General features: G+C 62.7%; 54 protein-coding genes and 4 tRNA genes (1 of these 58 cut by a window edge). 28 read left to right on the forward strand and 30 right to left on the reverse strand.

Annotated features, from left to right (window positions below):
* The 5 genes from dnaA (at position 1) to gyrB (ending at position 7,372) form a co-directional block, all read left to right on the forward strand.
* Complete coding sequence (dnaA, locus tag ACLI1P_RS00005; RefSeq protein ID WP_296133881.1) at positions 1-1,647, forward strand: chromosomal replication initiator protein DnaA; 1,647 nt, start codon at positions 1-3, stop codon at positions 1,645-1,647.
* A 597-nt stretch (positions 1,648-2,244) separates the two neighbouring features.
* On the forward strand, positions 2,245-3,426 hold the full coding sequence (dnaN, locus tag ACLI1P_RS00010; protein ID WP_296133883.1) for a DNA polymerase III subunit beta: 1,182 nt from the start codon (positions 2,245-2,247) through the stop codon (positions 3,424-3,426).
* 6 nt (positions 3,427-3,432) lie between these two features.
* Positions 3,433-4,617, forward strand: a complete 1,185-nt coding sequence (recF, locus tag ACLI1P_RS00015; RefSeq protein ID WP_296133886.1) for a DNA replication/repair protein RecF — start codon at positions 3,433-3,435, stop codon at positions 4,615-4,617.
* Positions 4,610-5,152, forward strand: coding sequence for a DciA family protein (locus tag ACLI1P_RS00020; RefSeq protein ID WP_296133889.1), 543 nt, complete (start codon positions 4,610-4,612; stop codon positions 5,150-5,152). The genes recF and ACLI1P_RS00020 overlap by 8 nt, the downstream gene beginning before the upstream one ends.
* Positions 5,153-5,320: 168 nt before the next feature.
* The gene (gene gyrB, locus ACLI1P_RS00025) at positions 5,321-7,372 is read left to right on the forward strand and encodes a DNA topoisomerase (ATP-hydrolyzing) subunit B (protein WP_296133890.1); all 2,052 of its coding nucleotides are present in this window, start codon (positions 5,321-5,323) and stop codon (positions 7,370-7,372) included.
* A 76-nt stretch (positions 7,373-7,448) separates the two neighbouring features.
* Here gyrB and ACLI1P_RS00030 read toward each other — a convergent pair whose 3' ends face one another.
* The 4 genes from ACLI1P_RS00030 to ACLI1P_RS00045 all read right to left on the reverse strand — a co-directional run bounded on the left by ACLI1P_RS00030 (position 7,449) and on the right by ACLI1P_RS00045 (position 8,952).
* Positions 7,449-7,895, reverse strand: a complete 447-nt coding sequence (locus ACLI1P_RS00030) for a DUF6918 family protein (protein WP_296133892.1) — start codon at positions 7,893-7,895, stop codon at positions 7,449-7,451.
* Between the two features lie 44 nt (positions 7,896-7,939).
* Positions 7,940-8,398: a hypothetical protein gene (locus ACLI1P_RS00035; RefSeq protein ID WP_306507469.1), complete on the reverse strand. Its 459-nt coding sequence runs from the start codon at positions 8,396-8,398 to the stop codon at positions 7,940-7,942.
* Between the two features lie 71 nt (positions 8,399-8,469).
* Positions 8,470-8,730, reverse strand: coding sequence for a cell filamentation protein Fic (locus tag ACLI1P_RS00040; RefSeq protein WP_296133895.1), 261 nt, complete (start codon positions 8,728-8,730; stop codon positions 8,470-8,472).
* Positions 8,731-8,733: 3 nt separating this feature from the next.
* Positions 8,734-8,952, reverse strand: coding sequence for a CopG family transcriptional regulator (locus ACLI1P_RS00045; RefSeq protein ID WP_296133898.1), 219 nt, complete (start codon positions 8,950-8,952; stop codon positions 8,734-8,736).
* Between the two features lie 102 nt (positions 8,953-9,054).
* On the opposite strand from ACLI1P_RS00045, the gene gyrA reads away from it, so the two are divergent.
* The 4 genes from gyrA (at position 9,055) to ACLI1P_RS00065 (ending at position 12,238) form a co-directional block, all read left to right on the forward strand.
* On the forward strand, positions 9,055-11,652 hold the full coding sequence (gene gyrA, locus ACLI1P_RS00050; RefSeq protein ID WP_411709095.1) for a DNA gyrase subunit A: 2,598 nt from the start codon (positions 9,055-9,057) through the stop codon (positions 11,650-11,652).
* Positions 11,653-11,655: 3 nt separating this feature from the next.
* Positions 11,656-12,000, forward strand: a complete 345-nt coding sequence (locus tag ACLI1P_RS00055) for a DUF3566 domain-containing protein (RefSeq protein ID WP_296133902.1) — start codon at positions 11,656-11,658, stop codon at positions 11,998-12,000.
* A gap of 79 nt (positions 12,001-12,079) precedes the next feature.
* Positions 12,080-12,156 (forward strand) — tRNA-Ile (locus tag ACLI1P_RS00060).
* A 9-nt stretch (positions 12,157-12,165) separates the two neighbouring features.
* A tRNA-Ala gene (locus ACLI1P_RS00065) sits at positions 12,166-12,238 on the forward strand.
* Between the two features lie 183 nt (positions 12,239-12,421).
* Here ACLI1P_RS00065 and ACLI1P_RS00070 read toward each other — a convergent pair.
* Positions 12,422-13,318, reverse strand: coding sequence for a polysaccharide deacetylase family protein (locus tag ACLI1P_RS00070; protein WP_411709096.1), 897 nt, complete (start codon positions 13,316-13,318; stop codon positions 12,422-12,424).
* A 170-nt stretch (positions 13,319-13,488) separates the two neighbouring features.
* Between ACLI1P_RS00070 and ACLI1P_RS00075 the strand changes: the two genes are divergently transcribed.
* Both ACLI1P_RS00075 and ACLI1P_RS00080 read left to right on the forward strand, forming a co-directional pair.
* Positions 13,489-13,561: transfer RNA gene (locus tag ACLI1P_RS00075), tRNA-Ala, on the forward strand.
* A gap of 541 nt (positions 13,562-14,102) precedes the next feature.
* Positions 14,103-14,735, forward strand: coding sequence for a hypothetical protein (locus tag ACLI1P_RS00080; RefSeq protein WP_306507466.1), 633 nt, complete (start codon positions 14,103-14,105; stop codon positions 14,733-14,735).
* A gap of 40 nt (positions 14,736-14,775) precedes the next feature.
* On the opposite strand, the gene ACLI1P_RS00085 is transcribed toward ACLI1P_RS00080, so the two are convergent.
* The 3 genes from ACLI1P_RS00085 to ACLI1P_RS00095 all read right to left on the reverse strand — a co-directional run bounded on the left by ACLI1P_RS00085 (position 14,776) and on the right by ACLI1P_RS00095 (position 16,707).
* Positions 14,776-15,261 (reverse strand): GNAT family N-acetyltransferase, encoded by a 486-nt coding sequence (locus ACLI1P_RS00085; protein WP_306507465.1) that lies wholly within the window; start codon positions 15,259-15,261, stop codon positions 14,776-14,778.
* 68 nt (positions 15,262-15,329) lie between these two features.
* Complete coding sequence (locus tag ACLI1P_RS00090) at positions 15,330-15,533, reverse strand: hypothetical protein (RefSeq protein ID WP_296134854.1); 204 nt, start codon at positions 15,531-15,533, stop codon at positions 15,330-15,332.
* Between the two features lie 256 nt (positions 15,534-15,789).
* Entirely contained in the window at positions 15,790-16,707 is a 918-nt protein-coding gene (locus tag ACLI1P_RS00095; protein ID WP_411709097.1) for a hypothetical protein, read from the reverse strand.
* 311 nt (positions 16,708-17,018) lie between these two features.
* Between ACLI1P_RS00095 and ACLI1P_RS00100 the strand changes: the two genes are divergently transcribed.
* On the forward strand, positions 17,019-17,942 hold the full coding sequence (locus ACLI1P_RS00100) for a methylenetetrahydrofolate reductase (protein WP_411709098.1): 924 nt from the start codon (positions 17,019-17,021) through the stop codon (positions 17,940-17,942).
* Positions 17,939-20,203, forward strand: a complete 2,265-nt coding sequence (gene metE, locus ACLI1P_RS00105; protein ID WP_411709099.1) for a 5-methyltetrahydropteroyltriglutamate--homocysteine S-methyltransferase — start codon at positions 17,939-17,941, stop codon at positions 20,201-20,203. The genes ACLI1P_RS00100 and metE overlap by 4 nt, the downstream gene beginning before the upstream one ends.
* 76 nt (positions 20,204-20,279) lie before the next feature.
* On the opposite strand, the gene ACLI1P_RS00110 is transcribed toward metE, so the two are convergent.
* Entirely contained in the window at positions 20,280-20,924 is a 645-nt protein-coding gene (locus ACLI1P_RS00110; protein WP_408929839.1) for an HAD family hydrolase, read from the reverse strand.
* Positions 20,925-20,993: 69 nt separating this feature from the next.
* Here ACLI1P_RS00110 and ACLI1P_RS00115 point away from each other — a divergent pair, with 69 nt between their 5' ends.
* Positions 20,994-21,524 carry a peptidylprolyl isomerase gene (locus tag ACLI1P_RS00115; protein ID WP_296134302.1) on the forward strand — a complete coding sequence of 177 codons (531 nt, stop codon included), beginning with the start codon at positions 20,994-20,996 and terminating at the stop codon, positions 21,522-21,524.
* A 74-nt stretch (positions 21,525-21,598) separates the two neighbouring features.
* Complete coding sequence (locus tag ACLI1P_RS00120) at positions 21,599-22,243, forward strand: rhomboid family intramembrane serine protease (RefSeq protein ID WP_411709100.1); 645 nt, start codon at positions 21,599-21,601, stop codon at positions 22,241-22,243.
* Positions 22,244-22,643: 400 nt separating this feature from the next.
* Here the strand turns inward: ACLI1P_RS00120 and ACLI1P_RS00125 are convergent, their stop codons facing one another.
* The 11 genes from ACLI1P_RS00125 to ACLI1P_RS00175 all read right to left on the reverse strand — a co-directional run bounded on the left by ACLI1P_RS00125 (position 22,644) and on the right by ACLI1P_RS00175 (position 34,119).
* Positions 22,644-23,297 (reverse strand): response regulator, encoded by a 654-nt coding sequence (locus ACLI1P_RS00125; protein ID WP_408929841.1) that lies wholly within the window; start codon positions 23,295-23,297, stop codon positions 22,644-22,646.
* Between the two features lie 36 nt (positions 23,298-23,333).
* The gene (locus ACLI1P_RS00130) at positions 23,334-23,558 is read right to left on the reverse strand and encodes a hypothetical protein (RefSeq protein ID WP_296134297.1); all 225 of its coding nucleotides are present in this window, start codon (positions 23,556-23,558) and stop codon (positions 23,334-23,336) included.
* A gap of 44 nt (positions 23,559-23,602) precedes the next feature.
* Complete coding sequence (locus ACLI1P_RS00135) at positions 23,603-24,682, reverse strand: sensor histidine kinase (protein ID WP_296134296.1); 1,080 nt, start codon at positions 24,680-24,682, stop codon at positions 23,603-23,605.
* Between the two features lie 34 nt (positions 24,683-24,716).
* A complete protein-coding gene (gene crgA, locus ACLI1P_RS00140; RefSeq protein WP_296134293.1) occupies positions 24,717-24,989 on the reverse strand; it encodes a cell division protein CrgA in 273 nt (90 codons plus the stop codon).
* Between the two features lie 113 nt (positions 24,990-25,102).
* On the reverse strand, positions 25,103-27,049 hold the full coding sequence (gene pknB / locus ACLI1P_RS00145; RefSeq protein WP_411709101.1) for a Stk1 family PASTA domain-containing Ser/Thr kinase: 1,947 nt from the start codon (positions 27,047-27,049) through the stop codon (positions 25,103-25,105).
* Between the two features lie 5 nt (positions 27,050-27,054).
* Positions 27,055-28,587 (reverse strand): protein kinase domain-containing protein, encoded by a 1,533-nt coding sequence (locus tag ACLI1P_RS00150; protein ID WP_411709102.1) that lies wholly within the window; start codon positions 28,585-28,587, stop codon positions 27,055-27,057.
* On the reverse strand, positions 28,587-30,017 hold the full coding sequence (locus ACLI1P_RS00155; RefSeq protein ID WP_411709103.1) for a penicillin-binding transpeptidase domain-containing protein: 1,431 nt from the start codon (positions 30,015-30,017) through the stop codon (positions 28,587-28,589). Before ACLI1P_RS00155 ends, ACLI1P_RS00150 begins: the two co-directional genes overlap by 1 nt.
* Positions 30,014-31,366 (reverse strand): FtsW/RodA/SpoVE family cell cycle protein, encoded by a 1,353-nt coding sequence (locus ACLI1P_RS00160; protein ID WP_411709104.1) that lies wholly within the window; start codon positions 31,364-31,366, stop codon positions 30,014-30,016. Before ACLI1P_RS00160 ends, ACLI1P_RS00155 begins: the two co-directional genes overlap by 4 nt.
* Positions 31,367-32,809: a PP2C family protein-serine/threonine phosphatase gene (locus ACLI1P_RS00165; RefSeq protein WP_411709105.1), complete on the reverse strand. Its 1,443-nt coding sequence runs from the start codon at positions 32,807-32,809 to the stop codon at positions 31,367-31,369. It abuts the gene before it with no gap.
* Complete coding sequence (locus tag ACLI1P_RS00170; RefSeq protein WP_408929847.1) at positions 32,806-33,258, reverse strand: FHA domain-containing protein; 453 nt, start codon at positions 33,256-33,258, stop codon at positions 32,806-32,808. Before ACLI1P_RS00170 ends, ACLI1P_RS00165 begins: the two co-directional genes overlap by 4 nt.
* A gap of 30 nt (positions 33,259-33,288) precedes the next feature.
* A complete protein-coding gene (locus ACLI1P_RS00175; RefSeq protein ID WP_411709106.1) occupies positions 33,289-34,119 on the reverse strand; it encodes a DUF3662 and FHA domain-containing protein in 831 nt (276 codons plus the stop codon).
* 227 nt (positions 34,120-34,346) lie between these two features.
* On the opposite strand from ACLI1P_RS00175, the gene ACLI1P_RS00180 reads away from it, so the two are divergent.
* Positions 34,347-34,431: transfer RNA gene (locus tag ACLI1P_RS00180), tRNA-Leu, on the forward strand.
* Positions 34,432-34,772: 341 nt separating this feature from the next.
* Complete coding sequence (locus ACLI1P_RS00185; RefSeq protein ID WP_408929761.1) at positions 34,773-36,230, forward strand: integrase core domain-containing protein; 1,458 nt, start codon at positions 34,773-34,775, stop codon at positions 36,228-36,230.
* An 829-nt stretch (positions 36,231-37,059) separates the two neighbouring features.
* On the opposite strand, the gene ACLI1P_RS00190 is transcribed toward ACLI1P_RS00185, so the two are convergent.
* The 3 genes from ACLI1P_RS00190 to ACLI1P_RS00200 form a co-directional block, all read right to left on the reverse strand.
* Positions 37,060-37,665 carry a class I SAM-dependent methyltransferase gene (locus ACLI1P_RS00190; RefSeq protein WP_411709107.1) on the reverse strand — a complete coding sequence of 202 codons (606 nt, stop codon included), beginning with the start codon at positions 37,663-37,665 and terminating at the stop codon, positions 37,060-37,062.
* Between the two features lie 186 nt (positions 37,666-37,851).
* Positions 37,852-40,092, reverse strand: a complete 2,241-nt coding sequence (locus ACLI1P_RS00195) for a copper-translocating P-type ATPase (protein WP_411709108.1) — start codon at positions 40,090-40,092, stop codon at positions 37,852-37,854.
* A gap of 51 nt (positions 40,093-40,143) precedes the next feature.
* The gene (locus ACLI1P_RS00200; protein WP_408929852.1) at positions 40,144-40,470 is read right to left on the reverse strand and encodes a heavy-metal-associated domain-containing protein; all 327 of its coding nucleotides are present in this window, start codon (positions 40,468-40,470) and stop codon (positions 40,144-40,146) included.
* Between the two features lie 193 nt (positions 40,471-40,663).
* Between ACLI1P_RS00200 and ACLI1P_RS00205 the strand changes: the two genes are divergently transcribed.
* Positions 40,664-42,145: a multicopper oxidase domain-containing protein gene (locus ACLI1P_RS00205; RefSeq protein WP_411709109.1), complete on the forward strand. Its 1,482-nt coding sequence runs from the start codon at positions 40,664-40,666 to the stop codon at positions 42,143-42,145.
* Between the two features lie 428 nt (positions 42,146-42,573).
* On the opposite strand, the gene ACLI1P_RS00210 is transcribed toward ACLI1P_RS00205, so the two are convergent.
* Positions 42,574-43,236, reverse strand: coding sequence for a response regulator (locus tag ACLI1P_RS00210; protein WP_306508197.1), 663 nt, complete (start codon positions 43,234-43,236; stop codon positions 42,574-42,576).
* Positions 43,229-44,416 (reverse strand): sensor histidine kinase, encoded by a 1,188-nt coding sequence (locus ACLI1P_RS00215; protein ID WP_411709110.1) that lies wholly within the window; start codon positions 44,414-44,416, stop codon positions 43,229-43,231. The genes ACLI1P_RS00210 and ACLI1P_RS00215 overlap by 8 nt, the downstream gene beginning before the upstream one ends.
* Positions 44,417-44,589: 173 nt before the next feature.
* On the opposite strand from ACLI1P_RS00215, the gene ACLI1P_RS00220 reads away from it, so the two are divergent.
* On the forward strand, positions 44,590-45,435 hold the full coding sequence (locus ACLI1P_RS00220; RefSeq protein WP_411709111.1) for a type II CAAX prenyl endopeptidase Rce1 family protein: 846 nt from the start codon (positions 44,590-44,592) through the stop codon (positions 45,433-45,435).
* A 277-nt stretch (positions 45,436-45,712) separates the two neighbouring features.
* Here ACLI1P_RS00220 and ACLI1P_RS00225 read toward each other — a convergent pair whose 3' ends face one another.
* Positions 45,713-46,243, reverse strand: a complete 531-nt coding sequence (locus ACLI1P_RS00225) for a membrane lipoprotein lipid attachment site-containing protein (RefSeq protein ID WP_306508200.1) — start codon at positions 46,241-46,243, stop codon at positions 45,713-45,715.
* A gap of 104 nt (positions 46,244-46,347) precedes the next feature.
* Between ACLI1P_RS00225 and ACLI1P_RS00230 the strand changes: the two genes are divergently transcribed.
* Positions 46,348-47,175: an esterase/lipase family protein gene (locus ACLI1P_RS00230; protein WP_296134483.1), complete on the forward strand. Its 828-nt coding sequence runs from the start codon at positions 46,348-46,350 to the stop codon at positions 47,173-47,175.
* A complete protein-coding gene (locus tag ACLI1P_RS00235; RefSeq protein ID WP_296134484.1) occupies positions 47,175-47,411 on the forward strand; it encodes a CHY zinc finger protein in 237 nt (78 codons plus the stop codon). Before ACLI1P_RS00230 ends, ACLI1P_RS00235 begins: the two co-directional genes overlap by 1 nt.
* A 150-nt stretch (positions 47,412-47,561) precedes the next feature.
* On the opposite strand, the gene ACLI1P_RS00240 is transcribed toward ACLI1P_RS00235, so the two are convergent.
* Positions 47,562-48,770 (reverse strand): MFS transporter, encoded by a 1,209-nt coding sequence (locus tag ACLI1P_RS00240; RefSeq protein WP_296134485.1) that lies wholly within the window; start codon positions 48,768-48,770, stop codon positions 47,562-47,564.
* Between the two features lie 69 nt (positions 48,771-48,839).
* On the opposite strand from ACLI1P_RS00240, the gene ACLI1P_RS00245 reads away from it, so the two are divergent.
* Together ACLI1P_RS00245 and ACLI1P_RS00250 are read left to right on the forward strand one after the other, a co-directional pair.
* On the forward strand, positions 48,840-49,487 hold the full coding sequence (locus tag ACLI1P_RS00245) for a TetR/AcrR family transcriptional regulator (RefSeq protein WP_296134486.1): 648 nt from the start codon (positions 48,840-48,842) through the stop codon (positions 49,485-49,487).
* 54 nt (positions 49,488-49,541) lie between these two features.
* Positions 49,542-49,856 carry a CHY zinc finger protein gene (locus ACLI1P_RS00250; protein ID WP_411709112.1) on the forward strand — a complete coding sequence of 105 codons (315 nt, stop codon included), beginning with the start codon at positions 49,542-49,544 and terminating at the stop codon, positions 49,854-49,856.
* Positions 49,857-49,873: 17 nt separating this feature from the next.
* Here the strand turns inward: ACLI1P_RS00250 and ACLI1P_RS00255 are convergent, their stop codons facing one another.
* A complete protein-coding gene (locus ACLI1P_RS00255) occupies positions 49,874-50,410 on the reverse strand; it encodes a hypothetical protein (protein ID WP_411709113.1) in 537 nt (178 codons plus the stop codon).
* A 44-nt stretch (positions 50,411-50,454) separates the two neighbouring features.
* Positions 50,455-51,762, reverse strand: coding sequence for a M20/M25/M40 family metallo-hydrolase (locus ACLI1P_RS00260; RefSeq protein WP_306508207.1), 1,308 nt, complete (start codon positions 51,760-51,762; stop codon positions 50,455-50,457).
* 78 nt (positions 51,763-51,840) lie between these two features.
* On the opposite strand from ACLI1P_RS00260, the gene bioB reads away from it, so the two are divergent.
* From bioB to ACLI1P_RS00275, 3 genes are read left to right on the forward strand one after another with little or no spacing between them, the layout of a single operon-like run.
* Positions 51,841-52,821, forward strand: coding sequence for a biotin synthase BioB (bioB, locus tag ACLI1P_RS00265; RefSeq protein ID WP_144790713.1), 981 nt, complete (start codon positions 51,841-51,843; stop codon positions 52,819-52,821).
* Positions 52,821-53,087, forward strand: coding sequence for a hypothetical protein (locus tag ACLI1P_RS00270; protein ID WP_411709114.1), 267 nt, complete (start codon positions 52,821-52,823; stop codon positions 53,085-53,087). Before bioB ends, ACLI1P_RS00270 begins: the two co-directional genes overlap by 1 nt.
* A gap of 15 nt (positions 53,088-53,102) precedes the next feature.
* A complete protein-coding gene (locus tag ACLI1P_RS00275) occupies positions 53,103-54,020 on the forward strand; it encodes a Sir2 family NAD-dependent protein deacetylase (RefSeq protein ID WP_411709115.1) in 918 nt (305 codons plus the stop codon).
* Here the strand turns inward: ACLI1P_RS00275 and ACLI1P_RS00280 are convergent.
* On the reverse strand, positions 54,009-54,779 hold the full coding sequence (locus ACLI1P_RS00280; RefSeq protein WP_411709116.1) for an esterase/lipase family protein: 771 nt from the start codon (positions 54,777-54,779) through the stop codon (positions 54,009-54,011). The genes ACLI1P_RS00275 and ACLI1P_RS00280 overlap by 12 nt on opposite strands.
* Before the next feature lie 81 nt (positions 54,780-54,860).
* On the opposite strand from ACLI1P_RS00280, the gene ACLI1P_RS00285 reads away from it, so the two are divergent.
* Entirely contained in the window at positions 54,861-55,286 is a 426-nt protein-coding gene (locus tag ACLI1P_RS00285; RefSeq protein ID WP_306508212.1) for a MarR family winged helix-turn-helix transcriptional regulator, read from the forward strand.
* An 11-nt stretch (positions 55,287-55,297) separates the two neighbouring features.
* Positions 55,298-55,354: the 5' end (the start) of an AMP nucleosidase gene (gene amn, locus ACLI1P_RS00290; RefSeq protein ID WP_411709117.1), read on the forward strand. The gene runs 1,347 nt beyond the window's last position; the window shows 57 of its 1,404 coding nt (coding positions 1-57); it begins with the start codon at positions 55,298-55,300; the stop codon falls past the right edge of the window.

Genomic DNA, 55,354 nt, shown 5'->3' on the forward strand with positions numbered 1-55,354 from the left:
TTGTCTGATCCGCACGCGGCTCTCATGGCCAGCTGGAAAGCAGTGGTCTCCGATCTGCTGGCGCAGTCCGAGCAGCCCAGCTCAGACGTACCCAATTTCAATCACAGCCAGCGCCTGAGTCTGCAACTGGTCCAGCCAATCATGATCGGCGAGGGCTACGCGCTCATCGCCGCACCCCACGAGAACGCCAAGCGGGTGCTGGAGACCGAGCTCAGCGAGTACATCTCCCGCGCCCTGGCCCAGCACCTGGGCCGCCCGTTCTCCCTGGCGGTCACCATCACCGCACCGCCGGAGGCCCCGGCCCCGCAGCCGGAGCCGGAACCCGAGCCCGAACCGCGCCGACCGATTCAGACCGAGGCCCCGCAGCACGGGATGGGGCACTCAGTATCCTCGGCGCCACAGCAGTCACCGCAACCGCAGGCTCCGGGTCCCAGCGCTCAGCCGTGGGACTCCACCCACTCGCCGGCCAGCCTGGACGAGCTGGCGCAGCACTACAGCGATCAGCAGGCCAACGCGTACAACAACTATTCGGAATACTCCGATCCTGCTGGCCAAGCCGGCACCTCCGGCCAGCGCATCCGCCGCGAGGAGCCCGCGCACAACCCAAACCGCGAGAAGTCTCTCAACCCGAAGCACACGTTTGAAAACTTCGTGATCGGCTCCTCCAACCGCTTTGCCAACGGTGCGGCCGTGGCCGTGGCGGAGAATCCCGCCCGCGCCTACAACCCGCTCTTTATTTGGGGCGGCTCCGGCCTAGGCAAGACCCACCTGCTGCACGCGGCGGGCAACTACGCCCAGGTGCTGCACCCGGGCCTGCGGGTGAAGTACGTGTCCTCGGAAGAGTTCACCAATGACTACATCAATTCCTTGCGCGATGACCGCCAGGAATCCTTCAAGCGGCGCTACCGCAACCTGGACATCCTCATGGTGGATGACATCCAGTTCTTGGAGGGCAAGGAGTCCACGCAGGAGGAGTTCTTCCACACCTTCAATGCGCTGCACCAGGCCAACAAGCAGATCATCTTGTCCTCGGACCGCCCGCCGAAGCAGCTGACCACGCTGGAGGATCGCCTGCGCACCCGCTTCGAGGGCGGTCTTATCACGGATATTCAGCCGCCGGACCTGGAAACGCGTATCGCCATTCTCATGAAGAAGGCGGCCGCGGACGGCACCGACGTGGACCGCTCCGTGTTGGAGCTCATTGCCTCCCGCTTCGAGTCCTCCATCCGCGAGCTCGAGGGCGCGCTGATCCGCGTCTCTGCCTACTCTTCTCTGGTCAACGAGCCGATCAGCCTGGAGATGGCGGAGATCGCCCTCCATGACCTGGCCCCCGACTCCGCGGACCGCCAGATCACGGCGACCGCCATCATGGAAGTCACCGCCGATTACTTCAATATTGACGTCGATACGTTGCGCGGCTCCGGCAAGAAGCGCGCGGTGGCGCACGCTCGCCAGCTCGCGATGTACCTCTGCCGCGAGCTCACCGAGCTCTCCCTTCCCAAGATTGGTGATCAGTTCGGCGGCAAGGACCACACCACCGTGATCTATGCCGACCGCAAGATCCGCAAGGAAATGACGGAGAACCGCAATACGTACGACGAGATCCAGGCGCTGACGCAAAGGATCAAAACACATAACCGTAGCTAGCTAAGCCGCAACCAGCCCACCGGCCTCCTCGCCCCCTGTCGCACCTGACGATCCCACGGGATCCCAGGGTGAGAGGGGGTTTTCGCGTAAGCAGTGGGAGCTCATATCTTTATCCACAGTCTTATCCACACCTGTGTAATTTCACGCTTGTAATTCGTAGATCCTCATCACGTTTTTCACATCCACAGGCAGAAGGCCCGGGCAGAAAACATGTGATTAAGCCTGTGATCAGCGGCGATGGATCTGGGGATGAATTGTGGATAACTTTGGCCCCGGAGCAGTTGCTCACAATTCTTGTCATTTGATCACAGAGATCCCACACCCCGACTAACACCCCGCGCCGCCGGATCACGCTCGGCTTTTGGTGGGTTATCCACAGATCCCACAGCGGTTATTACTACTCCTATTTTGTTTTCTCCCTAACCAAGAAGAAAAAGGATGTGTGTGATTCGCCGGCCTCCGCCTCGTCGCCCGGCCCCATCGAAGGGGGGCAGGGAGGGGTGAATGACAAACTCCTGTGGTGTCGGCGCGATCCTGTAAGTTGGAGAGAGCTTCCAAGAATCAACCCATCCGCAACTAGAGGAGCGTCTCACCACCATGGACCAGTCCGTGTCATTTCGCGTTGCCAAAGATGACCTTGCCAACGCCGTCGCGTGGGTCGCGCGTAGCTTGCCGTCGAAGGTGACCCAACCGGTGCTGCGCGCCATGCTGATCACCGCGGATGACAATGGTTTGGAATTCACCGGCTTTGACTACGAGGTGTCCACCCGCGTGCGCATTGCCGGCATGGTGGATGAGCCCGGCCGCATCGCGGTCGCCGGCAAGCTTCTGTCTGACATCGTTGCCTCCTTGCCCAACAAGGAAATCGAGATGACGCAGGAGGACTCCAAGGTCCTGCTTACCTGTGGTTCCTCGCGCTTCGAGCTGCCGCTCATCCCGCTGGATGACTACCCGCAGCTGCCCGTGTTGCCGGAGGTCACCGGCACGATCAACCCGCAGCTGTTCGTCGAGGCCATCAGCCAGGTCGTGGCAGCGGCGGGCAAGGATGACACCCTGCCCATGCTCACTGGCGTGCACATCGCCATCGAGGGCTCTCACGTAGAGATGACCGCCACGGACCGCTTCCGCTTGGCCATGCGCACCTTCGAGTGGGATCCGGTCTCCCCGGACGTCGAAGCGAAGCTTCTGGTCCCGGCCAAGACGCTGCAGGACACCGGCCGCTCCCTGGATACTCACCTCAACATCCCGGTGGAGATCGCCGTGGGTACCGGTGAGAACATCGCCGCCGAAGGCCTGTTCGGCCTTCACGCGGATAACCGTGAGACCACCACGCGCATGCTGGATGCGGACTTCCCCAACGTCGCCCCGCTGCTGCCGAAGAACCACACGGCCATGGCTAGCATCGAGGTCGCCCCGCTGCAGGAGGCTATCCGCCGCGTCTCCCTGCTGACGGACCGCAACGCGCAGATCCGCATGGAATTCACCGAAGGCGAGGTCACCTTGGCCGCCGGCGCCGATTCGGGCCGCGCTAGTGAGACCCTGCCGTGTGCGTTCAACGGCCGCGATAGCTTTGTCATTGCCTTCAACCCGTCCTACCTCAAGGACGGCCTGGCCGTGGTGCACACGGACCGCGTGGTCTTCGGCTTTACCGAGCCATCCCGCCCGGCCATCATGATTCCGGAGCCGGAGGAGCTGCCCGCCGCGGAGGAAGATGGCACGTTCCCCACCCCGGAGACGGATTTCACCTACTTGCTCATGCCGGTGCGTCTGCCGGGCTAAGGCCGTATGTACATTCGGGATCTCGATGTCAGGGACTTTCGCTCCTGGCCCGAGCTCAACCTTGAGCTGAAGCCGGGGATCAGCCTTTTTGTGGGTCGCAATGGCTTCGGCAAAACCAACATCGTCGAGGCCATCGGGTACGCGGCGCATTTGTCCTCCCACCGCGTATCGCACGACGCTCCGCTAGTGCGCCAGGGCGCGCAGAACGCGCGCATCTCCGCCACCGCGGTGAATCAGGGCCGCGAGCTTACCGCCCACCTGCTCATCAAGCCGCATGCGGCGAACCAAGCGCAGATCAACCGGACCCGGCTGAAGTCCCCGCGGGAGTTGCTCGGCGTGGTCAAAACCGTGCTCTTTTCGCCGGAAGATCTGTCGCTTGTGCGGGGCGAGCCGGCCACGCGTCGCCAGTACCTGGATGACATCATTGCCTCGCGCACCCCGCGCCTGGCAGGGGTGAAGGCGGATTACGACAAGGTGTTGAAGCAGCGCAATGCGTTGCTCAAGGGGGCGTCGCCCAGCTTGCGCCGCGGATACAGCGACAGTGACGGCGCGTCAGCCCTGGCTACTCTCGACGTGTGGGATACGCAGCTGGCGTCATTGGGCGCGCAGGTGATTGAGGCGCGCCTCGCGCTTGTCGACGCCTTGCGGGACCTCATCCCCGCCGCCTATAGCGGCCTGGCACCCGAGTCCCGTCCGGCCAGCGTGGAGTACAAGTCCACCGTGGACGTGTCCGACCGCGAGGTCATCGAGGCGATGATGCTCACGGAGCTCGCGGCGGTGCGGCAGCGCGAAATCGAGCGCGGGATATCGCTGGTGGGGCCGCACCGCGACGATCTGATGCTCAACCTGGGCCAGAGCCCCGCCAAGGGCTTTGCTAGCCACGGCGAGACCTGGTCCTATTCCATTTCTCTGCGCCTGGCGGAGTTCAATCTGCTGCGCCAGGAGGGCACCGATCCGATCCTCATCCTCGACGATGTCTTTGCGGAGCTCGACGCCAAGCGCCGCCAGAAACTGGTGCACCTCGCCGCCGAGGCCGAGCAGGTGCTGATCACCGCGGCGGTGGATGAGGACCTGCCGGGTAACCTGGAGCCCATCGAGCGCTTCAACGTCACCGTCCGCGATACCGACGAGGGACGAATTTCAGAGATTGCGCGCGCTGCCGAGCCAGAGGGGGCAGAAGACGATGAGTGAACCGGAATTTGACCCGGTCAAGGCGCTGTTTGAGCGGACCCGCAGCACCTCGAAGAACCCGCCGAAGCTCAACCGGTCGGTGCCGAAGATGAACCTGGGGCAGCAGCCGGCGGATCAGCAGCCGAAGGCCTACCGGCGCGGCCGGCCCACCGGTCCGGACGGTCGCCGGCGGCGCCGCAGCCTGGACATTCCTAGTTTGGGTTCGCAGATCCAGCGCGAAATTGGCAAGCGCGGCTGGGAGCACGAGCTCGCGCACGGGTGGGTCATGGGCAACTGGGAGAACCTGGTGGGCGAGCGCATTGCCGCGCACACGCAGCCGCTGAACATCAAAGAACAGGTGGTGTACGTGGCCTGCGATTCCTCCAGCTGGGCCACGGAGCTGCGCTACCTGCAGCGCCCCATCTTGCAGAAGATTGCTGACCGCCTAGGCCCCGACGTAGTGACCAAGCTGCACATTCAGGGCCCGAAGCAGCACCGCAACTACGAAGGCCGGCAGTGGGTCAAGCCGCAAGGCTCCCAAGACACGTACGGGTAAGGAGACCGGCTGGCCGACGGGCTAGTGAAATCCGGGAAAATCGTGGGATCGCTAAATTCACGTAAATTTGCCTCTCTCACTGGCGTGCAGTGCCCTTGCGTGGGGGGACACAGTGTAGAATGGATAAAGTCTTAGATTTAGCTCTAGCCAAAAGGAGAACACGAATCCGTGGCTGAACAACACGCATATGATGCGGGGTCAATTACGATTCTGGAGGGCCTGGAGGCCGTTCGTAAGCGCCCCGGCATGTACATCGGTTCCACCGGTGTGCGCGGTCTGCACCACCTGATCTGGGAGATTGTTGATAACTCCGTCGATGAGGCCATGGCGGGCTACGCCGACAAGGTCATCGTCACCCTGCGGGAGGACGGCGGCGTCGAGGTTATCGATAACGGCCGTGGTATCCCGGTGGAGATGCACGCCTCCGGCGCCCCGACGGTGCAGGTGGTCATGACCCAGCTGCACGCCGGCGGTAAGTTCGACTCCGAGTCCTACGCGGTGTCCGGCGGTCTGCACGGTGTCGGTATCTCCGTGGTCAATGCGCTGTCCACCCGCGTCGAGGCGGACATTAAGCGCAGCGGCAAGCACTGGTACCAGAACTTCACCAACGCCATCCCGGATGAGCTGGTGGAGGGCGATAACGCCCGCGGTACCGGTACCACCATCCGCTTCTGGCCGGACCCGGAGATCTTTGAGACCGTCGAGTTTAACTACGACACCATTGCTCGCCGCCTGCAGGAGATGGCCTTCCTCAACAAGGGCCTGACCATCGTCCTGCGCGATGAGCGCGCCATCTCCAAGGAGCAGGCGGAGCTGGAGGAGATCGCCGAAGCGGGCGATGCCCCAGTGAGCCTGAGCAGCCTGGATGAGAAGGGCGAATCCGGCGCGGATGGCGAGGGTGACGAGGGCCAGGCGGCCAAGAAAAAGAACAAGGAAGTCACCTACCACTACCCGAACGGTCTGCAGGACTACGTTGAGTTCCTCAACAAGACCAAGTCCGCGATTCACCCGACCATCGTGGCGTTCGACGTCAAGGGCGAGGACCACGAGGTAGAAATCGCGCTGCAGTGGAACCAGGGCTACAAGGAGTCCGTCCACACCTTCGCCAACACCATCAACACCCACGAGGGCGGCACGCACGAGGAGGGCTTCCGCGCAGCGCTGACCTCCCTGATGAACCGCTACGCCAAGGAGCACAAGCTGCTCAAGGAGAAGGACGGCAACCTCTCCGGCGATGACTGCCGTGAGGGCCTGGCCGCCGTGATCTCCGTGAAGGTGGGAGACCCGCAGTTCGAGGGCCAGACCAAGACCAAGCTGGGCAACTCCGAAATCAAGGGCTTTGTCCAGCGCGCGGTCAACGAGCACCTCAACGATTGGTTCGACGCCAACCCGGCGGAGGCCAAGGTCATCATCAACAAGGCCGTCTCCTCCGCACACGCCCGCGTGGCGGCCCGCAAGGCCCGCGAGCTGGTGCGCCGCAAGTCTGCCGGCGACTTGGGCGGCCTGCCAGGCAAGCTGGCGGATTGCCGCTCCAAGGACTCCAAGCTCTCTGAGCTCTACATCGTGGAGGGTGACTCCGCAGGTGGTTCCGCCAAGGGCGGCCGCGATTCCATGTTCCAGGCCATCCTGCCGCTGCGCGGCAAGATCCTCAACGTGGAGAAGGCGCGCATGGACAAGGTGCTCAAGAACGCTGAGGTCCAGGCCATCATCACCGCTCTGGGCACCGGCATCCACGAAGAGTTCGACATCTCCAAGCTGCGCTACGACAAGATTGTGCTGATGGCCGATGCCGACGTGGACGGCCAGCACATCGCCACGCTGCTTCTGACCCTGCTCTTCCGCTTCATGCCGCAACTGGTGGAGGACGGCCACGTCTACCTGGCTAATCCGCCGCTGTACAAGCTCAAGTGGGCCAAGGGCGAACCGGGTTACGCCTTCTCCGACGCGGAGCGCGACAAGCTGCTGGCGGAGGGCCTGGAAGAGAACCGCAAGATCAACAAGGATGACGGCATTCAGCGCTACAAGGGTCTGGGTGAGATGAACGCGTCTGAGCTGTGGGAGACCACGTTGGACCCGAACACCCGTATCCTGCGCCGCGTTGACCTGGAGGACGCGCAGCGCGCCGACGAGCTCTTCTCCATCCTCATGGGTGATGACGTCTCTGCTCGTCGCTCCTTCATTACCCGCCGCGCCAAGGACGTTCGTTTCCTCGACGTCTAAGCGCCCAGCACGACGAAAGGCCAGCGCCCCTCGCAAGGAGGGAGGCTGGCCTTTTGTGATCGGTGCGTAGTTAGGGTTAGGCGGCGTCCATGTGGCGCTGCAGGATGCTGCCCATCGTCGAGATGTTGGGCTCCAAGATGGAGGAGGCCTTGCCGCGCAACGACTTGTAGGCGCGAGCCAGGCCCGGGGCGGTGATCTCCTCGGCGGACTTATCCGCGCTGGCCATGATGGACTCAGTGATCTCGGCGCTGCGGCCGTCCAAGTAGGTGCCGAAGTCGGACTGCTCAGAGCCCTCGAATTCTTGCCAGTAGGGCTCTAGGGAGTTGAGCAGGTCCGGCAGGAGGCGGTTAACGCCCTTGGAGACGACCGCGGAATCGGTCTTCTTAGCCGCGGCTAGGGCGCCTTTGAACGCCATGCCGGAGATGCCGCTGAGGGAGGACACGGCGTCCTCGGCGGCCTGGGAAAGATCGGCCACGACGGCGTTGCGGGTTGGGGACTGCAGGAGCTGAGTGAGGTTAGCCATGCTGTAGAGCCTACTGTGCCGTGCGCTGTGCCGCGTACTGCTACTTACTGTGCGGGGGCCGGGGCGCTCGAGCCGGCCTTCATGGCGGCGATCTGGTCGGCGATCTCCGGGAAGTTGTTGTCGCGGGCGAGGCGCTCCAGGTCGAAGTCAAGGCCACCCTCGTAGAGGCGGTTGTGCTCGGAGGAGCCGGAAGAGCCTGCCATGCCGATCTGCGCGGCGAACTCGTCCACCTGGGCGCGCAGGGCCGGGACGTTGTCGGTGATGAGCTTGAGCACAGCGAGGATGCCGGCGATGGAGCCGCCGATGATAAGGCCCATGTCCATAGGGCTGGAACCCGTCAGGGTGGCGCCTTCTTCACCCTGCACGAAGTCGGGGTTCTTGCCATCCTCCCAGCCCTGCGGGCCGGAGGCGGTGGCGGAGGACGCAGCGGACGCAGCGGGGGTCGCGGCGGTGGCCAGGGTGGTGGCCACGACGCCAGCGGCGAGGAGCTTCTTGATGGACATGAAAGAGGAGTTCCTTTCTGGGGGTCACCGCGGGGCCAAACGGCAGCAGCGGATTCTTTAACACGTTTAACTTACATAACTTCTGCAACAGAAAGATAGACCTGCGCGCAAAATCCTGCGAATTCTTCGTTCTTTCCGCTCAGCGCCGGTACCGCCCGAAGCACTGACTCCAGCGCGCGAGCCGCCTCGTGGCGGTTGCCGTGCACCGCAATGCCCTCGATACTTGCCGTGCTCGCGGCGGCAGCGGCGGCAAGGGCCGCGAAGTCGAGGAGGCGCACTCGGTAGACCCGGCAAAACTCTCGGGCGACCAGCGCGAGTTGTTCCACGCTCATGGGTTACCGCCGTCCGCGGGCCTGGCGGATTTCAGCCTCCAGCTCCGCGCGGCCGGGCAGGAGATGGCGGGCGGTGTCCTGCACTGCGGCGTCGCTAAGCGTGCGCGACGCCGCCGCCACCACCGCCCGGACCACCGCCTCATGTTTGGAGGTTCCCTGCGCCGAGGCCAGGAGTGTGAGCGCGTGATCTTGTTCAGGGGTAAGCCGCAGTGTCATTGCCATGCCCTCAGGCTAGCACTCTCTGGTATCACCGTGATACCACCTCTGCGACCCGGCCCCGCCATAGGGCGTCACACGGGCGCTCAGGCGGTACTATGAGGTGTTATGAGTGAAAACAACGGCGATCTGTTTGATCGCATCCACCCCATTGACATCAATGAGGAGATGGAGTCGAGCTACATCGACTACGCCATGTCCGTCATCGTCGGCCGTGCCCTGCCGGAGGTCCGAGATGGCCTGAAGCCGGTCCACCGCCGCATCCTCTACGCCATGTACGACTCCGGCTACCGCCCGGACCGCGGCTACGTGAAGTCCGCCCGCCCGGTGTCGGACACGATGGGCCAGTTCCACCCGCACGGTGACTCCGCAATTTATGACACCCTCGTGCGCCTGGCCCAGCCGTGGAACATGCGCTATCCGCTGGTCGATGGCCAGGGTAACTTCGGTTCCCGCGGTAATGACGGCCCCGCCGCCATGCGTTACACCGAGTGCCGCATGACGCCGCTGGCGATGGAGATGGTGCGCGATATCCGCGAAAACACCGTTGACTTCGCCCCGAACTACGACGGCAAGACCCAGGAGCCGGTGATCCTGCCGTCCCGCGTTCCGAACCTTTTGATGAACGGCTCCGGCGGTATTGCCGTCGGTATGGCCACCAACATCCCGCCGCACAACCTGGGTGAGCTGGCGGAGGCCATCTACTGGCTGCTGGACCACCCGGAGGCGCCGGAGGAGGAGGCTCTGGCCGCCTGCATGGAGCGCGTCAAGGGCCCGGATTTCCCCACCGCCGGCCTCATCGTGGGCGACCAAGGCATCAAGGATGCCTACTCCACCGGCCGTGGCTCCATCCGCATGCGCGGTGTGACCTCCATTGAGGAGGTGGGCAACCGCCAGACCATCGTGATTACGGAGCTGCCGTACCAGGTCAACCCGGACAACATGATCTCCAACATCGCGGAGTCCGTGGTCAACGGCAAGATTGCCGGTATTGCCAAGATTGAGGACGAGTCCTCTAACCGCGTGGGCATGCGCATCGTGGTCACCCTCAAACGCGACGCCGTGGCGCGCGTGGTGCTCAACAACCTGTACAAGCACTCCCAGCTGCAGACCTCCTTCGGCGCGAACATGCTCTCCATCGTCGATGGCGTGCCGCGCACCCTGCGCCTGGACCAGATGCTGAGCTACTACGTGGCTCACCAGATCGAGGTCATCGTCCGCCGTACCCAGTTCCGCCTGGATGAGGCGGAGAAGCGCGCCCACATCCTGCGCGGTCTGGTCAAGGCGCTCGACATGCTCGATGAGGTCATCGCGCTCATCCGCCGTTCCCCGACGGTGGAGGAGGCCCGCGAGGGCTTGATGCAGCTTCTCGACGTTGACGAGATCCAAGCCGACGCCATCCTGGCCATGCGTCTGCGCCGCCTGGCCGCCCTGGAGCGTCAGAAGATCATCGATGAGTTGGCGGAGATCGAGGAGATCATCGCAGACCTCAAGGACATCCTCGCCCGCGAGGAGCGCCAGCGCCAGATCGTCCACGACGAGCTCGAGGAGATCGTCGAAAAGTACGGCGATGAGCGCCGTACCCAGATCGTCGCTGCCTCCGGTGACGTTTCCGACGAGGACCTCATCGCCCGCGAGAACGTAGTGGTCACCATCACCTCCACCGGCTACGCCAAGCGCACCAAGGTGGACTCCTACAAGGCGCAGAAGCGCGGCGGCAAGGGCGTGCGCGGCGCGGAGCTCAAGCAGGACGACATTGTGAAGAACTTCTTCGTCTGCTCCACGCACGACTGGATCCTGTTCTTCACCAACTTCGGCCGCGTCTACCGCCTCAAGGCCTACGAGCTGCCAGAGGCAGGCCGCACCGCCCGCGGCCAGCACGTGGCCAACCTGCTGGAGTTCCAGCCGGAGGAGAAGATTGCCCAGGTCATCCAGATCCAGTCCTACGAGGACGCTCCCTACCTGGTCCTGGCTACGCAGCAGGGCCGCGTAAAGAAGTCCCGCCTCACCGATTACGAGTCCGCGCGCTCCGCTGGACTCATCGCCATCAACCTCAACGAGGGCGATGCGCTGATCGGCGCTCAGCTGGTCAGCGAGGGCGACGACATCCTGCTCACCTCTGAGCAGGGCCAGGCCATCCGCTTTACTGCCGACGACGACCAGCTCCGCCCGATGGGCCGCGCCACCGCCGGCGTGAAGGGCATGCGCTTCCGCGGCGACGATCAGCTGCTGTCCATGTCCGTGGTCAACGACGGCCAGTTCCTGCTGGTGGCCACCTCCGGCGGCTACGGCAAGCGCACCGCCATCGAGGAGTACACCCCGCAGGGCCGCGGCGGCCTCGGTGTCATGACCTTCAAGTACACCCCGAAGCGCGGCAAGCTCATCTCCGCTATTGCCGTGGAGGAGGACGACGAGATCTTCGCCATCACCTCCGCCGGCGGCGTGGTGCGCACCGAGGTCAACCAGATTCGCCCGAGCTCCCGCGCCACGATGGGCGTGCGCCTGGTCAACCTGGCGGACGACGTTGAGCTGCTCGCCATCGACCGCAACGTGGAGGACGACGGCGAGGAAGATGCCCAAGCGGTGGCGAAGGGCGAGAAGTCCGTGGAAGATGTCCAGCAGGAGCACCTGAAGCTTGGCGACGACGCCACGGCCAAGGGCGCTGACAAGGACAACAACCAGGACACCACCGAGGGCGAGGAGTAATTCATGATCGGACGAGAGCTTCACCTAGCGCGGATTTCACCCATGTCGGCGTTCCGCGTGGGCTTGGCGATGTCCCTCGTCGGCCTCGTTGCCTGGATCATCGCCGTGTGCCTGCTGTACCTCGGCCTTGACCAGGCGGGGATCTGGGATTCCCTCAACTCGCTCGTGGGCGGTGTCGGCGGTGGCTTCGAGGTCAGCTTCGGCCTCGTGGTCTCAGCCGCCGCGCTCTTCGGGGCTATCGTTGCCGTGCTCATGACCATCTTGGCGCCGATCATGGCCGGCATCTACAACGCAATTGTGGATGTCTTTGGCGGCTTCAAGGTGCGGTTGCAAGAAGAGTCGCGATAGCGCCCTAAATACCGCATATGACCAGGCGATTTGTAATAGATCGCCGGTCGTATGTAGAGTAACTACTCGTTCCGGTCAAGGGCCTATAGCTCAGTCGGTTAGAGCGCATCGCTGATAACGATGAGGTCGCTGGTTCGATTCCAGCTAGGCCCACCACGGAACAATGGGGCATTAGCTCAATTGGTAGAGCATCTGCTTTGCAAGCAGAAGGTCAGGAGTTCGATTCTCCTATGCTCCACAGCATAAGTGGAAGGCGCCCGGCGGAAACGCTGGGCGCCTTTCGCATTCCCGCCTACCGGGGGTTAAGGGACCGGAGTAAAGGCACCATTTGGAGACCTCTAGCGGGAAAACCGCAGGTGAATGGATGCGAAAATGTGCAAAAGGTGCTTTTGCTTTGGTCCCAGAGCGGCCGCAGTGGGCGCTAGCGGGTGAAGTACTGCCTTCCCGCCTGGGGATTGGGAATGAGGCGGTCGAGGCTCACCGGTTCCAGGCCCTTCGCGCGTAGCCCGTCGATGACGCAATCAGCGGCGTCCACGGTGGTGGCGTGAATGTCGTGCATGAGGACAATGGAGCCGGGCTGGGCACCGCTTACCGCAGCCTCGCAGACGTGCTCAGAATTGCGGTCCTTCCAGTCCAGGGTGTCGACGGCCCACAGAGCCTCTGCCTGCCCGTTGGCCCGTGCGGCAGCGTCCACAGTGCCATTGGTGGCACCGTATGGCGGACGCATCCACCGAGGGTTCTCACCCGTCGCTGCCTTGATGGCAGCGGCACCGGCCTTGATCTCGCCGTCTACGTCGCTGGGGGAGAGCTTGTTGAGCTCGCGGTGGGATGCGGTGTGGTTGCCCACCGTGTGGCCTTCGGCCTTCATGCGACGTAGCAGCTCTGGGTGCGCGGTGGCATTGGGAGCCAAGACCATGAAGCTGGCGTGGGCGTCCTTGGCCTTCAGGGTATCGAGGAGCTGAGAAGTCAGCTCGCTGGGGCCGTCGTCGTAGGTGATGGCTACGCAGTTGGAACACGTGGCGTCGGCAACCGAGGGAGACTTGGGTGTGGCCGGCCGCGCAGTCGCGTCGGCGGACTGGGTAGTGGAGCGGGCCGGTGCCGGCCGCGAGGAGCCCGCGAAGAGGGGACTGGACTGAAGCTCCTTCGGTAGGGCGGCAAAGGCATCCTGCTCTAGCTGTTCGAGGTCCTCTTGAACGTCGGAAAGCTGCGGCACCTGGGGCGCCTGCAGCTCAGCTGCTGCGGCGGTACCAGGCAGGGCCGTGGATGTCGCGAGGGCAACGGCGAGGGCGGAGCGGACAAGGGCTTTTCTTCGGCGCATGACAACCTTCCACAGACTTTTTCAGACGTCTCATTGTCTGCCCGGTAGGGCCGAAGAACTACTAGTGACACGCAACTAGAGTGAAAGAATTTAACTACTGAGGTTTAGCCGGGGCTTTTCGCCGGGTGATTTCGTTGCGTTCACCGAGAGGAGTACGCTCTAAAGGCATTGGGGCATTAGCTCAGTTGGTAGAGCGTTGCGTTCGCAATGCAAAGGTCAGGGGTTCGATTCCCCTATGCTCCACAACTGTCATGAGTCGCGACATGCTTGACACACCGGCATCTCAGTTTCTTTCGTTCTGGGGTGCCGGTTTCGCTTTAGTCACATTCTCACTGTGTTCATAGGGCCCCACAGGGTCCCCCGGAGGCGCTGTCGGAGCCTTTCCGGGGATCGTTCCTTAACACTTCCCTAATTTCGGCTTTCTGGGGGCTGTTCGCGCGCTGCCACGAGACACCGCGATGCCGCCCGTGGCGTTGTGTTGTAGCTGCCTAGGTGCGCATCTTTGCCTCGACTACGTACTCGTACCTGCGAGAATGTGGTTCTTGTTGGGAGCAGTGTGGTGACGGGAGTTATGTACGGGGCTGGGCGTGGGGGCTGGCCTGGTGTCGCGCCATAATGCTGCGCGGATGTCAAGTGGATTTTTCGTGTCTGGTGCCGTGAAACACCAGCTCCTGGGGTTTTGTTGGCCGGGCTCTGGAGGCTCCTTTAGTCCCGTTGAAGCTAGATAGTTCATTAAATAACCTTCTGCCTCGGATCCACTCTCTATCGTGAAAGGAAAACTCGCATGGATCAGATCAACAAGATTCTCAAGCAGCTCAACTCCGGAAACATCCAAGAAATTGCAGCCGCCATCGTGGCCATCATCGCCGCCGTCAGCACCATCGCGGGCTTGGTCAGCTCCGGCGATCTCTCCAGCAGCAACTCGGGCACCTCCGCCAGCTCCCCGGCGGCGGGGTCGAACAATACGGCAACCAAGTCCATGCCCGCCACGGATACGTGGGTGTGGACAAATGGCCGTGGTGACAGCAACACTCAGGTCAGCATTAACGGCAAGACCTACAGCAACTCTTTCGTCAACACCTATTCCGAAACCACTCAGGATTCCTACTGGATTCGTCCGAACCGCAACGACCCGGATGTCGAGTTCAAGTACCTCACCGCTACTCTCGGCTTTGACGACAACACGCTGAAGAATCAGCGCCCCGCCTACGTGCGCGTCCAGGCAGAAGTTGGTGGCAAGCAGGTGCTGAATGAGATTGTCCGTCCGGGCCAGGTCAAAAACATTCGGTTCGATATCGCTCGCTATTCCTCCGGCGCGAGCAAGAACATCGACTTCCGGCTCACCGGCTATGACTCCAAGAACGTCGAGGCCCCCATCGGTGGCATCGCCATTGCCAACCCGCAGCTGCACTACTAAAGAGGACTAAGTAGGCACTACGAACAAAGCGGACCGGGGGCTACTGCAGCGAGTCGCTGAAGCGCTTCACCAGCACCTCGTGGCCGCGGCCGTGGCCCACCGGCTCGAAGCCAAGGTGCAGATAGAGGCGGTGTGCCCGCGTGTTATCTTCGGCGACCGAAAGTGAGATGCCGGGGGCGTTCATCTCGCGGGCGAGGACCGTGCAGGCGTCGAGAAGCATGGTGCCCACACCCTGGCTGCGGAAGCGGGGTTCGACGGCGAGGGCGACCTCAGGGATGCCCTCAGCCACATGTCCGTAGCCGTGGCGCTCGGCGGTGCCCCAGTTGAGCCAGGCGCCGCCTGCCGGCACGTTCCCCTCCCAGGCAATGAACCCGCCGCGGGAGGGCTCCCAGCCGCCCAGGTAATAGTCAAAGTCCGCGTCGAACTCCGCGGGCAGCTCCTTGAACTCGTCACCAAAGGTGTCGGTGAGGAAGTTCAGGCGGGCGAGATAAGTGCGGTCGGCGTCGGTGAGGGAGAGTAATTGCATACCTCCCAGAATACGAGCTAGTCGCCGTGCTCCTTAGCGCTAGGATCTCGGCGTGCTCTGAAGGGGGGTTAGGACAGGTGGTAGTTGTCCACGTCGTAGCCGTTGAACTCACGAATCACGCCGTAATCATCCACCGAATGAAAGGTGGTGCCGTTCTCAATGGCGAAACGGAGGTTGTCCACGCGGGGGGAAGGGTCCCCCGCCACGGCGCCCGCCGGGAAGTAGAAGGTGTCCCCACCTTTGAGCTTGACTACGAGGGACTCGAAGCTCACGCCTTATCTCCTTGGTGCTGACAAAAATCGATTACTCGACAATCCAATAAAACCCACACAATGCGCGAGCATAAAAATGCGCGCGGGCACCAACCCTTTAAGAGGATCGATGCCGGTTACTAGAATTGAATCAGTTTGCCCACGTGGGGGCAAAGAGTTGAGATCAAGACAACGTAAACCCTCCCCCCAAAGGCGGGGAGAGGGTTGTGGGGATCCGGGGGATCCGGTTCGCGGAGGCGCCGCTTAGTTGGCAGTACTAGTTGTCCTCGTCAGTGCGCAGGCGGTGCTTGCCCTCAGCCTCGTGGTCATCGGTGAGGCGGGCGGTGTCAGCACCTTCGCTATCGGCGTTGCTGACCTCGATCTCGGTTTCGATGGCGTCCCGGATGGCGTTTTCTTCCTCGCGGTGCTGAGCCAGTTGCTCATCCAGGGAGCCCAGCAGCTCCTCGTCGCGCTCGACCACGCCGTCCTCTGCCAGATCGGAGGTGTGGGTAGGAACGGCGTTGGCGCCGGCAGTGGTGGAGGTGGTGGCCGTGGCCGCGGGGGCCTTGGCGTCATCCTCCGTGGTGGAGGTGTAGACCAAGGTGGAGCCCTGCGGTGCGGTGGTGGACGGGGTGGCAAAGTCCTCCACGCGCGGCGGGACCTCGGACTCCTTCTGCTTCTTCTGGGTGAAGAAGTAGTACACGCCACCGGCCACGGCGGCGAAGGCAGCCACGATGGCGGAGATCAGCCAGATCTTCGAGCCCTTCTTCTGCTCCTTGCGGGAGAGCTTCTGGGCGCGCTTCTTGGCCTTCTTCTGCACCTTGGCGGACTTCTTGGAGGCCTTCTTGCGGGCCTGGGCTGCCTTCTTTTCGGCGTTCTTCTGGGCCTTGCTCAGGCGCTTCGAGGCGTTCTCCTGGGCATCGGTGGCGGCAGCAGAAATCTTCTCGGTGGTCTCGTCGCTGCGCTCCTTGAGCTGCTCCAGGGCGCGCTCGAGGCGAGCGTGCGCCGCCTTGGTCACGGCGCCGGCCTCACGGCGGGCCTCCGGGAACCAGTCATTATCGCGCTCGTCCATCCGGGCGGCAGCGGTCTCGAGCACGGTGTACGCGTCACGCGCCTTCTCCTCGCGGTAGTCCTTGAGGCGGCTGCGCAGGGAGGAAGCCACAGTGAGCACTGTGTTCAGGGCGGTGGGATTCATGATGGGGCAGGCGCTCCTTATCTGGGTTTAGCCTAAGTCTCTCTCATTACATTCGGGAACTCTTCACCAGCGTAGTGGCGCCGCGCACGGCCCGCCACCGCGTGTGGGGAGCAGCAACCACCCGCCGAAATAGACAGCTTTGTACGGAACCCGGCGATTTTATTCACTTGGCTTTTGGCGTAACGGTGCAGCTAAGTGCCTCGGAATGGTCATACCAAAGTGTGAACGCCTATCGCAGAAATGAACAGCTTGGTACGTTTTTTCGCAACAGCACAGAACAGTTACCCAGATGACCTGCAGAGGAGGTGAGCATGTCCCCGAGGATGTCCGCGTCGGCGCCACTAGACCAAATCAGCGAAGATACACCCGAGCGCGCCGAGCGCCCCGCCTTGTCCTTCGAGGTGATCCCGCCACGGCACGATGCCGACGCCGCCAAGATCGACCGTTTGCTTGCCACGCTGACCGCCTATCACCCCGACTACATCGCGGTGACGAGCTCGCAGCGCTCCGGGTGGCTGGACGGCACCGCCGCCTTCATTGAGAAGATCTCCCGCGATACCTCCATGCGGCCCCTAGCCCACCTGGCCTGCACCGCCGGTACCGAGGAGGAACTCGAGGCCTGGATTGAGCGCCTGGTGGAAGCCGGCGTGCGCGGTCTGCTGGCCCTGCGCGGCGACCTGCCGGAGGGCGGGATGCCGGATGGCCACCTGCCGCACGCAGATTCTCTGGTCCGGCTCATCCGCCGCTGGGAGTCCGCCCGCGTGGCGCGTCTCGCCGCCGGCCGCCTGGCCGTGGGCGTGGCTTGCTACCCCAGCGGCCACGCGGAATCCGCCACCCCCGATGAGGATCTCGATGTCCTCCTGGCCAAGCAGCGCCTCGGCGCCGACTTCGCCATCACCCAGCTCTTCTTCGACGCGGAGGATTACGTCCGCTTCGCCGAGCGCGCCCGGCTGGCTGGGGTGAGGATCCCGCTCATCCCGGGAATCATGCCGATGACCAGCCGGGCCCGGGTGGAGCGAATGTGCCAGCTGTCCGGGCTGGACGCCCCCCGGGGCGTGCTGGACCAGCTCGCGGCAGCGACCTCCCCGGAGGAAGAAAAAGAAATAGGCATGCAGATTACAGCCGCGTTGGCCCAAGCCGTCCTGCGGGCCGGTGCCGACGGGCTGCACATCTACACGCACAACAATCCTGACATTACGACTGACCTGCTTAATCGAATTGGAGTAACACCATGACTGCACCATTCCCGAAGGCCACCATTGAGGGTTATCCGCGCGTGGGCGCCCACCGCGAGCTCAAGCGCGCGCTGGAGTCTTACTGGTCCGGCAAGATCGACGCCGAGACCTTCGAGTCCGCCGCGCACTCCCTGCGCCTGGACACCTACGCCCGCCTCAAGGACCTGGGCCTGAGCGAGGACTACGCCATCCCGGCTGACGTCGCTTACTACGACCACGTGCTGGAGACCGCCCTGACCGTGGGCGCGGTCCAGGGCGAGAGCCTCGACGACGAGTTCACCCTGGCCCGCGGCAACAAGGACACCGCGCCGCTGGAGATGACCAAGTGGTTCGACACCAACTACCACTACATCGTCCCCGAGATTGCCGACGGCCAGTCCTTCACCGCCCGCCCGCAGCGCGTGCTCAAGATCGTGGAGGAGGCCCGCGCCGCCGGCCACGCCGTGCGCCCAGTCCTCGTGGGCCCCGTGACCCTTCTGGCCCTGTCCAAGCAGGCCGAGGGCGCTACGAAGCAGCCGCTCGACCGCCTCGACGAGCTGGTGGAGTCCTACCTCACCGTGCTGGAGCAGCTTGCCGACGCCAACGTGGAGTGGATCCAGCTGGCAGAACCGGCCCTCGTTGCTGACCTCGCCGCGGCTGACGACGCCGCCCTCGCCGCCGCCCTGAAGACCGCCTACGGCCGCATCCTCGGTGCCGAGAAGCGCCCGCAGGTCTACCTCACCACGCCGTACGGTTCCCTCAACGCGGGCCTCGACGCCATTGCCGAGCTCAAGCCGGAAGCCGCCCAGGTGGACCTCTCCGTGGGCACGCTGGCTCTGGACAACTCCTACCTGGAGCGCGTCGCCAAGCTCACTGAGGCTACCCATCTCGCCGCCGGCCTCGTCGATGGCCGCAACGTCTGGGCCGCCAACCTGCGCGACCTGCGCGAGAAGCTCGAGACCCTGGGTGAGGGCGTTACTGTGACCACCTCCGTGTCCCTGCAGCACGTGCCGCACACCGTGGAAGCAGAGACCTCCCTGCCGGTCGATGTGGCCACCTGGTTCGCCTTCGCCGACGAGAAGGTCCGCGAGGTCGTCGCCCTTGCCGCTGGTCCGCTCGACGCCCCGGAGGCCTACGCACAGGCCGACCGCGCCGTGCGCACCCGCGCCGAGTCCTCCCGCACCCACAACCAGGCCGTGCAGGACCGCACCGCGCAGCTGCCGGAGGGCCAGGTCCAGCGCCAGCCGGAGTTCGCGGAGCGCAACAAGGCGCAGGAGTCCCTCGGACTGCCGGTCCTGCCGACCACCACCATTGGCTCCTTCCCGCAGACCTCCGAGATTCGCGCCGCGCGTGCCGCTCACCGCAAGGGCGAGCTGTCCGACGCCGACTACACCGAAGCCCTGCGCAAGGAAGTCACCAGCGTCATCGAGCTGCAGGAGCGCCTGGGCTTGGACGTCCTGGTCCACGGCGAGCCGGAGCGCAACGACATGGTGCAGTACTTCGCCGAGCTTCTCGACGGCTTCGTGGTCACCGAGAACGGCTGGGTCCAGTCCTACGGCTCCCGTTGCACCCGTCCGCCGATCGTCGTCGGCGACATCTCCCGCCCGGAGGCCATGACCACCGAGTGGGCGAAGTTCGCCCAGTCCCAGTCTGACAAGCACGTCAAGGGCATGCTCACCGGCCCGGTAACCATCCTGGCCTGGTCCTTCGTGCGCGACGACGTCCACCAGTCCGTCTCCGCCGACCAGCTAGGCGTCGCGCTGGCCGACGAAGTGCGTGACCTCGAGGAAGCCGGCATCGACATCATCCAGATCGACGAGCCCGCCCTGCGCGAGCTGTTGCCGCTGCGCGAGGAGGACCGCAAGGCTTACCTCGATTGGGCCGTGCGCTCCTTCCGAGTGGTTTCGTTGCAGGCGAAGCCTGCAACCCAGATCCACACCCACCTCTGCTACTCGGAGTTCGGCCAGATCATCGACGCCGTCGCCGGCCTCGACGCCGACGTCACCTCCATCGAGGCAGCTCGCTCCCGCATGGAGCTCCTCGAGGACATCGATGAGAAGTTCCACTCCGAAATCGGCCCGGGCATCTACGACATCCACTCGCCGCGCATCCCGTCCGTGGCAGAGATGGCCGAGCTCATCCGCGCCGCTCTCAAGCACGTCCCGGTGGAGCGCCTGTGGGTCAACCCGGACTGCGGCCTGAAGACCCGCGGCTACGAGGAGACCGAGGCCTCCCTGCGCAACCTGGTCCTCGCCCGTGACGAGGTCCGCGCCAGCCTCTAAGCGCCCGCGCCCCGCGCGCACTAGGTCTTAAGCCCTCCCCACGCGGGGAGGGCTTTTGCCCGTTGTGCAGTGCTTGCTACAGCGCTGCGAAGTCCAGTGCTTCCAGCTCTGCCAACGAGGAGATATCGCCGCCCCCAGAGCGGTCGAGGTGCAGTGCCTTCAGGCCCGCTGCCCGCGCGCCCTCCACATCGTTGGCCAGGGAATCACCCACCATGAGGGTGGAGTCTGGCTCCGCGCCCAGCCGCCGGCAGGCCTCGAGGTAGGACTGCGGATGCGGCTTCGGGTGGCCCATCTCAACGGTGGGAAAGAGTTCTACTTCGGGCAGATCGAGTGCGCCCACCCGCAGCTTGCCCAACTGCATCTCACGGGCACCGTTGGTGAGAATGCCGACCTGGAAACCCTGCGCCAGGACGTGGTGGAGGGCCGGGAGGGCGTCATCAAACGCGCGCCAATGCCGCTCGTAGGCAGCCAGGTACGTATCGTATTCCGCCAGCGCCTCCTGCTCCGACATGTCCGGCCGGCCCAGGAACTCGCGGCAGCGCCCTATGCGCTGGCCCTGGTGGCTGACCTCACCGCGCTCGTAGGCGGCAAACCATTTCTTTTCACACTCGGCGAAGCGCTGCTGGTGACCTCCCGGAAGCCAGTCTTCTACGGCCGCATGCATGGCGGAGGCGTGGTCCATGAGGGTGTCATCGAGGTCGAAGAGAACGGCGCGGATCATGAGTGCAACCCTACGCAGATCGCTGACAGCGTCGCGGCGCAACGGCGAGGTGGAGGAAAATTCCATACAATGGCAGGCATGACTCAGAAGACCGCAACTGCAACGATGCACACCAACCACGGTGACATTGTTATCGACCTGTTCGGTAACCACGCACCGGTAACGGTGGAGAACTTCATCGGCCTGGCTAAGGGCGAGAAGGACTACACCACCCAGAACGCAAAGGGCGAGCAGTCCGGCCCGTTCTACGATGGCGCTATCTTCCACCGCATCATCGATAACTTCATGATCCAGGGCGGCGACCCGACCGGCACCGGTCGTGGCGGCCCCGGCTACCAGTTCCAGGATGAGTTCCACCCGGAGCTGCAGTTCGACCGTCCGTTCCTGCTGGCCATGGCCAACGCCGGGCCGGGCACCAACGGCTCCCAGTTCTTCATCACCGTGGCGCCGACCCCGCATCTGAACAACCACCACACCATCTTCGGCGAGGTCACCGACAAGGCTTCCCAGGAGGTCGTGTCCAAGATTGCAAAGGTCTCCACCGACCGCATGGACCGTCCTGCTGAGGACGTTGTCATCGAGTCCATCGAGATCGCCTAAGCGCTTTCGCGCTCATCCCCAAGCCCGCTGCCACGCGACGTGGTGGCGGGTTTGATGCGTTTTAAGGAGCCATAATGAAGAACTATGTGAAGTCAGCGCCGGCCACCACGGTGTTCATGGTCCTGTGCATCGGCGCGTGGCTGACTACCGCCGTGCAGGCGAAGTCCCTGTCAGACCCCTTCTATCTCAGCCAAATGGCACAGGACTGGGCACTGTGGGGCCCAGACGTGGCTAGCCGGCCGTATTCGGTGCTCACGGCCGGCTTCATGCACCTCGACGCCGGGCACCTTCTGGTCAACATGGTGATGCTGCTGTTTGTGGGTAGGGAGGTCGAGCGCGCGATTGGAAGTGTGCTCTATGCCGCGGCCTACCTCATTTCTGTAGTGGGTTCTTCGGCGGCGGTGCTTTGGATGGACTTTGGCACGCCCACGGTGGGTGCCTCGGGCGCGCTGTTTGCGCTGATGGGCTTGCTCATTGGTGTCTATCGCAGTCGCGGCCTGAACCTGCGCGCGCCCGTGGTGCTCGTGGTGGCGAATGTCATTTATAGCTTCATCGCGGACAACGTGTCGGTGTGGGGACATGTGGGCGGTTTGCTTACAGGTCTGGTGCTCGCTCCCTTCGTGTTTCGCCAGCGGACCTGGGTGCGCTGGCTGGGAATTGAAATTACAGGAGTGGCGGTTGCCGTCCTAGCGGCCCTGCGAGCTGGGCTTTGGGGATAACTCGGGCGTGTTATTCACCAAAACCTTTGTGCGAAAGTTATCCACACCAGTTATCCACATTGTGGATAACTACATTCTTGTAATTCCCCGAACACCTGGGCCAAGAAACCCGCAGATCAGCAGGTGAATCGCGTTCGATTGCGGTTTTTGAACGCCCTGTGGGGAGCGTGAAAACACTTATCCACAGGCTGTGGAGAAGAACTGTGGAATTCGATTTTCACAGAGTTATCCCCAGCCTGTGGATAACTTTATACCCATGGTGTTGACACTGTTGGCGCTGTGGACGCCTGTGGAAAATGCCAAAACGACAAGCACGGGCGAAAGCGTGAATGATCTGTAGCGATCTGAATCGACTTGCGCCCGTGTGCGGGTTGGGATGCCAGTGGCTATGAGGCGATAGCTAGTTGCCTACGCCGCCCAGGATTTTGGTTACTAGGTTGAGGCGCGTGGAAGCTCCGAACTCGGTGATGAGCCGAGAGACGTGCTTCTTCACGGCGGACTCGGAGTAGCCCGTGGCCGTGGCAATCTCGGAGTTGGAGTTGCCGGCCAAGAGAAGCTTGAGCACCGCAACCTCTGCCTCTGGGAGGTCGTGGCCTTCGATCGCGGCTGCTACCGGGTCGCGGGGTGCGGCGGGTTGGCCAATGTAGTCGACCAAGCGGTGCATGGCGGCGGGGGCGACGACGGTGCCGCCCTCCATTGCCTCACGGACAGCGTCGATGATGGAGCGCGGGCGCTGATTCTTCAGGATGTAGCCAGCGCCGCCGGCGCGCAGAATCTTCAGCATCGTGTCGTCCGAATCGAACGCCGTGACAGCTAAGAAGGTTGGCGGATTCGGCGCGGAATTGAGGTGCTTGAGCAGGGTAATGCCGTCCATCTGCGGCATGTGAATATCAGCCAACACGAGATCCGGCTTGGTCTCTTCGAGCTGAGCCAAGCAGTCGGCACCGTTGGTTGCTTCACCGACCACCGTGATGTCTGAGGCGGTCTGGAAATAGATGCGGAAGGAGGAGCGGACAAGCTCGTCATCATCCACAAGGAAGACCCGAATACTCATGGGAGATACGTGGTCACAAGGGTCGAGGGCGTGGTATTAGCCCCCGCACCACCAACGCTGCGGGCTGGTGGAGCAGCGGAACTCGTCAGCGAAGTCGCGAGCAAACGAGCTGTAGAAGCCGAAGCCGGTGGACTCGGACTCATTGACGGTGGTGGCTTCAGCAGTGGTGGACTCGGCAGCGGCGGCGGTCTCAGACGCACCGGCGACGGGTGCGGAGAACAGGGCCAGCGCTGCGGTGGCAATAGCAAGAGAAGTGCGCATATGTGACCTCTTATATTCAAGGATCGAAAGACTACTGCACCACTCTACCGTATTTTCCGCAAACTAGCAGCAGGAAGGCTCATGCGCGTGACCCATTGCTCGCCTTCCTTGCCGCTGCCAAAGCTGCCCTGCGCCCGGCGCACGCGGCGGGCGATTTCCCCCAGACCCAAGCTAGTGGTCATGTATTCGCGGGACTGGCGCTGCGCAATGTCGGACTTAATGCACAAGTTAAGGGTCTTGGCGGAGCCGGCAGCCTCAATAACCACGCGGGATTGGGGCACTGCGTACTTGAGGATGTTCACCGCGAGCTCCGAAAACACAAGCTCCAGCTTCTGTGGGAGGGCTTGCTGGCCGATCTTGCCAAGCTCAACGTGCGGCTCGCAGTGGAAGCCATGGCTGCTGAGGAAACTAATCATGGTTTCAAGATCCTCATCCAGAGATTTCACGCCCTTGGTGACGCTCTCGTTCTTCATCACGCGCAACAGGTCGCGTACCTCAGCCATGGCCTTGCGGGCGTCGTCCGCGATCGCCTCGGCGGTGTCTGCGGGGCTGGGGTCGGTCTGGGTCAGCGCGAGCGTTTCCGAGCGCATGATCACGGAGGTCAAGGTCGCCGCCACGGAATCATGCAGGGCGGTCATGAGAGATTCGCGCTCGGCGGCCGCGCGCTCTTCGGCGGCGATGCGTTGGTCCCGGGCCTTGCGCACCACCGCGCCGATGACGATGGCAGCCGTATAGAGCACGACAGGAAACGAGAAGCTGAGAGGATCGAAGTCGAGGATGAAGTTTCTTCCGGGATCTGTCGTGACCACCAGCGTGAGCATGACCGCGGGAGGAATCGCCCACACCCAGCGCTTATAAAACGCCACGATGCCCACGATGACGGGGCTCCACGCTAACAGGAGGAAGGAGCGCCAGTCCGGGTACCAGATGGTGACAGCAAAAAGCGCACCGTACAAGCTGGCCGCCACGAAGGGACGGCTGACGGCCAGCGGCGTGAGACACACGCCGAGGCCCGCAAGTACGAGTGCGCCAGCAGAAAGGGAGGAGTTGTTCACCGTGACAGTCAGCATCACCAAGATGATGCAGCCGGCACCGGCAATGCTGTAAAACCGCGAAGATTTCATCGCTGCACAGCCCGAACGCTCCGAAGGGCGGAGTTTAGCGCCATCCCATCGTCATCAGCAGGCCGATGATGGCCAGACCGAAGCCGATGCCGTAGTTCCACGGGCCGAGTTCCTGCATGAACGGGATGGACTCGCCGGCCAAGTAGTTCACCACGAGCCACAGCAGGCCGATGAGCATGAGGCCCAGCATGATGGCGATGTACCACTTCGGGGTGCCTTCCGCATTGATCTTGACCGGCGTGCGGTTCGTAGCAGAGCTGGAGGACTGCGGAAGGGCGGAACCTTCCGTGATCTTGGACTTTGGCATTATTACACCTTTAGGGAGGGGGAAATGTCTCTTTATCTGAGGGATACCTTAGCAGCAGGCCCCCGTACAGCACGAGGTGCCACCGTGAGGTGGCCGTGCTGGCCGAGGGGAGCCTACTGGGGCAACAAGGCCGCAGGGTCCAGCTGCCAGAAGCGGACGTGAATGGTGGCGTCCTTGCGGATGGTGTCGCCGTGATTGGTGGAGGCCCACCCAATCTTGTTGGCGTCAATCGGGTTCGTCGTGGGGATGCGCTCACCCACGTCGAGGGAACCGGTCCAGCCCTTGGCGCGCAGCGCGGACTCGGCGTCCGCCTGCGTGGAATGCAGCAGGTCAGGCGCCTGGATCATCATGCCATTGGACACCTCCAGGTTCACCGTGGAGCCCTTGGGCAGCTTCCGATCCTTCTCCGCCACGGAGAGGACCTGTCCCTCCTGCTTCTCGGAGTCGATGGACGTGACGTTGACCTCGAAGTCCATGGAGGACAGCATCTCTACCGCGCTGTCCCGATCCATGCCGGCGACGTCCGGGACGCTGACTTCCTTCTGGCCCTTGGACACCGTCAGGCGCACCTTCGAGCCCTTGGCCAGCTGCGTGCCGCCGGACGGGTTCTGCGAGATGACCTCGCCGGCGGGGGCGTCGTCGTTGACTTCCTTGATGTCGTCGTCGAGCTCCAGGGAGGCGTCGCCAAGCGCTTGCACTGCCTGCTCCTGCGTCATGCCGGTGACATCGGGGACGTCGACAAGCTCCTTGCCGGAGGAGACGGTGAGTGTGACCGTGGAGTTCTTCTGCAGCTCCGAGCCCTCCGCCGGGTTGATGCGGATGACCTTGCCGCGGGCAATATCCGGGTTCGGCTCTTCATTCACCGTCACCAGCAGGCCGAGCTTTTCCAGCTCCTGGACCACCTCGTTGCGCGGGCGGTCCGCCACCTTCGGCACGGTGACCATCTCGGTCTTCCGCTCGGCTTCGCGCTGCGCCTGTTCCTGCTCGTGCTCCTGTTGCTTGGAGCTGTCCCAGAAGTCCCACGCAAAGTAGCCGATGATGGCCAGCAGCGCGGCGGCCAGGAGTGCTGCCAGCCACTTCAGGCCGGAGCCGCCCTCCTCGTCCTCCGGGGAGGGGCGGGTCGACGCCACCGGCGCGCGGTGCTGCGCGGAAACCGGCGCCACCATGGTGGTGGGGTGATCGTCCTCGCCCACGTGGGAGCGCGCTGCCTCCGGCAGCTGGCCCCGGGACAAAAGATCCAGGTCGTTGCCCATCTCCCATGCCGCCTGGTAGCGGTCGGCCGGGTGCTTGGCCATGGCGGTGAGCACCACCGCATCCAGGTTGAGACGCTGCTGCTGCGACAGGTTCTGATCCGCAATAAGCTCCGACGGCGGGGTGGGATCTTCCTGCACGTGCTGGTAGGCCACCGCAAAGGGGGTCTCGCCCTCGAAGGGGGTGCGACCCGTGACGGCTTCATACATGACGCAGCCGAGGGCGTAGACGTCCGAGCGGGCGTCGGCAGGCTTGCCCCGGGCTTGTTCGGGGGAGAGGTACTGCGCGGTGCCGATCACGGCGGAGGTCTGGGTCATCGCGGACGTCGAATCATCGAGTGCCCGGGCGATGCCGAAGTCCATCACCTTCACCTGGCCGGTGTTGGTGAGCATGATGTTGGCCGGCTTGATATCGCGGTGAATGATGCCCGCCTCGTGGGAGGCTTGCAGGGCATCCGCCACCGGCTTGAGCACGCGGGCGGCCTCCTCCACCGGCATGGGGCCGTCCTCCCGGATGATGTCCCGCAGGGTGCGGCCCTGGACGTACTCCATGACGATGTAGGGCACCGCCAGGCCGTCGACGTCCTTCTCGCCGGTATCGAAAACGGCGACGATGTTGGGGTGGTTCAGCTTGCCCGAGTTCTGGGCCTCGCGGCGGAAGCGCTCACGGAAGTTGACGTCCCGCGCCATGTCGGGGCGCAGCATCTTCACGGCGACGGTGCGGCCCAAGACAGAGTCGTCGGCCTCGTACACCTCGGACATGCCACCGGAGCCGATGGACTGACGCAGATGGTAGCGATCACTGACCATGGTGCTTACTGGCCTCCCTGTAGTGCGGAATCTTCGGTGGGGTCGCCCTGTGAGTTTAGTGCGATCCCGGAGACTGGGCTGTCATTGACCTGCGGTTGGGTCTCCTCCGGGGCCGGGGCCGGGACCTCCTCCGTGGGCTGCTCCACGTGGGTGGGCTGCGCCGGCTTCTGCGAGGTGCGCGTGGGGCGCGGTTGCTCGCTTGGCGACGTCTCCGGGGCCACCGAGTGCGTCGTCGTCACCGTGACCTGGGTGGGGCTTTCCTCCACGGTGGTGGTCTCCGCCGCGGAGGTCTCTTCCGTCGGATCCTCCTCCGTCGTCTCCGGGGTGACGGTCTCGGTGACGATGATCTCGGTGGGCTGGTCCGGGGTGGAGGGCACGGCCGGGTCGGTGGGGGCGGAGGAATCGGAGAAAAACTTATAGCCCATCAGCCCGATAGCCACGAGCGCGGCGATGGCCACGGCGATGAGCAGGCCCACGCCGAAGCCGCCCTTCTTCTTTTTCTGTGGCGCCTGCGGCGGCTGGGGGCGCGCCGGGGCAGGCGGCTGCGCGGCTCCGGCCTGCGCGCCGGTAGGCGGGACGGCCGGGTGCACCGTGGTGGGGTTGGCCATGCTGGCCAGCATCTCCGTAGACGCGGAGGGGGAGGGCTCGGCGGCCAGCGGCGCGAGTGCCGCGGACTTGGGCTGCGGCGGGCGCTGGCCCTGGCGCACGGCGGAGATGGCGTTGGTGAACTCGTTGCCGTCGGCAAAGCGGGTGCCCGGGTCCTTGCGCAGGGCCATGCCGATGAGCTCGCGGGCGGGCGCGCTAATCGACGTCGACAAGGGCTCCGGCGCCTGATTAATGTGCGCCAGCGCCACCGATACCGAGGAATCGCCCGTAAAGGGGCGCTTGCCCGCCAGCATCTCGTAGCCCACCACGCCCAGCGAGTACACGTCCGAGGCCGGCGTGACATCAAGGCCCTGCGCCTGCTCCGGGGAGACGTACTGCGCGGTGCCGACGACCATGCCGGTGCGCGTGAGCGGGACTGCGGCCGCGGCCTTGGCGATGCCAAAGTCGGTGATCTTAACTTGCCCGTTCTGGGTGATCATGAGGTTGCCCGGCTTGATATCGCGGTGCACCAAGCCCATGTGGTGGATGGCGGACAGGCCGTGGGAGGCCTGCTCCATGACGTCGAGCGCCAGCGTTTCCGGCAGCGCCTTCTCGCGCGCCAGGAGATCCGCCAGGGACTCGCCGCGGATGTACTCCAGCGCCATGTAGCAGAAGGTGCGGCCGTTGTCTTCCAGCTCCCGGTAGTCGTAGGTGGCCACGACGTTGTCGGAATTGATGGACTCCGCTGCCTCCGCCTCGTTGCGGAAGCGGGAGAGGAACTCATTGTTGTCGGAGAACTCCGGGCGCAGGACCTTGATGGCCACCTCGCGGTCGTGGCGGACGTCGTCCGCCAGCCACACCGTGGACATGCCGCCGTGGCCGATGATCCACTGCAGCTGGTAGTCCGCACCGATCAGTGCCTGCAGATGCTCTTTGTTGTCAGCGCTATTCACTACTGCTCACCTCCGTATGCGCGCAGGATAGCGCGCCCAATGGGGCCGGAAACCTGGCCGCCGGTAGCGCCCTCACCCAGGTGGCCGCCGTCCTTGACCACGACGCCCACCGCGATGTCCTTGTCCGGGTCGAAGGCCACGTACCACACGTGCGGGGCCAGGCCCTCGCCGTGCTCGGCCGTGCCCGTCTTCGAGGCAAAGCCGTTGCCGTCGTAGGCGAACGTGGAGCGCTCGGAGGCGAACATGAGGTTCTTGATGGTTTCCGCCGTGTTCTCATCCACGGCCTCGGCCGCCTGGCGCGGCTGCGTGGTGCGCAGCTCGTTCATCTGGCCGTCGGTGATGCGGTTGATGAGGTAGGGCTCCATGCGCTTGCCCTTGTTGGCGATGGTGCCGGCCATGATGGCGGCCTGGAGCGCGGACATGGTGACGTCGCGCTGGCCGATGGCGGACTGGGCCACCTGGGCGCCGTCGCCCAGCTCACCCAGGGTGCCGGCAGAACTGTCGACGCCCAGCGAGTAGTCATCGCCCACACCGAAACCGTCGGCGTACTTGCGCAGCTCGTCCGCGCCGATCTGCTCCGACATCTGGACGAACGCGGTGTTGCAGGACAGCGCGAAGGCGGTCTGCAGGTTAACGCTCTGGGCACCGCCGCAGGCCTGGTTTCCGTAGTTGGTCAGCTCCGTCACGGAGTCCGGCAGCGTAATCGACGCCTCGCCCGTCAGCGTGGACTCTGGCGTGAAGCCGTTGTTGAGGCCCGCGGCGGTGGTGATGATCTTGAAAATGGAGCCCGGGGGCAGGGTTTCCTGCGTGGCGTGGTTGATGAGTGGCTTGCCGTCCTGCTCCTGCAGTTCGGACCACTTCTCATCCGCCTGGTCCCCCATGAGATCGGAGGCGTTGTAGCTGGGGGAGGAGGCCATGGCCAGAATCTTGCCGGTCGAGGGCTGGATGGCCACAGCGGAGCCGTTGTAGCCCGCGCCGGCCAGATGGTCGTAGGCCGCCTGCTGCAGGGCCGGGTCGATGGTGACCTCCACGTTCGCACCCACCTGCGGCTTGCCGGAGAGCACGTCGAGCCAGTTGCGGGCCAGCAGCGAATCGTCCTTGCCGTTGAGGACGTCATTCTGCGAAGCCTCCAGCTGGGAGGCGCCAAAGCGCTCCGACAAGTAGCCGGTGACGTTGGAGAAGGCCGGCGAATCGGTGGGGTAGGAGCGGGAGTAGTTCCCCTCGGCGTCGGCAGTAGACTGCGCCAGCACCGTGTCGCCCGCAAAGATCTGGCCGCGTGGGGTGGTGCGCATCTCCATGTAGCCGCGCACGTTCCGGGAGTTGTGCGCGTACTTGTCCGTAGAAAAGGCCTGCACCACCGTGAGGTTCACCAGCAGCACAGCGGTGAGAAGGACAGCGAAAAGAGAGACGAGGCGGATCGACTTATTCATCGCGTAGCCTCCTGGATGGCGGGGAACATGGACGTATCAGTAGGCGCATTGGACGTGAGCTCGCGCGCCGGGCGGCGGGCCGCGTTGGAAATGCGCAGCAGGATGGCCAACAGCATGTAGTTGGCCATGAGGGAAGAACCACCCGCGGACATGAACGGCGTGGTCAGACCCGTCATGGGCAACAGCGCCGAAATGCCGCCGGTGACCACGAAGACCTGCACGGCCAACGTCAGCGACAGGCCGGAGGCAACCAGCTTGCCGTAGGTATCGCGGCAGGTGAGCGCGGCGCGGAAGCCGCGGGAGGCCAGCATGGCAAACAGGATCAGAACCGCGGCGAGTCCGATGAGTCCAAACTCCTCACCGATACCCGCCAGGATGAAGTCCGAGTGCGCCACCGGCACCATGTCTGGGTGGCCCTGACCCAGGCCGGATCCCGTGATGCCGCCAGAGGACATGCCGAACAGCGCCTGGGAGAGCTGGTAGCCGGTGGTGTCATAGTTGCCCAGCGGATCCAGGAAGTTGGAGAAGCGCTGCTGAATCTTGTCCGAAATCTGGTAGATGCCAAAGCCGCCGACGCCCACCAGAATCACGCCGATGAGCAGCCAGCTCACGCGGTTGGTGGCCATGAACAGCATGCCCAGCACCGTGCTGAAGAGCAGCAGGGCGGGGCCGAAGTCGTTGGAGATGCCCATGATGACGATCGCGATGCCCCAGATCACCAGGATGGGCGCGAGGTCACGCAGGCGGGGCAGGGACAGGCCCAGGAACTTGTAGCCGGCCACGGTAAACAGGGAACGCTTCTGGGTAAGCAGCATGGCGAAGAACAAGATCAGCAGGATCTTGGAGAACTCACCCGGCTGGATGGAGAAGGGCCCCAGCCACAGCCAGATGCGGGCCTCCACGCCCGGCGGCTGCGGCCACACCAGCGGCAGTGCGAGCAGAATGAGGCCCAGCGCACCCAAAATGTAGGAGTAGCGCGTCAGCGAGCGGTGATCCCGCAGCAGTACTAGCACCAGGGCAAAGAGGATGAGTCCCACGATGGTCCACATGACCTGGCGGACGGCGAGCCCGCCGCCGCTGGCCAGATCCAGGCGCTGCAGCATGATAAGGCCCGTGCCGTTGAGCACCGCCACGATGGGCAGCATGATCTGGTCCGCGAAGGGCGCCAAGAAGCACAAAACCAGGTGGGCCACGGCGAAGACGCCGATGAACCCGCCGATGAGGTAGAGCACGTCGAGTGTTAGCACATTGCCCTGGGAGAGTTCCAGGCTAACCAGGGTGATGGCGAAGACGATCGTGGCCAGCACCAGCAGGCCGAACTCGGTCCCGCGTGAAAGAAGCTTGCTCACTTACTTCACCTCCCGGCAGTTTCCTTGCTTTTGTGGCTTCTGTGTCTGCTTGTTCGACGAGCTGGAATCCTTCTTCGCGCTATCTTTCGTGTCCTTCGAGCTCGTGCTGCAGGGCTTGAGCGCCTTGTCCGACAGCCGCGAGAGCTGCGTTTGCACCTCGTCGTAGGATCCGCCGTCGAGGTTGCCCACGGCGGCGCGCTCGGATTCCGGAAGCGCCTGGAGGGTAAACGGCGCGAAGTCCTCGGCGCACTCGTCCGCGCCCAGCCGCAGCGCGTTGTCCTTGCTTAAGCACGCGTGCTGATAGGTCTGGTGCAGCGGGCGGCCGAAGAGGTCAAAGTCCGCGCCCTTCTGGATGGTGAGCACGTCGTCCTCACCGGTGGCCACGTAGTAGTGGCTGCCCAGGTAGTTCTTCATCCACAGTCCGCCGCTGATGACGAGCACCAGAACCACTGCCAGGGCGGCAATAACCTTCCACCCGATGCGACGCCGACGGGACGCTGGCCGCTGCGGGGAGGCAGTGCCCGAGGACGTGCTTGAGGCAGTGCTCTCGGAACCTTCGGAATCCTGGGTGTCCGAAGCGCCTTCGGGGGTCGTGCCCTCAGCGGCCTGCGCTTTTGGGGGCGAGATGAGCTTGGCGGCGCGGCTGGCGGAAGAATCCGGGTGGGATTCCTCCGGGACCACGCCCTGAACAGCACCCACGGTCAGTGGGGTGGGGTCCTTCTCCGGTGCGCCCTCGACCACCTCGGCCAAGACCACGGTGACGTTGTCCGGCCCGCCGGAGCGCAGCGCGAGGTCCCGCAGCATGGCCGCGGCCTCCTCTACCGAACCCTGCTTCAGCGCCTGCTCGATGGTGGCGGAGGTCACCGGGTCGGAAAGACCGTCGGAGCACAGCATGATCCGGTCGCCCACCTGTGCGTCAAGCGTAAACAGAGTGGGCTCTACCGGGCGCCCGGTGTAGGCCTTGAGGATCAGGGACTTCTGCGGGTGGGAGGAGACATCCTCTGGGTCGAGCTTGCCCTCGTCCACCAAGGACTGGACATAGGTATCGTCCTTGGTGATCTGCTCCAGCTCCCCGTCGCGCAGGCGGTAGCCGCGCGAATCACCCACGTGGCACACGCCGAACTCGGCGCCATTGAACAGCATTGCCGTGAGCGTGGTGCCCATGCCCTCGGTCTCCGGGTGCTTGCCCACGTGCTCGCGGATGGCCGCGTTGGCGTCCTCGGCGGCGGCGCCGAGGAGAGCAAGCATGTCGTTGTCGCCGGGATCGCGCTCCAGTGAGGACATGTGCTCCACCATCGTGGTGGAGGCAACTTCGCCGGCGGCGTGGCCCCCCATGCCGTCGGCAAGCACGAGCAAATGCGGGCCCGCATGGGCCGAATCCTCGTTGTTGCCGCGGACCAAGCCGCGGTCAGTCACTGCAGTAAATTTCAGGCTAAAAGTCATGCCATCAACCTCACGGTCGTTCGGCCAATCTTGATATCAGACCCCACGCCTACGCGTTCCGGCTGGTCAATGCGGGCACCGCCCACGAAGGTGCCGTTGCGGGATTCCAGGTCCTCCACGAACCACTCGCTGCCGCGGCGGAACAGGCGCGCGTGATGCCCGGAGGAGAAATCATCCCCGGTGACAAAGTCGCAGTCCTGCGCGCGGCCCATCGTGCAATCCTCCAGCGTGCCCAGCTCCATGTGGGAGCCGCGCAGGGGGCCTTCCACGATCGTGATTTCACGCGGCGCTTCTCGACGCCTCTGTGACCCCTTCACCGGGGTCGGTGCCTGATACACGCCGGCGGCCTTATTGGCGTCCCGGCGCATGGCGTTGAGCGCGACCAAGATAAACAGCCATAGCAACACCAGCAGGCCGATGCGCAGCGAGAGCAGCACGATCGAGTCCATGGAAAATCCTTACGCTAGACGGTGTGGGGCTTAGTAGTTCTGGTTCTCTAGGCCCGTGATGCGGACCTCGATGTGGGAGTGGCCGAGGGTGATCACGTCACCATCGGCCAGCAGCCAGTTCTCAATCGGGGTGTCATTGACCGTGGTGCCGTTGGTGGACTGGAGGTCCACCAGCACCGCGTCCTGACCGTTCCACGTGATCTCCGCGTGCTGGCGGGAAACACCCGTATCCGGCAGGCGCAGGTCCGCGTCGTTGCTGCGGCCGAGGATATTCGACCCCTCCTGTACGTGGTAGACCCGCGAGGAGCCGTCCTGCAGCATGAGGGTTACCGCCGGGCCCTGCGGGGTGGGCGCCGGATCGTTCGGGTTCGGCACCATGAAAGCGGTGGTGGCTGCCTCGTCGGCGTTGTGCGGCTGGGTCATAGAGTCCTCCTGACCATGGTCGTGGTGGAAAATCGCATCGAATCCCGTTTCCTCAGTGGGCTCGTGGTCCAAAAAGGACGACACGCGCAGCTGCCCCGTGCGCAGGCCCGACTCCTCCGCAATCCGCACGATGACCGGCCCCGCGAGGGACCAGCCGCTGTTGCGGATGAAGCGAGTGAGTTGGTCAGACAGATCCGAAGGAATATCCCGATCTTGAGAGAGGTTCTCAATGTCCTTGGAGGACACACCGACGGTCATGACGTTGGGGCTGTACAGCTTGCTGTCATCACCGCGGGACAGGTTGTCCTGTGCCTCCTGCTTGAGCAGCTCCTCAATTTCTGCGGGGACGACCTTGCCGCCAAAGACAAAGGCCATGCCGTTGTCCAGTCCGCGCTGCAGGGAGGAATCCAGCTTGGCGAGTTTCTCGAGCAATGTCATGGGGAAGTGCCGTCCTCCTTTCAGGGTGTTCCAGGGAAATGTTGCACTGCGTTGGTGGAATACAGCGATATAGCAGGAACAGTATAGGTGGCTTTCCTCTATTTAACGTAGACGCGCGCGGCAAAGTTCCCTGTGTATTGGGGAAAAATCTCCAGTTTGCCAGCGGATTTGTTCAATATGCGGGACTGCGTGCTAGAGTTAGCTAGTCGCCAAGACATCAATACCCTGCCCGGGTGGCGGAATTGGCAGACGCGCTGGCTTCAGGTGCCAGTGTCCTTATAGGACGTGCGGGTTCAAGTCCCGCCCCGGGCACGCTGTGACGGCCCCGCTTTCTCGTTGAGAGTGCGGGGCTGTCGTCGTTTCGGGAAGGCCGACGTTCAGGACGTCGTACACGGTAATTAGGGGCCAGAAGTTCAAAATTTTTCGCCCTTATCTACCGTGAACGACAGCGGGTATCCGCAACGTCCCGAGTTCTCCGAGGGACAGGCAGCTGTGCGGGCCAAGATCGTGTCCCGTTTGCGGGCTTTCAACACAATAGCCGGGACCTAGTTCTGGCCTGTGATGTCTAGCGACATTTTGGACACGGAGTCCAGGATGTTTTTGGACGGGATGTCTAGTGGCTTTTTGGACGTTTGCGGCGGTGGAATAGCCGGATGGCTATTCCATTGCATAAGCGTAGAAAGGTCGCAGATTTCGATCCCGTTCGTGACGGCAAGACGGTCACACAGTTTTGCAAAGAATTGGGAATCTCGCGGCAGACGTACCACAACATCAAAAGCCGGATAGCGCAGAAGGGTCGGGCAGGCATTGTGCCGGATTCGACTGCCCCGAAGAATCCGATTAAGAAATTCCACGAGGCCGACAAAATCGCAGTCGTCCACGCCAGGCAGGAGTTGATGGAGCAAGGCTTGGATTATGGGCCTTGGTCGATCTACTACTTCTTGTTCGACACTGTAGGTCCAGATTCCACACCGTCGCGTTCTACAATCGCCTCGTGGCTTCATGAGCTGGGATTCGTTGATGCCAACGCCCGCAAACGGCCACGCAGCTCCTATAAGCGCTTCGCCCGCGCTCTCGTCGGTGAACTCTGGCAGATCGATGGACTGGTCTATCGCCTCTTTGACCACGCCCACACACATGTCACGATTTACCAGGTTATCGATGATGCCAGCAGGTTCGATGTCGGAACCACAGCGTTCGCTCTGCCAGAAAACGGTACTGATGCGCGCGCTGTGCTGGCCGCAGCGTTCGCCGCCTACGGCAAGCCCCAAGAAATCCTTTCCGACAATGGCGATGCGTTTGCCACCTATCACCGTGGTTTTCTCTCTGCTACTGAAACTTGGCTCGCCAGCCAAGGCGTTCTTGCTATTGCTGGTTTCGCCCCGACAACCCAGGGAAAAGACGAGCGCTCTCACCGCACGTTGACCCAGTTCCTCGATGCACGCCACCCAGTTAGCCTTGCTGAGGTCAACGCCTATCTGGCTGAATATCGCCAGGTGTACAACGAGCGACGACGGCATCAATCACTGCTGGTCGGCAAAATGCACATCACACCACGCCAGGCTTTCGATACCTTCCCCAAGGCACCGTCGCCTACGCATCCACTCGATCCTGAGCAGGTCTGGGCCCGCGTAGTCGCCTACAACCAGGCTCACAATCCACACGCTGTACCCGAAATGCTAAACGGCCCCGTGGAAGCGGCAACTTCACACGAGGCCAGCACCGATGACATGGCAGCTCAGCAGGGCATACCTTCCACCGATACCCCCACACTAACGGTGCCGACGACAAATTCAACAAACCATTGGGGCATCCCAGACCAGCTCTGCGTGAGCAAAGATGGCGTTGTACGCGTGTGCGGCTTCGGTCTCTACATTGGTCTGAGGTTTAAAAACCGCAGGCTCTACTCCACGGTCACAGCCGATAACGTTGCGGAGTTTTACACGGCCCATGACGGTGAATTCCTCTTCAGCGTGCCGCTGCCAATCACGTTGAGCCACAGGCCACCAGGTGGCCAGATCAACATCAACCTCGTTGAAGGAATGAAACATCGCCAACCACCGCGGATGAACCCGAAACTATCCAAACCCCGGCCGAAACGCAGGCCATAACCATAAACCGCTAGAAGTGTCCAAGAACTCCATGGATTCCGTGTCCAAGAAGACACCGGACTCCATGTCCAAAAACCCTATGGACATAACAGACCTAGTTCTGGCCTCAGTTATCGTTAGTTGTTAGCGACACACCTAGAACTGCTCCTGAAGGCGCTAGAAGTACCAGCGCTGAGCCTCGCACGGGCATACTCTCAGAGCCCCCACTTCGGTGCGGAAAGCCGCAGAGGATCGATGTCTCGAGACATCGCTTTTCGTCGTGTCTGGGCAGTTTTAGCTTCCGGGTTTTCTACCGGATCGATGTGGTGAGACATTGGTGCTGGTTGGACCGGAACGATCTCATGAGACATGCGGAACGATGTCTCCGAACCAGACACCGCCCCGGGCACGCTGAGCAGTTGTACAAACTGCGACACCGGCGGTAACAAACTCGAAAGGGTTTGTGATCTCCGGTTTCTTCTATTTTTATGTGAGATCATGCCGAGAATCGTACCTGTGGGGATGGAGTGGGAGAGCCCTAGGTATGGCGGCTGATTGGGTATCTGGAACCCATCGGGTTGGCTTTTGTAGTCGTCAACTTCGTGGCATCAAAGTCGAATAGGCCTTTGCAGAATTTCCTGGAGCCGCAGATTTTCCTCGCTTGCCAACATTCTTAGGTGGTCTTGTCTCATGTGGGATGCGTCAGACATTGGCGAGATGTTTGTTTATGCAGGCAATCGAATGACAACAAAGGGCAGGTCTGTAATCATCTTGAATACTGATGTTTTCAGAGTAGATCCTTGGGATAGGTGTCGATTTGGGGTAGTTGGTCCGTACTCCATGAGTCTTCCTAAGGAAGTCGAGCTAGCACTGAAATATGAGGTCGCCTACCTTCGGAATCACGAGTATCGACGGAGATCACTTGAAAACCCGCAGACTCCAAATAGGTAACCAATCCCTCTTCCGACCAGTAGAAGGCCTCTGTGATCGCATGGTTAAACGAAACGCCCTGCTGCCCTAGGAACGCCCCGATAAGGAGAGTTCCTTTCGGTTTGAGGACCCTAGAAAACTCTCTTAAAGCTGCGCGGCGTTCTTTTGGTGTCATATGGATGAGTGAATACCAAGCAAGGATCCCGTCGAATCTAGAAGATTCGAACGGCATATCCAAAAGGTTACCTGTCTCGAAGGTGGCTAGAGGAAATCGCTGGCGTGCCGAGTCAACAAATTCTGGAACTATATCGAGACCCGTGACGTCACAGCCCAAACTACGCAGGAGTTCAGTCCAATGACCTGGCCCTGAACCAGCATCAAGCAAAGGAGCATGAATATTCATCCCCCAATCAGTTATAAGGTTAACGTCTAGTGGATCCATGCTGTCGACATCACCTAGCGCCGCAACGTATTCGAAAGCCCGCTCTGCATATGACTGCCGCACCCGCACTTTATCTCCCATCATTTCTTGTTGGCTGGGTATTCAACGGAGACCTAGCAGACAACGCTGCGACTGGGTAAATCGGCGACAACAAAGAGCTCCAATGGTAAAAATCTATCGTGACCCATAGCGATCAAGCAGAAAGAATAGTCAGTCAACAACGCATGACCATAAAAATAGGTCTCATAGATCCAGAGTAGCCAGTGAGCTTCAGGCAGTGTCGATGGCGGTGGATGCCGGAGTAGGCGTAGTGTGTTCCTCCTTCGACTCGGTCGGAGCCAGGTGAGCCGGATCCAGATCAATGCGGCGCAACAGCTGGGCGTTCAGGGCCACCACGATGGTCGAGGCAGACATCAAGATCGCGCCCACGGCCGGGGACAGCACGAACCCGATCGAGGCGAGCACTCCGGCGGCCAGCGGCACGGCGAGGATGTTGTAGCCAGAGGCCCAGATCAGGTTCTGGATCATCTTGCGGTAGCTGGCCTGGGACAGCTCAATCATCGACAGCACTGCCCGCGGGTCATCACTGGCTAGGACCACCCCGGCAGATTCCATGGCCACATCCGTGCCGGCACCGATGGCGATACCGACCTCCGCGCGGGTCAGAGCGGGGGCGTCATTGACACCGTCACCGACCATGGCCACGCTCAAACCCCGGTCCTGCAGATGCATGACCTTGGTGTCTTTGTCCTGGGGCAGGACCTCGGCGAAGACCTCATCAATGCCTAGGTCCTGACCAACCGCCTGGGCCACCTGCTGCGCGTCGCCGGTGATCATCGCGACCTTCACCCCGCGGTCCTGCAGGGCTTTCACAGCGGCGCGGGATTCGGGGCGGATCTTGTCCTCGACGGCCACCGCACCGATAATCTGACCGTCGCGGACAATATGGAGCACACCGGCCCCACGCCCGGTCCAGGCGCTGGTGGTGTCGGTGAGCTCGGCCGGGGTGGTGAGGTTGAACTCGCGCAGCATGTTCGGCCCGCCCACGAGGATCTCAGCGCCATCAACAGTGGCCCGGACCCCCCGGCCGGAGGCGGCGCTGAAACCAGTTGCACGGATTTGCCGACGGGAGGCCTCGGGATGGGCGGCCGCGGCCGCCACGATGGCGCGGGCCACGGGGTGCTCGCTGTCGGCCTCCGCGGCGGCGGCCAGGGCCAGCAGCTCGCCCTCGGTGACGCCGGCAGCTGCCGCGACACCGGTGACCGCGTGCGCACCCTCGGTCAGGGTGCCGGTTTTGTCGAAGAGCACCACGTCGATGGTGCGCATCCGCTCGAGCGTCATCCGGTCCTTGATGAGTACCCCGGACTTCGCGGCCCGCTCGCTGGAGATCGCAATGACCAGAGGAATCGCCAGGCCCAGGGCATGCGGGCAGGCGATGACCAGCACCGTGACCGTGCGCACCACGGCATCGTCCGGGCTGCCGATAATGGTCCACACCACCGCGGTGATCAGAGCGGAGATCAGCGCGAACCAGAACAACAACGCCGCCGCCCGATCCGCCAGGGCCTGGGCCCGGGAGGAGGACTCCTGGGCGTCGGCAACCATGCGTTGGATCCCGGCCAGGGCGGTGTCCCCGCCGGTAGCCTCCACCCGGATGCGGACGGTGTTGTCGGTGGCCACGGTACCGGCGACCACCTTGTCACCGGTGTCGCGGAAGACGGGACGGGATTCGCCGGTGATCATCGCCTCATCGAATTCAGCGGCTCCGTCGAGGATGGTTCCGTCGGCCGGCACCCGGGCACCGGCCCTCACCAGCACGACGTCGTCGACGACCAGCTCGGAGATGGCCACGGTGCGGGTGGTCCCGTCGATGACTTTCTCGGCCTCATCCGGCAGCAGGGCAGCCAGCGCGTCAAGCGCGGAGGACGCGGCCCCGAGAGCGGACATCTCCAGCCAGTGGCCCAGCAGCATGATGGTCACCAGCAGGGCCAGCTCCCACCAGAAGTCCAGATCAAAACCGCCCAGCCCCAGAGTGGTGACCCAGGAGGCGACAAACGCCACGGTGATGGCCATGGCGATCAGGAGCATCATCCCGGGTTGGCGGGATTTCAGTTCTTTCCATCCGCCCTTGAGGAAAGGCGTTCCGCCGTAGACGAAGATGATCGTGCCCAGCACCGGGGGGATCCAGGTGGATCCGGGGAATGCCGGGAGGTGGTAGCCGAGCAGGTCGGCGACCATGGGACTGAAAATAACGACGGGAATGGATAAAATCAGCGACCACCAGAAGCGGTCCCGAAACATTGCGGTGCTGTGTCCGGCGTGTTCGCCGTGACCATGAACGTGGTGGTCTTCGTCCAGGGCGGAGTGCGGGTGATCGTGGGGCATCGCCTGGCCGTGGGTGTCGGCATCTGCGTGGTGTTCGTGGCTGGCATGATCCGGGTGGTGGGTGTGGTCTGTTTCCGGAGCGGGGTGATCACCATGGTGATCACCCGAATGGTGGGGAGTGCTCATGACGTTCCTTTCGCTCAACCCGGTCGGGGTCGAGATGATGGGTAAAACTGATCAGGATAAGACGGTGTAGCCGGCCTCCTCGATGGCCCGGCGAACCATCTTCGGAGGTACGACACCGGTGACCGTGACGGTGGAAACTCCACCAGCAGCGAGATCAATCTGGACGTCGTCGACCTGGGGGAGGGCCTGAAGGGCCTGGGTCACGCTTTTCGCGCAGTGCCCGCAGGTCAGGCCGGTGACCTGGTAGCTAGGGGAGGACCCTCCTGCCGACGAGTCGCTGGTGGCAGGGATGGAGGCGGTGTCGGTACGTGAGGCAGGTCCGCAACAGTTGCAGCCGTGGGAGGCCATCGGCAAGATGCGGGGCGTGGAGGTGATCATGGGAAAGCTCCTTCGGTTCGGTGGGGTGCGGCGATGCCGCTCTCTAGCGTTTACCCCCTAGGGGTATATTTTCAGCATACCCCCTAGGGGTATATTTTCAAGGGGTGGAGGGCACAGCCCTCACGCGGGGCAGGGTCCTCACCTGCGCCTGTCTCCCGTGTCACTGAAATCTTGTACCAAGGAAGGTTAAATCATGACGAACGCGTTTTCCCGACGACAGTTTCTGCTCGGCGGACTCGTCCTCGCCGGCACCGGGGCCGTGGCCGCCTGCACCAGCGACCCTGGACCTGCTGCCTCGGCACCAGGTTCCTCCCTTCGCCCCACTCCCACCCCCACTGCACTCGGTGAGCCGACGGTGCGCCGGACACTGACCGCCCGGCCCCTCTCTCTGGATATCGGCGGCATCGAAGCCAAGACGTGGGGATACGTCTCTGACACCGGGGATGCGGCCATTGAGGCCACCGCCGGCGACGTCCTCCAGGTCGATATCACCAATGAACTGCCTGAGAGCACCTCCATCCACTGGCATGGCATCGCACTCCACAACGCAGCCGACGGTGTGCCCGGCATGACCCAGGACCCCATTGAACCTGGCGAGTCTTTCTCCTATGTTTTTGAAGTCCCCCACGGTGGCACCTACTTCTACCATTCCCACACCGGCCTGCAGCTTGATCGCGGCCTCCACGCCCCACTGATCATCCGTGACCCGCAAGACGCTGAGGACCAGGACGTCGAGTGGACCATCGTGCTCGACGACTGGGTCGATGGCATTCAGGGCACTCCCGACGATGAGCTCGACAAGCTCACCGGAATGGGTTCGGGCGACCATAACGGGAGGATGAGAATGGGAGGTCACGGCCATATGATGCACGGCACCCCGGACCGGGTACTGGGCGGGGATGCCGGCGATGTGATGTATCCGCACTACCTCATCAACGGACGTATCCCCCGTGCTCACCGGACCTTCGAGGCTCGCCCGGGCGACAAGGCCCGCCTGCGGTTTATCAACTCCGGCGGTGACACCATCTTCAAGGTGGCCCTCGGTGGTCACCGCATGACCGTCACCCACACCGACGGCTTCCCTGTCCAGCCCAGGGAGACCGAATCGATCTACCTGTCGATGGGCGAGCGTGTCGACGTCGAGGTCATCCTCGGCGACGGCATCTTCCCGCTCACGGCTTTGGCGGTGGGTAAGGACGACCGCGCCTTCGCCGTCATCCGCACCGCCGGCGGCCAGGCCCCCCACCCCGATGTCGACTTCCCCGAGTTGTCGTCCACCGGACTGCTTCTGTCCTCCCTGAAGCCAGCAGACCGTGCACTCCTGCCCGAGGGCACACCAGACCGAGAAGTCAGCATCGACCTGGGCGGGCAGATGATGCCGTATGAATGGAGCATTCTCACCGACGGCCAATCCTCCTCCGCGACCGTGCAGGAGGGCCAGCGCCTGCGGATGGTCATGCGCAACAGGACCATGATGCCCCATCCCATGCACATCCACGGCCACACGTGGGCGCTGCCCGGCAGCGGCGGACTACGCAAGGACACCGTCCTTCTCCGCCACGGTGAAACCATGATCGCCGACCTGATCGCTGACAACCCCGGTGAGTGGGCATTTCACTGCCATAACGCCTATCACATGGAAACCGGGATGGTCAGCTCGCTTCGCTACGAGTAACCCCCACAGCAGGGTTGAGTGCCGAGGTGGGCGGGGGTGAACCGAAAATAACGTTAGCAGTCACGTCGGAGGGGCCCACTAGAGTGATTCTTCCCCCTTGCCTTGAAAGCTGCCCATGAGGGGAAACATACAACGAGATACTCGTGGCTGTTCTCAATTCCGTCGACTTTCCCTGCCTACGCCCTAACTGGCGCGAACAAGCAGTTTGCACTGAAGTGCCCCGCCGTTTTGCTGCCTTGGTCGGCTTTAGTTGGACCGCCCGCAAGGCAAAAGAAAAGCACCGGAGCTAGCATTCCCCTCAATGGAATTCCGCGCGGCGATGGAAGGCGCATTGAAAATCACATGTTCAGCTGCGCTTGGTTGACCCGAGTATTTCCTCTTTCAGTTCGTGAACGCCGAACGGGACTAGGGGCACGAATCTATTGGATTTAATCTAGTTGACCAAAGGCGCGGGCAAGAGTGAGAGCGAGGACGGTTCTATCGGACGCCCTCATCTTGCGCAGTAGGACGGACACATGGTTCTTTACGGTGCCTTCGGCCAAGTAGAGAATTTCAGCGATTTCCTTGTTGTTCTTTCCTTCCGCAACAAGGGTCGCGACTTTACGCTCTGCACGCGTCAAGATGGTGACTCCCTCCACGGGCGCAGGCTTTCTAGATGATGGACTGCAGCTCGCGTTTGTTGGTTGGTGCAGCATACGGGCAATACGGGGATCGAGGACGATGCCGCCGCTGGCGGCGGCATCGATCGCTTCCGCGAGATGATTGGCATCAATGTCTTTGAGTAGATAGCCTGCAGCACCAGCATCGATGAGTGAGCGGACCAGTGTGGCGTCGTCGAAGGTGGTGAGAACCAGTACGGGAACATGAGGGTAGTGCGTCGCACACTCGCGTACGACAGCGAGCCCATCGAAGCCAGGCATGACCGCATCTGTGACGACAATGTCGGGTGCAAAAGCATCGATCAGGGAGCCCACCTTTGTTCCATCGGTAGTAGTTGCGACGACTTCGCACTCGTCGATGGTGTCGAAGATTAAGGTGAGGCCACGGAGAAGCAGCTCATGGTCATCGATGAGAATTACTCGGTTAGGCATACGTTGATCTGTCCTTCTGTTGGCAGCTAGTCACAGGCAGCTCGATACTGAGAAGAAATCCATCAGCAATTCCCCCGTGCCCCGAAACGAGGACTCGTCCGCCAAGCGCTTCGGCCCGTTCTTGTAGCGAGCGAATACCGAAGCCAGCCTCCGAGTCATCAGAACCTGGGCCGTTGTCGGAAACCGACATAGTGATGACGTTGAGATCGCTGTCAAAAATCACGGATATGCGTGCCGTGGTGGCGCTTGCACTATGTCGGACCACGTTGGTTAAGGTCTCTTGTGCCGCAGCGAGAAAAAAGCTTTCCGCGAGAGGTGTGAGTTGTGGGGCGTTTGACGCTACTGCTACCTCAACGGTCAGTGCGGTAGAAGAAAAGGAGTTTCCCAACGCAGTCAGTGCATCATAAAATCCTTCGGATTCTAAACGAATAGGGTGGAGGGCCCGCACGACAGTGCGCATATCGTCGAGCGCTGCAATTGTTGTTTCGCGTGCATGAGTGATCTCTTCGGCGGCGCGTTGTGGGTTTTTCGCTATCATGCGTTGGGAAAAATCCAAGCTCATGCTGATGGCCGTGAGCCGATGTCCTAAACCATCATGCAAAGCTGCTGCAATGCGTCCGCGTTCTTCTGAGAGTGTGAGCTCACGGGCGGTCTCGATGGAGTGCCGTAGCTGTTCATTTGCGTCGGCGAGTTCTGCAGCCCGGTGGGCTTTCTCCACAGCATCGGTGGCTGCCGTACGGGCGAGGCGTGCAAGAAAGACACCGATTGCTATCAGCGAGAACGCCGCTAGAGTTTCAGTAATAATTCTGCTGACGCTAGAGCCGGCGACGACATGGATTCCGGCTGAGCGTGTCAAGACAGGGATTAGACCGTAGATGATTCCAGCACGCAACGACTGGACAATGACTACGGCCACGACCCCAAGCCAGATTACTACCAGCGAGGATGAGTTATTCGCGGTGAGGAATACAACTAGGGCCGACGCAGCGAAGCACCACGTAGCCGCAGTGAGAGGCAGGCGCTTTTTTACCGCGTGCGACCACCAGATTTCAGAGCCAAGATAAAGCGTCAGGGCAACGAGTTGGGGGATCATGGCCTGGGGAGTATCCCAGCGCACAATAGCGAGAATCATAAACACCGCTAACGGGCTGAGAAAAGCTAGAAAAGGCTGCGCAAGCATGGCGACGTCATGTGTCGACGCAACATACGTAGACGGAGCAATTTGGCGAGCTCGGGAGGGCATAGGACTAATCCTAGACCGGCCGACCCATGACGCGGGTCATGTATTTTGCGACCTGAAGTCATGACGGGAGACACTTAAAAGCAGCTCGCAGTAGCTGTAATTTTCCTGACATGAACAAACTTCCATTGCCTCTTTCCCCACGTCTTCCATTGAACTGGTGGGGACTCTTAGTTCGCATCGTTGCCGCTTTCGTCATGCTTATGGCTTCTAATATGGTGCGTGTTCCGCTGCACCAGCTACCCGTCGCGAAGCGAGAAGACGCTGTGGGGATCGGAGCTAATGCTGCAATCTTTCTGCTGACCCCGATCGCTGTGGTGATCATGCTATGGGGATGGATGCGGTTTGTTGAGCGGCGACAACTGCGGGCGATCGGACTTTTTGATATTTCGAAAATCCTCTCTGGAATTCTCGGTGGCACAGCTATCGTCGCAGTACCGATGGCAATTGGTTGGGTTTTCTTATCGCTGTTCTCGGAGCCTGAGGCACAGCACGATGCGGTCCCCAACACCGCTTCAGTGGGAGTGATAGTGGCTAGTGTCGTCTATGTTCTAGTGCGTTCTTATCTCCTGCAGGGTATTCCAGAGGAATTGATTTATCGTGGATGGCTGTTTTCTACTACAGCTGAGCGACCCATATTCACGGTAGTGTGGACGACTTTGGCTTTTACTGTTCCGCATCTCTTCTCCTCGGGTGGGCAACAAAGCACAACAGATTTTCTCTTGTACCTCGTTCTTCCTCTCGGCATGGCGGTTCTCGCCGGCGCAGTGGTTGTGTGGAAGAAAAGCGTGTGGTGGGCGGCTGGTACACATGGTGGCATGCATGCGGTGATGGCCGTGTTGGCAATCCTCTTTCCCGTGGCCCTCGATTCAACGGCGTGGGTCACATTAGGCATGACACAGCTTGCTACGGGTTTGGCCCTCTTGGCGTGGTGGAGTTCGAAAAAGAAAAGCCTTTAGACTTCCCTTTCGAGAGTGCCGCATGGTTGGGGCTAGAGCAGGGCCATGCGGAGCTGGCAGTGCATGCAGCTCGTCTAGCCAAACTGGGCGAGCTTTTCCCATGTCCACAGTATGTGCTGGGTCAAGGAGACAAGTGGACAGGTGGAAATTCTCGGGAGATGCTCTTTAAAAAGCGATGTTGCGCTGCCATCGTGAACGTCACACCCTGTGACAGCCCCGCATGATGATGCGGGGCTGTAGTCGTTTTCAGAATCCAGTCCTCCCGGTGGCGCACGGCCTAAGCGCTTTGCCAGCGCATCCTGCCATCAGATGCGGGTGCGCACGTCATAGGGACGCCTCGCTTTGATACGCCGCTACCTCCGTTGCAATACGCGCCGGGGTGAACGTAGTTCTGTTGTACGGCGGGTGCTTCATACACAGCGGCGGCTTCTTGAACTGGGGGATTCGCTGCCAACATTTCGTCGGCGCACTGTTGTGTCCAGCCAGAGGTTCCATCGCTGAAGAATGTGGTTCCGGTTTCGTGCAGTGAGACGTCACCGCAGGATTCGATGGTTTTCTCCATCGGAGAAGGCTGCGCCGCACTGGGAGCCTCGGTAAAGCCAATGACTTCTTCTTGTGGGTGATCAACGCCGATATTCTCGGTGCTGTCCTCAGCGGCGGGGAGGGTGGGGTGTGGGGCCTCTTCGGTAATGCTCGTGCTTTCACTTGGCACCGTCTCACTCTCAAGAGTGCTTGTGGAAGGCTCGACGTCGAGAGAGCAGCCGCTGAGCACAAAGAGCGCAGCAGCAAGAGAGAGAATTCGCTTCATTTCAGATCCTTTGTCTATCCATTCCTATGGTAGTGGCCGTCACTCCACTTGCGCACAGGAATGACACAGTAGGTGGCCAGAGTTGGAGGATAAACTAATCGCTCATGAAAAACGGCATTCTGCAGCGCGCCTTCCTCGCCATCCTTCTCGGCACTTCCGCACCGGTTCCGGCTCATGCTGAGTCCATGGAAACCTCCGCTGCGCAGGGTCTGGGCATCAATGATCCGGATTGTAAGGCCACGGGCTCTGTCACTGAACCCGTCGTTTTATTGCATGGAACTTCGGCAAATTCAGCCGAATGGAACGACCTCATCCCGAAGCTGAAGGACCAGGGTATGTGCGTGTGGGCCTTCGACTATGGAGCGGATGACCTGACCTACCAGAACGCCTACGACTATATGAAGGGCATTGCGGATCTGGATTCTTCTGGGCGCGAAATAGCTGGGCAGATTGAACATATTCGTGAGGTCACCGGCCAAGACAAGGTAAACCTCGTCGGCTTCTCACAGGGCGGGCTGCACACCAAGACCTTCACGCAGCTGTATGGCTCAGCAGAAGAAGTAAACCGAGTGGTCACCATCGGCGCAAACTTCCACGGGACGTCGTGGGGCGACAGAGCAACGCCCCTCAATACTGCGGCAAAAATCGCCCCCGATGTGGTCAATTTCGTTGGTACCAGCGCCGGTATTCAGCAATTGCAGGGCTCAATTTTTATGGAGGAGCTCAACCAGTTGCCGGACACCGCGCCCGGTATCACCTACACATCTATCTATTCGCCAGCGGATAACACCGTGACACCGAACCAGACCTCGAAGCTGAGCGCTGTGCCTGGTGCGGACGTGGCTAACGTGGAGTCCGCCCCCGTCGACCATGGGCAGCTGCCCCATGATCCGCGCGTGCACGAGCAGATCATATGGGGGCTGACGCGCTAATGACACAGATTCAAGGAGCTATCGACGGGCAGGGCCGGTGCCGTCACTGGCATACGCTTGTCGACGTTGTCGCGAACAAGTGCCACACCTGCGGCGGCTGGTTCGCCTGTTCGCTCTGTCATACGGAGCTGACCGATCACGAGTTTGGCGCCATGCCGAAGGAGGAGCTGTGCGTCATGTGCGGGGTCTGTGGCCGAAAAATGACGTACGCCGAATACTCGGCATATAAGGCTTAAGGGACATTTGGGGATGCGGACGGAATTTTGGAGAATTCCATCCGCATCCCCAAAAGTGTTGTTAAGGCCGACGCTCACGGTAAATAGCGCTAAAATCCGCCGCCGCTTTTCGGCGCTCTTTACCGTGAACGACATTGATCGTGGGCCGAGTTAGGGAATCGGCACACTGTGTAGGCGGGCCAGGCCGGTGGTGAGGACCCACACGGAGCCGGTGGCGACGAGTGCGCCGGAGAAGGCGACGGCCGGGGCCACGCCGAGCAGTTGGCCTGCGAAGCCGCCAAGGAGCGCACCGAGCGGCATGATGCCCCATTCCACAAAGCGCATCGTGCCTAGTACGCGGCCGCGAATTTCTTCAGGGGCGAAGGCTTGGCGCAGGCCGGCGGCAAGAGCTTGGCTGGTCATGATGCCCCAGCCGCACAAGCCTGCCCCAAGGTAGATGAGGAGCAGCGGGGTCGCTACGTGGCCGGCAAGCGCCATGCACACCAGTCCCACGGCTGCCACCACCGGCCCACACAGGAGCACCCGTCCAGCGCCCACAGCCTTGGCCAGGTGGTTTGCGGTCAGCGCGCCGGTGGCGCCGAGAAGAGCGATGGCGAGGAAAACCAGCCCGATGCCGATCGTGCTGACGTGCAGCTCACGCGCGAGGAACACCATGAGAACTGAGAAAGCCGCGTTCATGCCCAGCGAAACGGCGGCGCCCGCGCCGGTGAGGCCGAGCAAGCGGTTATCGCGCACGACGGAGCCTACGCCGGTCTTCACGTCCTCCCACACGGTGGCGTCGGCGGTGGCGGTAGAGGAATCGGGCCCAATCATGCGGAGGCTGGCGGCGGAGATGAGGTAGGAGAAGGCGTCGATAAGCATGGCAAGGGGCGCACCTACCGTGGCGATAAAGACTCCCACGAGGCCCGGGGCGGTGAGCGAGGCGATGCCGGAGGTGGTCTGCAGCGCGCCGTTGGCCTGCACAAGGTCGCCGTCTTCACCGACGATGTCCGGCATCTGCGCCTGGCAGGCCACGTCGAAGACGAGGTTGCCCAGGCCAACGGCGAAAGCGACAAGACACAGGTGGGTAAACGTGATGCCACCGACAAGGAATGCCACCGGAATCGTGAGGACGGCCAGCGCACGAAGGAGGTCGGAGGCGATCATGAGCGGGCGGCGCCGGCGGCGGTCCACGAGCGAGCCGACGAACAGACCGAAGAGTAGGTAGGGCAGGTTGTCCAGGGCGCCGAGGATGCCCATGTGGAGGGGGTTAGAATCAAGAAGCGTGACTGCGATGAGCGGCAGTGCCATGAACGTAACCTGGGAACCGAGTGCAGATATGGCTTGGCCGCCAAGCAGCCAGCGAAATGGGTGCTTCATGTTCCTTCTCCCTTACACTGTAAGTTTCACCTTTTATCGTAGTCCGGCGGCCGCCCAGAAGGAGGTCACGTGTCACGGATCATTACGCGCGATGCCATCGTCGAGGCAGCCATCGCCATTGGTGATGAAAAGGGCCTCGAGCGTGTGTCCATGCGTGCCGTCGCCGGCCGTCTGGGCGTGCAGGCAATGTCCCTCTACCACCACGTGCGCAACAAGGCCGAGCTTCTCGACGCCATCCACGAACACCTCATCCTTGAACTCACCCTCCCCTCGGAGTCCCCAACCTGGGAGGCAGCACTGCGCAGCGCTGCCGGTGCCTACCGCGCCCTCGCCCTGCGCCACCCCAATCTCTTCGTGCTCGTGGCTACCCGTCCGATTTCCACACCGGCGGAAATCGCGCACATCGCGCCGACGTTGACAGTCTTCGACGAGGCCGGAATCCCTCCCGAGCAGCAGCTCTTTAGCGTTCAGTCATTCTTCTGCGCACTCAATGGCTACCTCTTGGCGGAGGTTGCCCCCACGCCCGGCCACACCGAGGTACCCGATTCCCCCATCCCCGTCCCGCCAGAGGGAGCCCCTTCTGTCTTGACTCTCCTCGCTTCCCTCGACGGCCAGCAGCCTTCTGGCACGGCGGGCGAGAACTTCCTCGCCGCTTCCTTCGACGCTTTCGTCGATGTCTTCCTCACCGGACTGGCCGAACGCCTGGGTGAGCCGTAGCGCGCCGCCTACGTTCAGCACCACATCCTCTGGGGTCTCACGCGGGAGAAGTACATGACTAAGATTCAGGGCGCCATCGACACGGAGGGGCGCTGCCGTCACTGGCATACGCTTGTCGACGTCGTCGCAAACAAGTGCCGCACCTGCGGCGGTTGGTTTGCGTGCTCGCTGTGCCACGCGGAGCTCACCGACCACGAGTTTGGCGCGATGCCGAAGGAGGAGCTGTGCGTGATGTGCGGGGCGTGCGGTCAGCAGATGACGTATGCCGAGTACGCCGGCGATGAACTAGGCCCGGCATATAAATGCCCCGCGTGCGGGCATGCCTTCAATACCGGCTGCGCGCTGCACGCGGGGACGTATTTCCGCTAGGACTTTAAGGCTGCTGCTTAGGGCAGCAGCGGGGCCAGCGGGGTGCCCTCGACGAGGGTCTTGAGGTAGGCCAGCAGGTCCGGGAGGTAGAAGGTGTAGTTGCCGAAGGCCACCGGGAACATCGGGAAACCGTTGTTGGCCGGAGCCGGGGCAGACTGGCCGCCATGGTTAGGGGCCGGTGCCGGCTGGTTCTGGTTCGCAGGCGCCGGAGCAGCTTGGTGGTTGCCGCCGTTGTTGGCGGGAGCCGTGTTGCTGTTACCGGCGTTGTTGCCGCCACCGTTCAGGCCACAGCGAGCGATAGCCTCGTCGGCGCGGGCAACGGCGTCACGGATTTCGCCGCCGCGCGGGTGGAAGTTAGCGGCGGCCAGCGCCTGGGACTTCTTGCTGTTGTAGTCGGACGGGTTGGTGTAGTACTTCGAGGCCTGCTCGCAGGAGATCTGGCCGGCCGGTACCTTGGCCAGGTAGTCATCGACCATGTCGGCAGATGCGGCGGGGGTGGCAAGGCCGACGGTGACGGCTGCAGCAGCGGAACAAAGGACAAGCTTGTTTCTCATGCGCCACATTGTGCCACACCTTTTACACTTTTGCGCTAGTGCTCCTACCGCAGGAAGCGATTTACCAGCGAAGAATACGCTTTCACAGTGAGATCCAAGTCTTCCAAATAGAGATGCTCGTCGTGGCTGTGTAGCTGCGAGTTGGCGCTAGCCATATCCCGATCCTCAGCATGCAACGCGAAGCCATAAGCATTGCCGCCTCGGCGGCGGGCCACGCGCAGATCTGATCCTCCTGTCGCTAGCACCGGCAGTACTTCCTTATTCGGGAAGAACTCGTGGGCGGTCTCCTCGATGCAGCGCCACAGCTCAGTATCCGTGGAGGACTGCGTGGCGTCCTCAGTAATAAGGTGCTCGATTTCCACCTCATCGGTCATATCGCCGAGGGCTGCGCGCAGGAAGTCATCGAGATCCTCCTGCGTCTGACCGGGGAAGGGGCGGATGTCCATCTCCAGGTAGGCGTGGGAGGGCAGTACGTTAATCGCCCCGCCGGCGCGCAACACCGTTTCGGAGATCGTCGTGTGCGAGAACGCATGGGCATAAGCGGCGAGGTTGCCAAAGTTCTCGTAGTCGGCGGCGGTAGCGGAGCCGTCGAGAAGCGCGGCTTCCGTTTCCGGGTCGAAGCGGAAGGTCTTGACGAAGCTCTGCCACACCTCGTCGGTGGCCACGGGCGGCTCGGCGGCAGCGATGCGGCGAGCCACCTCACCGATCTTGACGATGGCAAAGTCCTTGCCAAACGGCGTCGAGCCGTGGCCGGCGTCGCCGTGCACGTGCAGGCGGCGCTGGCCCGCGCCCTTCTCGCCCACGTTGAAACCCAGCGCGCCGGGCAGGTGGCTGCCGCCGGTTTCCGAAAGGCAGTTGCGCACCGAGTACGCCTCCGGATGGTGCTCATCCATCCAGATGGAGCCCAAACCGCCGCGCGCCTCCTCGTCTGCCATGCCGACAAACGCCAGGGTGCCGCCGGGGTTGCCGCGCTTGGCCACGTCCCTCGTTACCGCCGCCATCGTCGCTGTAATAAAAAGCATGTCGACCGCGCCGCGGCCGTAGAGCTTGCCGTCTTCGATAACGGCGTCGAAGGGTGGCTTGGTCCACTTGGGCTCGTCCACGGGCACGACATCGGTGTGGCCCATGAGGGTCAGCGGCTCCTTGTCCGCATCCCCCGGAACGGTCACCACGATGGTGACGCGGCCAGGGTGCGATTCATAGCGCTGAATCTCCACCGGGGTGCCTTCGAAGAACTTCTCCAGAGTGTCGGCGTTGCGGACCTCGTGGCCGGAATCCGGCGTGAGATCGTTAACGCAGGCATTGCGGATGAGCTCTTGGAGGAGGGCCAGGGTGTCGTCGTAGAGAGTCATGGCCCTCAAGGGTAGTCCGCTGAAGGAAAAGGCGGCGATTTTCCACAACTTGAACGCCGTTCAAGTAGGGTTTCTGCCATGAGCATCGTAGATATCGCACGCGAGAAGGCCCTCGAACAGGGCATTGGCCTCAACCAAGAGGAACTCCTGCAGGTCCTCCAGATACCCGATGAGCAGCTGGAAGAGATCGCTGACATCGCCCACAAGACCCGTTTGAAGTGGTGCGGCCCGGACGTATCCGTGGAAGGCATCATCTCCATTAAGACCGGCGGCTGCCCGGAAGACTGCCACTTCTGTTCACAGTCCGGCCTTTTCGAGTCCCCCGTGCGTGCCGCCCGCCTCAACATCCCGGAGCTGGTGGAGGCCGCGAAGAAGACCGCTAAGTCCGGTGCCACGGAGTTCTGCATCGTTGCCGCAGTGAAGGCCCCGGATGAAAACCTCCTGGCCCAGGTCGCCGAGGCTATCCCCGCCATTCTCGACGAGGTGGACATCGAGATCTCCCTGTCCCTCGGCACGCTGACTCTGGAGCAGGCGCAGCGCCTCAAGGACATGGGCGCCCAGCGCTACAACCACAACCTGGAGACCTCCAAGTCCTTCTTCCCCAACGTGGTCACCACCCACACCTGGGAAGAGCGCAAGGAGACCCTCGACAACGTCCGCGCCGTAGGCATGGAGGTCTGCTCCGGCGGCATCATCGGCATGGGCGAGTCCCTGGAGGACCGCGCCGAGTTTGCCTACCAGCTGGCCCAGATTGAGCCCTGCGAGGTGCCGATGAACTTCCTCGACCCGCGCCCGGGCACCCCGTTTGCGGATCGCCCCTTGGTCCCGCTCGGTGAGGCGCTGCGCGCGGTGGCCGCTTTCCGTTTGGCCATGCCGTCGGTGACCCTGCGCTTTGCGGGCGGCCGCGAGCTCTCCCTCGGAGACGACGGCACGGAGCAGGGCCTCCTCGGTGGCATCAACGCCATTATTGCCGGCAACTACCTCACCACGCTGGGCAAGCAGATTGAGAAGGACGTCGACATGCTCGGCCGCATCGACCTGCCCATCAAGGCCCTCTAATGGCCCCTTCACCAGGCGAGTCGACGGAGCTCGCCGCTGCCGTCCTCGCGGGCGAGGAGCCACTGTTCCACCCCAACACCGGCAAGCCGCTGAGTGAGAACTTTCCCCTTCACCCGGCGGCTGCGGCCGGTCTTGACGTGCCGCGCTACTGCCAGCTGTGCGGGCGCCGCATGGTGGTGCAGGTGCGCCCCGACGGCTGGAACGCGCGCTGCTCCCGTCACGGCGAGCTCGACTCGGACGATATCTACGAGGAGACGCTGGGCTAGCTAGAGTGGGCGCCCATGGATCCCTTCGACGCCCACCAGTCCGCGCTGCGCTCGATCTCCCGCGTCGTCACCGAGATCGCGTCCCCCACGCCGGAGACGCAGGCGCGTGGCGCGGTCTCCCGGCAGCTCACCCGCGGCGCCGTCATGGTGCTCACCGGGGCGGGCGTCTCCACGGAATCGGGCGTGCCGGACTACCGCGGGCCGAACGGCACGCTCAGCCGCCACCGGCCCATGACCTACCAGGAGTTCCTCCACGATCCGGAGGCCTCGCACCGCTACTGGGCCCGGGCGTTTGTGGGCTGGCGGGTGATGCAGGCCGCCCAGCCCAACCGCACGCACTATGCCCTGGTGGAGCTCGAGCGCGCCGGGCTGCTGAGCGGCCTGGTCACGCAGAACGTCGACGGCCTGCACAAGGCGGCGGGGCAGCAGCGCCTCATCGCGCTGCACGGCGACATGGAGCACGTCATCTGCTTGAGCTGCGGCGTCGAGGAAGCGCGCGGGGACTACGACGCCCGCGCGGCCGCGGCGAATCCCGGCTACTTGGAGCGCTGGGTGGTCGATGACGCGGATGTGAACCCCGACGGAGACGTGGCGTTAAGCCAGCAGGCCGTCGCGGAATTCCGGATGCCCGGCTGCGTGCGCTGTGGTTCCCAGAAGCTCAAGCCGGACGTGGTCTACTTCGGCGAACCCGTGCCGAAGGAGCGACGGGACGCGGCCTACGCGCTGCTGGAGCGCTCAGAGTCCCTGCTGGTGGCCGGCTCCTCGCTGGCAGTGATGAGCGGCTTCCGTTTCGTGCTCGAGGCCAAGAAGCAGGGCAAGCGCGTGGCCACCATCAACGGCGGGCCGGGGCGCGCCGACGACCGCGTGGATACCCTGTGGCGCACGCAGGTAGGCCCGGCCTTCGACGCGCTCTTGGACGAGCTAGACCTCTAAGTCCGCCAGATCCTCGCGCACCAGCGCGCACACGCGCTTATCCAAGGGCATGTTCTCGTGCCGCACGATGGCCCAGCGGTCGGTGTCTTGCACATAGAAGTTGCGCACACCCTCGCCCTCGAGGAAGCAGGAGCTGGGCGGGACCACGACGATGTCAGAGCGGGTGGCAATGCACGTGTATGTCACGCCCGGCTCAACTTCGGTGCCGTGGGCTGCGCCGTTAGTGGCGGCGATGATGTCACTGCCGGCGATTTGTTGGCGGCCGGCGGGGCCAAACCAGGCGTCGATAAGCGAGCGCATCACGCCCTCCTGCCGCTCATTGCGCACCAGCTGATTGGTGATGCCGCCCTCCGTGGTGCCGTGGTTGGGGGCGCTCAGGCACACCACGTGCCGCACCCTATCTGCGGCCTGATAGCGGCGCATCCAGTAGCGCGCCAGCAGCCCGCCCTGGGAATGGCCCACCAGGATAACCTGTTGTGCGCCGGTGACCTGGAGGACCGCCTCGATGTACGCGCCGAGCTGCCGGGCCGATTCCGGGATGGGGCCGGTGGCGCGCTGGCCGTAATCCGGGGCGAAGACCGCCCAGCCGTCCGCGCGCAGGCGCGACGCCAGCTCCTGCCAGATGCCCTTGGTATCGCACGTGCCGTGGATGAGGATGACCGGCCACGGCCGCTGTGCGGTGGGGCGGGCGGACCAGTCGTCCTCAAAGACGCCGCGCGCCGGGATGCGCGCGCCGAGGGGAAGGGAAGGAGGAACCATGATGCTCTCAGCTCAGATTAAGGAATTTATGTAGATTCTGCCCTTGCGCGGGTACCAAATATTTAGGGTAGGGTGGTCAGCATGTCTCTCCACCTAGAAGACCAGCTTTGCTTTTCACTGTACCGCGCCGCGCGTTCCGTGATCCGTTCTTATGATCCTCTTCTGAAGGAACTTGGCATTACATATCCGCAGTACCTCATGCTGATGATCCTGTGGGACGTCAAGGAGCCGGTAACCGTGGACTACATGAAGGACCGTCTGCAGCCGGAGACCGGCACGTACGAGGGCCTGCTTGAGGGCCTGCAGGACGCCGGCCTGGCCACCGTGGAGGATGGCACCATCACCATCACGCAGAAGGGCAGTGACTTGGAGCCCCGCGCGGTGTGCATCCCGGAGACCATCCTCAACGAGTACCGCAAGTCCGGCGTGGACCTCGTGGAGTTCCGCGAGTCCCTGGACATCGTGCGCGAAGCCGGTGACGCTGCCGAGATGCAGTACCCCAACTAGACTGGGCGGGCATGAGCGACCTGCAGCATGCCCACTCCGTCACCGAGGCGGTCAACCGCCTCTGCGAG

Origin of the sequence: Corynebacterium tardum (genome assembly GCF_046717785.1) — a bacterium.
GTDB lineage: Bacteria > Actinomycetota > Actinomycetes > Mycobacteriales > Mycobacteriaceae > Corynebacterium.

Excerpts from the sequence above, each read along its gene's own strand:
- dnaN (WP_296133883.1), top strand. The coding sequence starts at position 2,245 with ATGGACCAGTCCGTGTCATTTCGCGTTGCCAAAGATGACCTTGCCAAC.
- recF (WP_296133886.1), top strand. The coding sequence starts at position 3,433 with ATGTACATTCGGGATCTCGATGTCAGGGACTTTCGCTCCTGGCCCGAG.
- ACLI1P_RS00020 (WP_296133889.1), top strand. The coding sequence starts at position 4,610 with ATGAGTGAACCGGAATTTGACCCGGTCAAGGCGCTGTTTGAGCGGACC.
- ACLI1P_RS00030 (WP_296133892.1), bottom strand. The coding sequence starts at position 7,895 with ATGGCTAACCTCACTCAGCTCCTGCAGTCCCCAACCCGCAACGCCGTC.
- ACLI1P_RS00035 (WP_306507469.1), bottom strand. The coding sequence starts at position 8,398 with ATGTCCATCAAGAAGCTCCTCGCCGCTGGCGTCGTGGCCACCACCCTG.
- ACLI1P_RS00040 (WP_296133895.1), bottom strand. The coding sequence starts at position 8,730 with ATGAGCGTGGAACAACTCGCGCTGGTCGCCCGAGAGTTTTGCCGGGTC.
- ACLI1P_RS00045 (WP_296133898.1), bottom strand. The coding sequence starts at position 8,952 with ATGGCAATGACACTGCGGCTTACCCCTGAACAAGATCACGCGCTCACA.
- gyrA (WP_411709095.1), top strand. The coding sequence starts at position 9,055 with ATGAGTGAAAACAACGGCGATCTGTTTGATCGCATCCACCCCATTGAC.
- ACLI1P_RS00055 (WP_296133902.1), top strand. The coding sequence starts at position 11,656 with ATGATCGGACGAGAGCTTCACCTAGCGCGGATTTCACCCATGTCGGCG.
- ACLI1P_RS00070 (WP_411709096.1), bottom strand. The coding sequence starts at position 13,318 with ATGCGCCGAAGAAAAGCCCTTGTCCGCTCCGCCCTCGCCGTTGCCCTC.
- ACLI1P_RS00080 (WP_306507466.1), top strand. The coding sequence starts at position 14,103 with ATGGATCAGATCAACAAGATTCTCAAGCAGCTCAACTCCGGAAACATC.
- ACLI1P_RS00085 (WP_306507465.1), bottom strand. The coding sequence starts at position 15,261 with ATGCAATTACTCTCCCTCACCGACGCCGACCGCACTTATCTCGCCCGC.
- ACLI1P_RS00095 (WP_411709097.1), bottom strand. The coding sequence starts at position 16,707 with ATGAATCCCACCGCCCTGAACACAGTGCTCACTGTGGCTTCCTCCCTG.
- ACLI1P_RS00100 (WP_411709098.1), top strand. The coding sequence starts at position 17,019 with ATGTCCCCGAGGATGTCCGCGTCGGCGCCACTAGACCAAATCAGCGAA.
- metE (WP_411709099.1), top strand. The coding sequence starts at position 17,939 with ATGACTGCACCATTCCCGAAGGCCACCATTGAGGGTTATCCGCGCGTG.
- ACLI1P_RS00110 (WP_408929839.1), bottom strand. The coding sequence starts at position 20,924 with ATGATCCGCGCCGTTCTCTTCGACCTCGATGACACCCTCATGGACCAC.
- ACLI1P_RS00115 (WP_296134302.1), top strand. The coding sequence starts at position 20,994 with ATGGCAGGCATGACTCAGAAGACCGCAACTGCAACGATGCACACCAAC.
- ACLI1P_RS00120 (WP_411709100.1), top strand. The coding sequence starts at position 21,599 with ATGAAGAACTATGTGAAGTCAGCGCCGGCCACCACGGTGTTCATGGTC.
- ACLI1P_RS00125 (WP_408929841.1), bottom strand. The coding sequence starts at position 23,297 with ATGAGTATTCGGGTCTTCCTTGTGGATGATGACGAGCTTGTCCGCTCC.
- ACLI1P_RS00130 (WP_296134297.1), bottom strand. The coding sequence starts at position 23,558 with ATGCGCACTTCTCTTGCTATTGCCACCGCAGCGCTGGCCCTGTTCTCC.
- ACLI1P_RS00135 (WP_296134296.1), bottom strand. The coding sequence starts at position 24,682 with ATGAAATCTTCGCGGTTTTACAGCATTGCCGGTGCCGGCTGCATCATC.
- crgA (WP_296134293.1), bottom strand. The coding sequence starts at position 24,989 with ATGCCAAAGTCCAAGATCACGGAAGGTTCCGCCCTTCCGCAGTCCTCC.
- pknB (WP_411709101.1), bottom strand. The coding sequence starts at position 27,049 with ATGGTCAGTGATCGCTACCATCTGCGTCAGTCCATCGGCTCCGGTGGC.
- ACLI1P_RS00155 (WP_411709103.1), bottom strand. The coding sequence starts at position 30,017 with ATGAATAAGTCGATCCGCCTCGTCTCTCTTTTCGCTGTCCTTCTCACC.
- ACLI1P_RS00165 (WP_411709105.1), bottom strand. The coding sequence starts at position 32,809 with ATGACTTTTAGCCTGAAATTTACTGCAGTGACTGACCGCGGCTTGGTC.
- ACLI1P_RS00170 (WP_408929847.1), bottom strand. The coding sequence starts at position 33,258 with ATGGACTCGATCGTGCTGCTCTCGCTGCGCATCGGCCTGCTGGTGTTG.
- ACLI1P_RS00175 (WP_411709106.1), bottom strand. The coding sequence starts at position 34,119 with ATGACATTGCTCGAGAAACTCGCCAAGCTGGATTCCTCCCTGCAGCGC.
- ACLI1P_RS00185 (WP_408929761.1), top strand. The coding sequence starts at position 34,773 with ATGGCTATTCCATTGCATAAGCGTAGAAAGGTCGCAGATTTCGATCCC.
- ACLI1P_RS00190 (WP_411709107.1), bottom strand. The coding sequence starts at position 37,665 with ATGATGGGAGATAAAGTGCGGGTGCGGCAGTCATATGCAGAGCGGGCT.
- ACLI1P_RS00195 (WP_411709108.1), bottom strand. The coding sequence starts at position 40,092 with ATGAGCACTCCCCACCATTCGGGTGATCACCATGGTGATCACCCCGCT.
- ACLI1P_RS00200 (WP_408929852.1), bottom strand. The coding sequence starts at position 40,470 with ATGATCACCTCCACGCCCCGCATCTTGCCGATGGCCTCCCACGGCTGC.
- ACLI1P_RS00205 (WP_411709109.1), top strand. The coding sequence starts at position 40,664 with ATGACGAACGCGTTTTCCCGACGACAGTTTCTGCTCGGCGGACTCGTC.
- ACLI1P_RS00210 (WP_306508197.1), bottom strand. The coding sequence starts at position 43,236 with ATGCCTAACCGAGTAATTCTCATCGATGACCATGAGCTGCTTCTCCGT.
- ACLI1P_RS00215 (WP_411709110.1), bottom strand. The coding sequence starts at position 44,416 with ATGCTTGCGCAGCCTTTTCTAGCTTTTCTCAGCCCGTTAGCGGTGTTT.
- ACLI1P_RS00220 (WP_411709111.1), top strand. The coding sequence starts at position 44,590 with ATGAACAAACTTCCATTGCCTCTTTCCCCACGTCTTCCATTGAACTGG.
- ACLI1P_RS00225 (WP_306508200.1), bottom strand. The coding sequence starts at position 46,243 with ATGAAGCGAATTCTCTCTCTTGCTGCTGCGCTCTTTGTGCTCAGCGGC.
- ACLI1P_RS00230 (WP_296134483.1), top strand. The coding sequence starts at position 46,348 with ATGAAAAACGGCATTCTGCAGCGCGCCTTCCTCGCCATCCTTCTCGGC.
- ACLI1P_RS00235 (WP_296134484.1), top strand. The coding sequence starts at position 47,175 with ATGACACAGATTCAAGGAGCTATCGACGGGCAGGGCCGGTGCCGTCAC.
- ACLI1P_RS00240 (WP_296134485.1), bottom strand. The coding sequence starts at position 48,770 with ATGAAGCACCCATTTCGCTGGCTGCTTGGCGGCCAAGCCATATCTGCA.
- ACLI1P_RS00250 (WP_411709112.1), top strand. The coding sequence starts at position 49,542 with ATGACTAAGATTCAGGGCGCCATCGACACGGAGGGGCGCTGCCGTCAC.
- ACLI1P_RS00255 (WP_411709113.1), bottom strand. The coding sequence starts at position 50,410 with ATGAGAAACAAGCTTGTCCTTTGTTCCGCTGCTGCAGCCGTCACCGTC.
- ACLI1P_RS00260 (WP_306508207.1), bottom strand. The coding sequence starts at position 51,762 with ATGACTCTCTACGACGACACCCTGGCCCTCCTCCAAGAGCTCATCCGC.
- bioB (WP_144790713.1), top strand. The coding sequence starts at position 51,841 with ATGAGCATCGTAGATATCGCACGCGAGAAGGCCCTCGAACAGGGCATT.
- ACLI1P_RS00270 (WP_411709114.1), top strand. The coding sequence starts at position 52,821 with ATGGCCCCTTCACCAGGCGAGTCGACGGAGCTCGCCGCTGCCGTCCTC.
- ACLI1P_RS00275 (WP_411709115.1), top strand. The coding sequence starts at position 53,103 with ATGGATCCCTTCGACGCCCACCAGTCCGCGCTGCGCTCGATCTCCCGC.
- ACLI1P_RS00280 (WP_411709116.1), bottom strand. The coding sequence starts at position 54,779 with ATGGTTCCTCCTTCCCTTCCCCTCGGCGCGCGCATCCCGGCGCGCGGC.
- ACLI1P_RS00285 (WP_306508212.1), top strand. The coding sequence starts at position 54,861 with ATGTCTCTCCACCTAGAAGACCAGCTTTGCTTTTCACTGTACCGCGCC.